Origin of the sequence: Aequorivita viscosa, assembly GCF_900106795.1 — a bacterium.
Taxonomy (GTDB): Bacteria; Bacteroidota; Bacteroidia; order Flavobacteriales; family Flavobacteriaceae; genus Aequorivita; species Aequorivita viscosa.
In genome coordinates this window covers 3,771-52,366 of record NZ_FNNS01000025.1, presented here as the reverse complement: position 1 = coordinate 52,366, position 48,596 = coordinate 3,771, and the positions used below count along the sequence as shown (strand labels likewise).

Sequence of the window (48,596 nt, the reverse complement as noted above, 5' to 3'; positions counted from 1 at the left end):
AAAATCATCAATGATATTAAAGGCCCTAAAGCGTCTCTTGTTTTCTAAGACATCTGTTACAAAATCCATACTCCAAGTATGGTTCAGTTCATTGGGCATCTCTAAAGGCTCTTTAACTCTCGCTGGCAAACGCTTCTTAACCTTCCTTCTCAATGGAAGTCCTAATGCTACATAAACGCGATGTACACGTTTGTGATTCCAAGGCTTACCTTCTTCGCGTAACCGGTCATAGGCCTTCCAAAAGCCTTCTTCTGAATGTTCCTTTGCCTTTTGCTGCAAGGCGTGTTCTATCTCGCTGTCATCCTTGGGCAAAGGTTTATAATAATAAACGCTCTTACTCATGTTAAGTACACGGCACGCCCTACTGATGCCGTAATGGATAAGTTCTTTGGCAATGGTTCGCTTCCTGCAGGGCTTTAAAGCTTTTTTTCGATGATCTCCTTGGCCATCTGGTGGTCAAGGGCCAGAGTGGCATACATCTGCTTGAGCTTGCGATTCTCTTCCTCTAGCTCCTTGAGGCGCTTGAGCTCCTTGGAGTTCATTCCGGCATATCTGGAACGCCACTTATAGAAAGTGGCGGGGCTGACCCCGTGCTCACGGCTGATCTGGTCGACACTCTTTCCATTGTCGAACTCTTTTAAAATCTTTGCAATCTGTTGTGGTGAAAATTTACTTCGTCTCATAATACTGTTTAAAATTAAGATAATTATTCTACTTTTAAACAGTTCGGTTTAAAGGGAAGCTTACATAGACTTACTAAAGGAACCATCATTGTTTTGTTCAATGGCTACTCTACTCTTTAATTGAAAATTACATCCAAATCCTCATATACCCTTATTATTTATTATTTCTATTCTGAAATCTATTCCATTATCAACAATCTCGGTTTTCAGCACAAACATTTCAGGTGAAAACAATGGAAGAAACCTCACACGAGAAATAGTTTCTAATTCACTGTTTCGAGAACTTTTAGACAATTGAATTTTATTTAAGTCATCTTCCATTTAAAATTACTTTTTGAATTGTTTTATTCTCTGTTTTCATATTCCAATCGTTCAACTGATTTTTCAATTGATGGAATCAGTTGCTCCTTAATAATCTTATTTGAAAGCTTAATTTCTTGTAAGTCTATTTCTGAAATGCCTTCATGTAAATTTTCTAAGAAAAGTAGCTCTTCAACAAGGTAATTAGGAAAACCAGTTTTGAGATATCTATATTTCAACAATTCCGAGAGCATCATTAATTCCTCAGGGCTCCAGTTTTTAATAGACTTTTTAACAATTTCTTTATCAAAAAAATGAAAAACTGGTTTGTCAGGATTTCTTATACCCTCTTGATTTCCCTTAAATTTTTGAATTAGAACAAGGAGATTTTGTTCAAAATCTTGTTCTAGTTTTTTAATTTCTTCTTTATCTTTTTGTTTGTCAAGGACTATAATTCTTTCCTGTATATATTGGACGACATCATCCAATTCTCGACTTGAAAAATCACTAGCAACCATTTCAAGTTGACTTTTCATTAAATATGTCAAATTAATTTTTGACAAAATAATATCCGCTCCTTGTTTTAAAACCGTTATCACCTCTTCCTTTTTTTTTCCTAATAATTCTTTCATCTTTATTAAATAAACACCAGCATTCATTTGCGATATTAAATCAGAAAATTCGCCATTTTTAACAAAATCAAAAAGATCATTTAAAGCATTTGAAATTTCTTCATTTGAAAATTTGTAATATCCGTGCATAAATCTATTAAGTAATCTTTGTGAGGGCTCAATTTCTCCTTCAACTACTTTAAAACTAGTTTCAAGATTTTCTAATAATTTTTCTGATTGAATCAATTTTCCCGCAGTTATTAAATTGTAAACTTCTTCATAGAAATGATAGGGCTCATTGTGCCTATTAAAATATAAGTTTTTAAATTCATCTGAAAAATCGGGTGTTGATATATCAGAAACCCTACTATTAGAATTTATTAATTCATCAATGTCGATGAATAAATTAAATAAATTATCAATTCCTTTTCTATCCTTAAATGTTATGTTATTTGGCTTTCTAAACTCAGTAGAAACAGCTAGGGTAAAATACCAAAGGTTTTTTAGCTCGGTACTGATTAATTCTGTTCGATTAGTTCTATTAACAATTTCAAAAGAATATTTAAAATGTTCAATTGCAAATTTCAAAGTCCTAATATTTGAAAAGGACTTTCTTAATTCTTCATTTTCAGTTTCATCTACTATAAAATTAAGTGGTTTTAAAATTTCTGCTTTATTCTCCCTAAGATATGATTTGAAATCTCCATCATCATAGGAATTTACTATACTATCATATACCTCTGATATATCAGGACTATAATGCAAGGTTTTTTCTATGGTTTTTTCCTTATAGTTAATTCCACCTTCAATCTTTTCTTCATTGGCAATTAATATCACTTTAATTCCCCTATTTTCAATCAAATTATTTATTATACCAAGAAAATCGTCTGTAGTAATATTTTTACCCATTCTTTCAATATCATCAAAAAATAATACTAATTCTTTATTTGGAAGAAATGAAAAAATATTATCTCCTGATCCAACTAAAACTTTTTCTATATCAACATAGTTTTTAAGAATGGGGACAGCCTCAATTAGATGTTTTAAGTTTTTGGTAATCGCTCCTGTAGATAACTTAATGTTTTTTCCTTTATCATCCAGATAAGCAAACAATACTTTTTGAGCAACTGTATTAATATTGGTAACACCATAAAGTGAAACCATTATAGGAGTAAAAGAAGTTTTTTGAGATATGATTGGAAAAACTGTATTTTTAATATGGTAAGTCTTACCAGCGCCCCAATCTCCAGTGAGTAATAATGCCCCACTTGTTTTCATTTTTAAGTGATTCATTATGGCCTCACTTATGCTAGATTCTTGGGGCAGAATAACATCATCTATAAATATATGATCATCCATATCTACTTCAGGTATTACTTCTGGTTGTTTACTTCTTTTTGAAAAAAATCCCATATCAATTAAAATTTATTAAAATAAATCACCAATTTTAAAAAGAGACTTCAAGATCTCCGAAATGAAATAATCGCTACATTAAAGGATAAAAAATAATTTAGGTCTATCTCATAAAGTTTACTATTTATTTGAAAGCCTCCTAAACGCTCTAATTAGTTGAAAAATTAAAATTCCCAATATTGCTCTGTGCAGCAAATCCAAAAAGTACAAAGCTGTAGTAGCGTTTTCTCCATAAGTTATTGAAAATTTCCTTACTGGATTAAACATCTGAGCAAATGCAGGTAATTTGATTATAAATTCATTATAGAACTTCTCACAAGAAACAAAATCAGCGGAACTATCATAAACCATATTTTCAGAAAACATTGGCAAACATATTATGTACGTGAAAAATGTTATAATAATAATCCATCCCAAAGGTTTCAACCAATTTACCCCATAGCTATTAGATTGACTTACCGTCATTATTATTTTATCTGAAAGACCATAATTGCCAGATTTTTTTAATTCATTTCGATAGGCCCGCATTTCTCTTGCCTGAAAAATCAAACTGTCAATTTGGTTTCCCTTAGATTTTAATGATTGTTTAATTTGTCTATAAATTTCTCTGCTTCTGCGAAAACCAATTTCGTTTTGTGGTCTGTCTCCATTGATTTGAAGTTTATCTTCTGAAAACCATCTTACATTAGATGCTTCTATACCATCTAAGGAAGCATTTGTAAAACTTATAAAATCAAAACTGTCAAAATCAAATTCTGAAAATCTCGTGTTACTTAAACTACTATTAGAAACGTGAAAGGAGCTATCAGGATCATCTTCACTACTAAAATTATTATTGTCTGCATTACATTCATCAAAACTGATTACGCCAAAATTTGAAAAATCATTAATCATGATTCTTTTAAAATCAATTCTTTTCAAAATGAGTTTTAAATTTTGGTTTATTCCCGTTATCCAAGTTTCGTGGATTTTCCAGCCAATTATTCTTAGAACGCCTTGGAAATTAGGAGACATTCGTAAAGTTAATTTTTTAAGCTTCCTGCTCATTCCATCAAACTCAAAACCCTCTATAAAATTTGCCTCTGTAATGTAAATTTCGTTTAGAAAAGTATCGAAATTATTCCCGGAATCATCTCGGTTTTCAAACTTCCCTTTTCTATGAAAGGTATCGCCATGAATAAAAAATCCTTTTAACCTACTCGCTCTTACATCAAAGTCCTGTTTAAAAGTATTGTTGTTTAGTGTAAGACTATTTGGACATTCAATATTCCAAAATTTTACCCAGTCTGAAAATTTTGTATTAATAAGCGTAATATCCCCGGTTAAAGTTTCCACACGGAAAGTATTAATTTCAGAGTTATCAATTCTTACGGGAAAAATGCAATTTGATATGTCAAATAATATAGATATGGAACTTTCCTTGATCTTTATGCCCCCATTATCAATTTTGCTTTGCAATAGGACAAGTTGTTGAATTTCACATTTACCATATATCCCAACCCCTCTCTTAATATCGCACCCATTTTGAAAAGAAATATATTGTGCTTTGCAGTTAAGAAAATAAACACCTTCATTATTGTCCTCATCCGCTTTAGGCAAACCAGTATTCTTTACATTATTGAAAACAATTCCCTTATTAAAAGTACACCCTACGAAATGCAATCCGAGATTAATATCGACGTCAGTTACCTCAACTGTTTCTTCAAAGAAAACATAATATAAACTCCTTGTTTTCCAAGTTAGATTTGTTGCATCTATTCTTACAGAATCATTCACCTTTTTTGCATCCGTAGAACTTAATCTATCATTTTTAAGATTCTCGTAAAAGTTGTTTAAGGTATATATTGTACTGGTGGCCATCTATCTAATATTCTTTCATTTCTTCATATTTAATTTTCAAACTCCTTAAGCAATTATAACCTAAAAAATATTAACCAAGATATAGAATTTGCTTTAACCAATTGAAAAACGTTTATGGATAATTACTTACAAAGGTCATAGTCCTACAATGAACAAATGTGTTGTTAAAGGATTATTCTCAAAAAAATTAATCTATGTAATTCCTTTTTATTTCTAATAATTTTTCCTTTTGTTCATTAATCAGTTTTTCCAAATCATCGAAGATGAATTTTATTCTATGCAAATTGTCATCTGACATCTCAAAATCATTCAAATCAACAACACTTTTTTCAAGATTACTTTTATTCATAATATCAATGAGTTCAATAAAACCTATTTGTTCTTTGCTAAGAAAAGCCTTGTTTTCTTTTATCCACTCTTCGTCTTTATACAGAATATCTTTGTGTAAATTCATTTGAACAACTTTATTAAAGATTTTTTCAGAATTATTTTTAACAAGATCGACAAAGGATGCCCATTCATTATCACGAGGGAAAGAATTGTATTCAATCCAGCGGGGTAATATACTTACCTCTTTTTTCTCTTTTAACACTTGTAAAACTTCCATCACAGGTTTTAGGTCCTCCAATGGCTTTCTTATCGGTAAGTTTTCCTTATTAGACCATATTTTTAAAATTATATCACAACATTCTTTTTGTAATAACTTCTTTTTTTCTCCTGACACTGTGTTATCAATGTTCTGTATTAATTCAGCCAGATAGTGAGACATCCATCTTGCTAAAATATTTGAGGAGTATTCTAAATCTAATTCCTTTATTAGCTTTTTACCCAATTTTATAATCTCTTCCTCGGAGTGTTTTAACTGTTCCATCTGACTTTATTAAATATAATTTAACTTGGTTACTATTGTCCCCATACCTTTCTCGATATTTCCGCTCTTCAAGTTGTCTTTCAACTATACACCTTATCAATAAGGATTTATCTAGGGTTTTCAAAAGACTTAATATGAAGTTGCTTTTCACTTTAAAAAGGCTTCCAGAGGATTCTATATCTCTATTATATTTTCGATACCGCAAATCTTCATCTGAAATTTCATTCCAATTTTCAAATAGGCTGATTGGTTGAGTTTCTAAATAGCCATTTTTGTAAAAATTATCATATTGAATTTTAAAATATTTATGAACTATATTACCAAACTTAATATATCCTTTTGAAGTTTTATTATATAAAGAATCATGTGAATCAAGTCCTTCATATCTACTGGTAACATCAATCAACCATCCTTTTATGCAAAATCCGTTTTCATCAATTGTTTTTTTATCGTATTCATCCTCATCAACTTCTTCATAAGGATTTGAATAATCATAACTATCTTTAGCTGTTTGTAATGCGCGAAGTAGAGCTTCAGCACCCTTTTTGGATACTAAACTGGACTTTACACTTATAGACTCTTGATTAACCCCAAAATATTTTGTTGTTCCTCCACCAACGATTAACCATTTATTATTTTTTTCACTCAGAAAACCGATACATTTATCAAAATACTCTTCAGAGATATTATCTCTCCACTCCACATCAAATTTTTCAAAATTGTTTTTCCAATATTCTAATTTAAGAGGTATAGGGTCTCTCAAATCTGATATCCAAAAATTATCAAAAGCGTTACCTTCTGAATTTAACCAATGCTCCCAGCTATCCCAATAATCAGTTTCAAGTAAAGGTTCGTTTTCTAATAAAAAATTAGCTGCACAATACATTGCATGGTACTCAAAATATATTGATAAATCTTCAATTTTAGGATTACTTCCATGATCATTTCGTGTTAAATACCACTCTCTTTCACTCAATTGATCTCTAATAAAATCACCTTCGTTAACATCTCCGGTAATGCCCCATTCCTGAGTTATAATTTTATCTGCAATATCAGCAACATCAAATTGGGATAAGTTAAAAACATCTCCAATATTACTATACCAATAAGGTAAAGTATCTAAAGCATTAAAATGGAATTGCCATTCATTTTGAAATTTATTCGAATACCTTCTTTGTTTCCTATCATATTTTTTTTCTTCTACATAACCCAATTTAGTGACATTAATACTTTTAATATTTTGGAACTCAACTTTAGAAAAAATAGTGTTGTCAATCGTGTAAAGATTTAAGCAGGTCTTCTTAATGTATTGTCTTATAAGTACGTGAGGTAAATCCTCATCCATCAAATTATTATAAAAGACATCTTTAAATTGAGTAAGAATATTAGGGTTTTCGAGAGAAATTCTTTCTATTGCTATCCATAAGTACAACTTTGCAGACATCCAATAATAGATATAGTCTTTATTCTGAAACGGAAAGCAGTTTTTTTCATTTTGCTTTTCCAGTAAGACTTCAAGTATTTCAGCATTATTGAGTTTCGCTAATCTTCTAATAGAATGAATTGCTCTCCATCGTATTTTTTTGTCTGGATAACCTAAAAGAAATCTCAAAAAATAAGCTATGCTCTGATTACTATCTGTTGGAGGTGTTAGTTCATCACACCAAGCACCATCCGCAAAATCAGGCTTAATCTTATTATTCCATCTTTCAAAAACCCACTCTAACAATTCTTCATTTTCGTTTGGTGTGAGTTTGTTTTTAATCAATTCAAAGGAACTATAAATTGATTCGCCTGAAAGTAAGTCTATTTTTTGAGGCAAAATTTCTATCATAACATCTGCCAGTTGGTTGGCATTAATAGAAAATAAATTAGCAAATTGCTTTATAGACCAAATGCTTAACGTATTACCATAATCAAAGTATTGAAGTTTGATTAATAAGATATATTCAAATTTTTCTTGCTTCCACTTTTTTATATCGGGATAATAAGCCCATTCTTCAATGGTTTTTTTTATAATATTTTCGAATGTGTGAAAATCAAGTAATTTCTCATTGACATCTACTAAAGCGTTTAGGAACTGGATATATTCATTCGGAGTACATTTATCTACAATATCTGAGAGAAAATTTTCAATATTCCAACGATGATTGTAGCTATCAGCATTATTTACAATAATAGAATCAATTGCTTTTTCCAATTCTTTTGTTGAGGAAATATCTATTGCTGATAAATCAATATTGTGCTGAAAGTCTTCTTTATTAAAATTACCTATATTTGAATTTTCCTCTTTTTTGTTTTCAAGAGAATCTAAAAAATCTATATAATTTTTGATTTCAGATACTGTGCTTTTATCAATGAATTTTCCAGACTTTATTTCATCATAAATCTTTCTCACGAAGTGTTTGTCCTTATCAAATTGTAGGTTGCGAAACTCCTCTTTTATGAATGTGTCTTTAGCTTCTGAGTTACTTGTCTCATCAAACTTCTGAATGAGTAGCTTATATAATTGCTCCAATTCTTCATAATTGTAATTTATTTTTAAAGGGAGTAAAGACGATGAAACAATATGGTCAATATATCCCTTTTCCAACGCTCTCTTGGTTAGAGAATTTATTCTTCTACCAATAGAAACAATATTTCTATGATGCCATCTGCATATTGTTGCAAACATTGAGGAAGTGTCAATATTACCAATACCTAACAATCCTTCTAAATATGGAAAGTGCTTTTTATCATAATAGCCCAACTTCACATCACAATATTCAATAAAACGAGCATACTCGTAAGCTAATTTAGGATTCGGTTTTGTTATTCCTGTTCCTGATAAATAGTATATAGATAAAATTTGAGTGAATGCCTCGTAGTCAATCTCAGAAGTTGCTTTTATTGCTTCGTCAAAGAAATATTGACCAAATGAACCATCTATTTTACTACTCAAAAGCAGACATTTAATATAATTATCAGTAATTTCTTTAGCTGATATATCTGAAGCCTTAATTATTTTGTCAGATTCGTCTATTAATTTATATGAAATCTTAAGTAAATCTTTCTGTAAGATTATTTTATTTAGCACTTCAAACCGAAGCCTTAATTTATCAGTTTTACTGTCGAATGAACTAATTATTAAATCTATTAGTTTAAAGGTATCTTGAAATATTAACGCAATTTCAGTTAATTTTCCTGATAAAAATATTAGCCGATCATTTGACCAATGTCTATTCTGATATTTGAAATCATAATCTTTATGAATTTTGCTGCAAATACTCTGAAATTTCGCCAAGCAAACTTTTTTATCAATTCTTCCAGTTAAAATATCGGAATGTAGTTGAAAGATAGCAATGGCATATTTATAAAATCCTGTAAATTCCTTTTTATCCCTTTCTAAAGAATTTCTCTTCTCATAGTCTTTAATCTTGTCTATATCATTAAACTTCTCTGGGTAGAAATTTTCTAAATCGGCTTCTTCTTCATTTAGTGAAAGTATTAGAGTTTCCTTAGTCAAAAAGTTGCTCATTACCTTTTCTTCATCTTTATCAGAATAACTATTGTAGAAATATGGAATCCTTTCTAATGGCTTGGTTTTTATTTCTGCCAAAACACCAAGTATAATCTCTGCATCAATTTTATGATATGCTAATATTCCACAGAATTGTATAATTAACTGCTTGAAATTTTCTTTGAATTCAGTTTGAACTCTTGGCAATACATTTGCTAAACGAATGGCAATAGAATTGATGCCGTAATTTATAGGAATGCCATATTGAAAGGATTTGCAAATCATGAATACTTGAGAAACTAAACGAAACTTTGGGTATTTCAACCACGAATTAATTTCTTCATTTTTAGAATAGCTAATAATATTTTCAACCAAATAATTGCCTACGGAAAGTCTAATCTCTTTTGGTCTCCATCTATTAATTGTTTCAATAGCCTTTTCAGTACCAAATATTCTTAAAACAGCCTCCGCTTCATAAGCTATATCAATAGTTTCTATAGTATAGTCTCTTAACTCTTCGTCCTTTTTCGACCTTCTCCAGTTAATCCATTCGTGGGCTGTTTTTAGGTGTTTTAAAGCTATCTCTTTGTTTTCTACTCTACGTGAATATATTCCTGCTAATTTTAAATGAAATGAACCGCCCCAAGGCTTTTCATTTGATTTTAACTTAAGTCTGGATAATGAAATTTCATCTCCAAATCTAGAGACTAAGTCGGGATAACCTATCAATAATTGTGTAAGAGCCTTATCTGTTTTAGATTCCTCTGCTGCAATAAATAACAATTTGAAATAGGTTAGACTATCTTGAACATCCTTACTTACTTTTAAAGCCAACTTAGTTCTATTGGCATAAACTTCTTTATTTCGTATAGTGTCTTTTGGAAACTCTAATAATTCTCTCTTTAGAACTATTTCAACTAATTCATTTTTATAGTCGGCAGTAAACAGAAGACTTCCTAAATTAATTGAGGCATACTCATCTGTTTTTGCTTTATTTAAGAATAACTTAGCTATTTGTTTTAATTCTTCCTTCGTGCTTTGATAGGTTTGCTTTACATAATTCTCGAAGTCCTCGTCTCTAAAACGCAACAAACCATCTTCTAAAATTAGACCGTTCCAAATATCAAACGAAAGGTCGCTTAAGAAACTTATTTCAACATTTAATATTTCTGATAGGTATTCAATAGGAACTGGTCTTGGAAGAGAAATTAATAATTTAAAAAACTCCCCGACAAGAGGTCTTTTATCTTTTCCTATTCTAATAATGGCTTGTTCAATCTTGTCTAAAATCAAATCTTCTACGGTCTTTCCATTTGGTTTAAGATAGTTTATAATTTCATTTATCCCCTGCTCTCTAAGGTCTAATGAATAGAATTGAACACGTGGAATGCCCTTTGTATATTTATGAAATTCCAAAATTTCTTCATCTGTGATATCAGGAAAACTCTTTTTTATAAATAAAGTTGTTTCATCTAAACTAAATGGTTTTAATTCAATATCAAGATATTTATCTGGTAGGAGAAGTGAGTCTTTTCGATACGTTCTTGATGTTACAATAAAATGACATCCTTCTGGAATTTCTATATTCATGAGGTCTTCGACAAAACTCTTTTCTCCATTATTCCGGGCTGCCGTAATACTATTGTCGGCTGCATCTATAATAAATACAAGAGAAGCAAGAGGATTTCTGTTTCTTAAAATTTCTACACCTCTCTTTATTCTTTTAATGAACTCAGTTAAATAAACATCATCAGACTCATTCTGAATAAGCAGAAAGTCCGCTCCGACATTCTTAGCTAATTCATTTGCTAATTGTGTAATGGCTTTCCTATGTAAATGCCTTTTATCCTCTGGATTCTGATACTTACCTGCACCATAGCAATCAAATAAAATACATTCTGAATATTCAGGAAGTTTATTTTTAACTTGATGGATAATAGTTGATTTACCTATACCTGCTCCACCGTGAATACAGATTGGCAAATAGGTGGTATTGCCTCCAATAAGAGAAATTATTTCATCTAACTGTCCTCTTTTTACTGCATTTGGACTTTCCTCAAAATTTTGAGACACTGGAAAAAGGTTCTCAATACTACTAAACCCATAATTAGCGACTACATCAATCAAGGTTATTGTCCTTTCTCCTTCACTTTCGGGCATCATTTTTCTCCAAATCATTTGAAACAATGAATTGAATTGATTGCGCGATTTTATGCCTGTTTCGGATATAGATTTTATTAACTCAAATTCTAATACCTGTCTCGAATTCGTTCCACAATCTTCAAAATCAAGTAGTCTTATAAAATCCGTATAATCTACTAAATTCAAGTCCGAAGCATTTCTCAATTTATCAAATGAATCTCTTGATATATCAGGAAAATTTTTTAAAGCAGTGTTGAAGCTTAGAGGCCTTTTATTTTTACGTAGAAATCCTTGTAGTTTATTAATTTGATTTAAGTGGTTAGAATTTATGCTTCTATTACTGACTAACTTTATAGTTGTTTTTCTAATTACTTCATCTCTTCCGTATTCGTCTAAAAATGCTTTAAACGTTGTTGCTAATCGATGAATAATAGACCCTTTATAAGATTTCTTACCATTATAAAGTTTAGAGTATGTAAAATTCTCATCTGCTCGCCTTGTACTATATTTTAATTGAGATATACAAATTGTGTCTGCACTTTTAAAATCCTTACCCCCATAATATTCGGTAAGGTCTATCCCTAAAAACTTTTCTCCATAAGGGTCTAATTTTTTTGAGGCGTTCTCCTCGACACCCTCAATTGTTACGGCTTGTAATCCTCTTTCATCAAAATTCAATAAATCAAGAGACTTTTTGATAGCCCATAGAATATGAAAATCATCACCGGCACTTGATAAATCTGCATCTGGAATTGTTTTCTTAATAGACATTTAAAATATAATTTCAGTAAATATACAAACTTCACATACTGAATATTTAAAGCCGTGCCATTTATAGTATATTTTTACTATTAATTAATCACGAGTAAATATCTTAATAAAGTAGAGTGTAATGTTCTAGAGAATAGGATTTTATACTTAATTACTTTTGATGAAGGAAAACTTTTGGAAAGGTATTGGATTCTGACGGATATGTAATAATTTATTGTTGGATATTGAACTCAATATCCAACAAATCCTTAGGATGCACTCCAAGACCATTGGCTATATCACATAAAGTAATCACTTCTAAACTTATCTGTCCTTTTTCAATTTTACTTATCTGGCTGTGGTCAACATCACATAATTGTGCTAATTCTCTATAACTAAAACCCTTAGATTCCCGGTATTTCTTGATGTTCTCACCAAGGGTGCATAAAATAGTTCTTTTCTGATTATCCTCCATTAAAGCTGTATTAAAAAAGGAATATCAAATAAATGGATTAAAAAATTGTAGCATCAGGATACCACATAAGGAAACTTTTACTATATTTGTAACAATAACATATATTTGCGATTCTTCTAAGAGCAAAAAATTAGAAGCTTTCGCTTTGAATCTCGTACTAGAAAACTGGTAATTTTTGTGCAACGAGACGATAAGCAGATTGCTCACGACCCGGGCGTGGGCTCTCTTATTGTTGCACGGTATACCAGTACCTCTAGTACAATAAGTTGAGTTCCGCGCCTGCTTTTTTCTATGGGTTATTAAACCAAATAGTTATTGAGGTTTAGCTTGATTCAACAGCTTTTTTTTAAGGTAAAACGGTGCCGATAGCGCTGGGAAAATGATTCCCTTTAAACCGCAATGCTATGCCTAGGTATTTATCACATCCAAAGAATTTGGAGGGGTACAAGTCACTTTTTGAGACCCTCTACCCGCCCCTTTGCCTATTCGCCAATAAATACCTCAACGATATGGATACTTCCAAAGATATCGTCCAGGAGGTTTTTATAAAAATATGGGAGAAGCAACCAGTATTTACCAACCCCAACACTACCAAAGCCTACTTTTATACCACCGTCAAAAACCACTGCCTCAACTACTTAAAAAGCAAGCATTATAAAACAATCGCCAATGCTGCTCCCTTAGAGATTGAACTCCAACAGTCGGAGGATTATTTTTTCGCCGAACTGGTTTCGGCAGAAATCAATGCCCAACTATATAAGGCCATAGACACCCTACCAAAAAAAGCTGCTAAAGTAATTTCCCTTTCACTAAACAACTATACCACTAACGAAATCGCCGAAGAACTAAACATCACCCCCAGTACCGTAAGGACCCAAAAAAGCCTGGCCTATCAAAAACTTAAAGGTCTATTGGCCCCTATAAAATATTTTCTTTCATTTTTATAAATACGCAATGTATTGCCCAACTTAATATATTTGACTAATCAACAGCCTGTTACGTTCTTGACAGGGATGAAGTTTATTTTCTTCGCTCCCTTTAGGGACGGGGTAAACGAAGAAAATAAACTGATAAATTAGGTCAAACACTAAGAAATCAAATTCAATTTTTCCAATTTATTTTTAGACGCTTATTATTCAGTTTGTTTATTAAGTAGTGAAAAGTATTACTTACGTTCAATAATAGACACGTCCTACACTTCTTCTTCCCGTAGGCTCACAACAGGATGTAAAAAACAAGCGCTGATAGTAAACGCAATTCGCAATTTCGAAGGGTAACAACTCTTTCAGCCTTCGTATCTCGAACTTCGTACATCGAACTTCGTATATCAAAACTTCGTACCACGTACCTCGAACTTCGTACCTCCTCATTAATTTTTCCAATATTTTTTTAGACACATTCTCCCTTCCATTGTTATAGAGGTACAAAGAAACCACAATGACAATCCACGACCGTCTATTTGCCCTGGCAAACAAATTGGCCAAAAGCCTTTCCAAAGGAGAAAAAACCGCAGCCCTTAATGAGGCTGAATTCCTAAGTAAGGAAGCCAAAAACCGTATTGAGAAAAATCTCTCTGAGGAAAATATCCAGGAACAACAACTCAAACTAGCGGAAATAGATATTGACAACGACTGGGAAAAAGTGGCCAACAGATTACAAAAATCCAAAAGAAAACCCACAAGAACCCTACTGCCTAAGCTATATAGAGTGGCCGCCATAGCCTTGTTATTGTTTTCTATCTCATATTTCACCTACAACCACATTCAACAATCTAGGCAAGAAGCTTCAATGCAGGTAGCCATTGAACCAGGAACAGATAAGGCTATCTTAACCCTAGAAGACGGTACACAAGTAGCATTAAGCCCTGAGACTCCTTTCAAAAACAAGATCGCCCAAACCAAAGGCGACAGGTTGGAATACAATCAGATCAATACTCAATTACATACCGTCTTTAATTATTTGTCGGTGCCAAGAGGCGGCCAATATCAACTAACACTCGCCGATGGCACCAAAATATGGTTGAATGCCGAAACAAAGATAAAATACCCCGTGGCTTTCCAGCCAGGAAAAACCCGGACCGTAGAACTAATATATGGAGAAGTTTATTTGGATGTTTCACCTAGCACCAAGCATCAAGGAGATGCCTTCAAGATTATTGCGCAAGAGCAGGAGGTGGAAGTAATTGGTACGGAATTTAACCTTAAGGCTTATGGAGAGGATGCAAAAATATATACCACCTTGGTAGAGGGAAAGGTACAAATTATGGCAAATGGCAAACAAGCTTATCTCAATCCTAGTGAGCAATCCGTTTTGGACTTAAGCTCAGGCCAATTGTCAAAATATCAGGTCGATGTAAATTACGACACCGCATGGATTAGGGGATATTTCTATTTTAAGGACAAACCACTTAAAGAGATTATGCAAGTCTTGGCCAGATGGTATGACGTACAGATTTCCTTCCACTCCTCCGAGTTGGAAAAGGTAAAATTCAGCGGCCTATTAAGTAAAAAGCAAACAATTGAAGCAATATTGAACGGAATCAAAAACACTAACAGTATAGACGCCTATGAGATAAAAAACAACACCGTTACCATTAGATAAAAAAAGGGAGAAGAGCCACTACCTGGAAAGTAAAAAACTCAACTCCCATAATAATTGGAATATTAACCAATCAATTCACAAATTTATGAAAATTAAATTAATAAAGGTGCTTGCAATTAAAGCAAGCCACCTACCGAAAATTATCGCGAGAACCCTACTGCTCTTAAGTTGTACAACCATCTTTGGCTTCTCACCAAATCCCCTGACTTCTCAAAACCCCAAAATTACGATTGAACAGGATAGGAAAGTTACCATCTTTGAAGTCTTTGAAATAATTGGCAAACAGACAGAATGTACGTTTATCTACCAATCAGATATTTTTAAAGGGTTGCCCAAAATAGAGCTAAAAAAAGGCATCATTAAGGTAAATGAGCTCTTAAAACAATGCCTTCCCCTGGCAGATTACACCATTATCACAACAAAGGACAATCACATAACCATTACCCGCCGAATTAGCAACGCCTTTCCACAGGGCAACATAAAGGGGGTCGTAACAGACTCCCTGGGTATGGGGATGACCGGCGTAAACATAGTAATCAAAAACACAACCAAAGGTGTGCAAAGCGACCTCGAAGGAAAGTATTCAATAATCGCACATCCTTCCGATACTTTGGTTTTTACCTATATGGGCTACAAAAATCAAGAAATAGCTGTGGAAAATAAAACTATCATAAATGTGGTAATGCAACCAGATGCCACTTCGCTTGACCAAGTGGTAATAAATGCTGGTTATTACAGCGTTAAAAACAAAGAACGAACGGGAAACATAAGTACAATTTCCGCTGCTGAAATTGAAAAACAACCCGTCAACAATCCCCTAGCTGCCTTACAAGGGAGAATGTCGGGAGTAGATATAATGGAAACCTCAGGTGTACCTGGAAGCGGTTTTAATGTTCGCATTCGTGGCATTAATAGTATAAATGCAGGTAATGAGCCACTATATATTATCGACGGGGTTCCCTATGATTCTCGATCATTGTCAAGTAACACTGTTTCAGCAGAGATTATCTATAAGTCCAATATCAGTCCTCTAAATGCCATCAATCCGACCAATATTGAGAGTATGGAGGTACTCAAAGATGCAGATGCCACAGCAATTTATGGTTCGCGAGGTTCAAACGGCGTGATAATCATCACCACCAAAAAAGGAAAAGAAGGAAAAACCAGATTTACAATAAGTAGCAGCACTAGTATTGCCTCAATAACTCGTAAAGTGAATTTGCTTAATACCCAAGAATATTTAAACATGCGTCGGGAAGCTTTCGCAAATGACGGTATAACAGAATATCCAGAAACAGCATACGACATCAATGGTACTTGGGATCCAAATAGATATACTGATTGGCAAAAAGAACTTATTGGACGTACTGCCAAAAGCCAAAGCATACAAGCAACTATTTCTGGCGGTAGTCCACAGACCCAATTTCTTCTTTCCGGAAATTATCAGAAGGAAACTACCGTTTTTCCTGGCAATTTTAACTACAACCGGCTCAATATAACTTCCAACTTAAACCATAAAAGTAAAGACAACCGTTTCAATTTACTCTTTAATGCCGGGTACACTATTGAAGACAATCTACTTCCAAAAGTAGATCTTTCTTCTCAAGCACTTTTACTTTCTCCAAACGCTCCCGCTCTCTATGATGAAAATGGACAGTTAAATTGGGAAAACAGTACTTGGACAAACCCTTTAGCCTCACTTCAATCTATCTATAAAAATAATATCCATACATTATTATCAAACGCAGTACTATCCTACAAATTCATACCCAATTTAGAAGCTAAAGTAAATTTAGGATATGGAATAAATCGCTTGGAAGAGCTCAATACAAAACCAAACACCATCTTTGACCCTGCATTCGGTTACGACAGTAGTTCATCTTCTCTATTTAAAAATAATGCCAATGCAAATCATTATATTTTAGAGCCACAGTTAGAATGGAAACATTCTTTTGATGTTTTTAAAATTAATGCACTCCTAGGAGCAACATATCAAAAAAACTCTTCAGAAAATATCTCAATTTTAGGTAGCGGTTTTCCAAATAACTCCTTTATAGAAAATCTTCAATCCGCTACCTCATTGTATATTCTCAATGAAGAAGAATCGGTCTACAGTTACCAATCCTTTTTTTCAAGGCTTAACCTAAGTCTCTATGATAAGATTTTTATAAATCTAACTGGAAGAAGAGAAGGTTCCAGCCGCTTTGGTCCTGGAAATAAATATGGAAATTTCGGGGCATTAGGCGCTGCTTGGCTATTCTCTGAAGAACTTTCTATTCCCTGGCTTAGCTTAGGGAAATTAAGAGCAAGTTATGGAATTACCGGAAATGACCAAATAGGTGATTATCAATACTTACAGTCCTATTCCCTTGGCGAATACGCGTATGATGGCAATATAGGTCTTGAACCTTCTCGACTATTTAACCCTAATTTTAAATGGGAAGAGACTAAAAAAGCAGAGGCAGCACTTGAACTTGGATTCTGGAAAAATCGGATATCGCTAAACATGGCATATTATCGAAATCGCTCCTCCAATCAACTTATTCAATATGCCCTACCTGCAACAACCGGTTTTACTTCAATTTTGGCAAATCTTGATGCTGTAGTGGAAAACAAAGGATTTGAAGTGGAATTGGAAGCTGCTGTAATTCGAGACCAATCATTCTCGTGGAATGTTGGGTTCAACTTTACAGCTCCTAAAAATACCTTGATAGAGTTTCCTGGGCTGGAAGGCTCACCCTATGCCAACCGATTTGTTATTGGCGAATCTCTATCTAGTAGAAAACTCTATAAACTAAATGGTGTCGATCCCGAAACAGGATTATTCACTTTTGAAGATTTTAATGGAGATGGAGAAATCACAAGTCCTGAAGATCGCCAATATATCGCAGATCTCTCCCCCAAATTTTACGGGGGTATTTCAAACAGTTTTCAATATAAGAGTTGGGGCTTGGATTTTCTTTTCCAATTCGTGAAAAAAAATGCGACCAACCAATTTTACTATAGTAATTCTCCAGGAACAATGGTCAATCAACCAATCGAGGTTTTAGACAGATGGCAACTTCCCGGAGACAACTCGTATATGCAACAGTTTAGTACGGGAGATAATTTTGATGCCTATCTAGCATATTCTCGATTCAGTCAAAGTGATGCAGCTGTTTCCGATGCCTCATTTATCCGACTTAAATCTTTGGATCTTTCCTACACATTACCACTCGATAAATTACCAAATACTTCTTGCAAAATCTCCTTAAGAGGCCAAAACCTTCTAACCTTCACAAAGTATATAGGTGGTGATCCAGAACAAATAATGGGACTCATTCCCTCTTTAAGAAGGATTTCATTAAATCTACAACTCCAATTTTAAATCCAATATTATGAAACTACAGATAATTTATACCAGAATACTTAAATATCGATTTATCCATATAATTATGGTTTGTCTTTTATTATGGGGATGTGAAGATTTTCTGGAACCAGAAACTCCCTTAGGCCAAATCGAAAATGAATATGTATTTAATGACAAGAATACCGCTATTGCCGCAGTAACAAGCCTGTATGGAAAATTGAGAGATGATAGCTTTCTTAGCGGAGGTTACTCAGGTGCCGGTTTTATTATGGGATTATATGCAGACGAATTGGATTATTATTCTGATCCTGGGTCTCCCCTTGAATCCTTTTACCTCCATCAAATTTTGCCTTCAAACAACAGTTTAAAATCAGTGTGGGAAGTCCCTTATAATATCATCTTCGCCACTAACGGTATATTGGAAGGAATTGAAGCATCTACAGAGCTACCTCAAGAACTTAAAAATCAACTTCGAGGTGAAGCGCTGTTCGTTAGAGGCCTTTGCCATTTCTATTTAGTTAATTATTTTGGCGACATTCCATACATCTCTACAACCAATTATATAGAAAACTCCAAAGTACGAAGACTACCTTCCAATAAAGTATATGAAAATATTATTACAGATCTCACCGAAGCTAAAAACCTTTTAGGTAACGAATATATATCATCTGACAGGGTACGTCCCAACAAAATGGTAATTTCTTCTCTACTTTCTAGAGTATACTTATATCGTCAAGATTGGAATAACGCAGCCTTGGAAAGTAGTAATGTGATAAACAACTCCTCCTATTTTGCAATAGAACCCGATTTAAATAAGGTCTTTTTAAAGGAAAGTTCCTCGACAATATGGCAATTTAGACCCAAATATGAGGGCGATTATACATTGGAAGGATCTATTTATATTTTCACTTCCGCACCCCCACCCCTAACTGCCCTTAATTCTGAATTGGTTTTGCAAATGGAACAGGGAGACCTCCGACGAATAAATTGGATAGGCGAAGTTTCAGATGGATCTGAAATTTGGTATTTCCCTTATAAATATAAGCAAAATGATTACACAACCGCAAGTGCAGAATATTCTATTGTCTTTAGACTTGAAGAACAGTTCCTTATCCGTGCTGAAGCACGGGCAATGCTTGGTGATATCTCTGGAGCTCAGCTTGACCTCAACAAGATTCGTAACCGAGCAGGTCTTCAAAATACGCAAGCAACTACATCCCAACAACTAAAAGAAGCTGTGATAAAGGAAAGGAAAGTCGAACTTTTTACCGAATTCGGACATCGATGGTTTGATCTGCGAAGAACTGGAAAAGCTGACGAAGTACTCTCTCCAATAAAATCAGGATGGCGAAACACCGATGTTCTTTTGCCTATACCTGAATCCGAACTAACGCTAAATCCTAACCTAAATCCACAAAATCCCGGTTACTAAGACATTTAACAATGATGAAAATAAAACTAGTAATTATTATAAATCTCATCTTCCAAATGGCATCTTCTCAAAATTTATTAAACACATCAGACTATGGTACTTGGGAATATATTTATAATGGAGAGATATCAAATGATGGTCAATGGTATTTTTATCATTCGGAATATAAAACTGCTCTGGACACCTTAACCATTAAAGAAATTTCAGGTGATAAGGAATATAAAATACCAAATGGGAAAGAAGGTCTTTTTTCTGATAATAGTAGATTCTTTACAGCATTTATAGGCAATTATCAGCTACAAATCATAGATTTATTAAAAGATTCGAAAACCATTCTTGATAACATTCAAAATCGTAGTTTTTCAACAGATGACCGATTCTTGATTCTTACCCAAAGAGGTAAGGAAGCACCGAATCTACTTATTAAACATCTCGGATTGGGTACTGAAATTTCAATTCCACAGGTCATAGAATTTCAAATAAATCCTATTAAAAATGAAATTGCCCTCGTCATGAAAAATAGAGGTGAGTTTTCCGTAAACATCCTGAACCTTAACACCTATTCCCTTAATTCTATTAGAGAGAATAAGGGGTGTCAATATATTAACCTTGTATGGAGTGAGGATGGCTCTCATTTGGTTGTTTTGGAAAGTAAGATAAGTGATTCTTCTAATGCTCAAAAGATCTTACATTTCTCTGGTTTTAAAAATAAGAAAATCAAACTGGATTCTTTTACTGCACTCCAGAACCAATTAATAGAAGATAACTCTTTGGATATATCTCCTAATGGCGACTTGGTATATTTCAAATGTACTCCTCCTACCAATTCCAGTGAGTCAATAATACCAAATGGAGTGCAAGTCTGGAAGACCAGCGACAAACTGATTTATCCAATGAGAAAAATAAACAACTTACTAGAACCACCACCAATATCCTGGGTTTGGAATTCAAGTACAAATAGAAATAGCCAAATAACCGATACTATTCAAACCCAGGTTATTAAAATAAATAATGATTATATTCTAAAATATGACGAACTCGCCTATGAACCACAATACAAGTATGTCGTAGATGTTGATTTATACCTACATAATCTGAACACAGATGAGAGTAAATTACTTCTAGAAAAACAAAAACCAAATGAAGTATTTATTGATCCAAGTGGAAACAATATTGTGTTCTTCAAAAAAAACGATTGGTGGGTTTATAACGTTACAAGTCAAAAATCCATAAATCTCTCAAAAAGTATCGGTCTATCCTTTCTTGATATTGACAACGACCGGGTCGATAAAAAAATTCCTTTTTCAAAAAGAATAAAATGGGTTGAGGGTGAAAATTCTATTTTGGTATGTGATGAATTTGACGTATGGAAGTTAAGCCTTGATGGTAATCGAAAGGAAAAACTCACCAATGGAAGAGAAATTCAAAGAAAATATAGATTGTTTATTGATTTTCGGAATTCTAAAAACATAAAACAAAATATTGTAAATCTTCAGAGAGGATTTTTACTTCAAGCGACTGATGAAAATAGAAATTCTGGATACTTTCTCTGGCAGCCTCAGAAAGAATTGAAAGAATTAACTTTCGGACCCTTCTTGGCTGATCAAATAAAATGGAATGAAAACTTGGATTATTTTACATTCAGAATTCAGGCGTATGACTTACCTCCAAAAATTATTTTCTATAACAGACCTAACAATACCCTTCAAACCCTATTCGAATCCAATGCAAACCAAATTAGAAAAAACTGGGGCAAAGCAGAATTGCTGTCCTTTACGATGAAAAATGGAGAGAGCTCTAAAGTCTGCTTAATCTATCCAGTAAATTACGATCCTACAAAAACATATCCCATGATCGTAAGTATTTATGAAAAACAAACTGAAAGAATGCATGAGTTTATTCCAATTTCATGGCTCTCAGGATCTGGATTTAATCCAGCTCATTATGCCTTAGACGGCTATTTTGTGCTAATGCCAGACATCAGTTATGAAATTGGTAATGTGGGAGTATCTGCTAATGAATACGTCAATGAAAGTGTAGATTTTGCTATATGGAAAGAAAATATAGATAGGGAGAAAATCGGTATTATAGGGCATTCATTCGGAGGATATGAAACGGCTTTTATTATCACCCAAACCGATAGGTTTGCAGCCGCTGTAGCCGGCGCAGCAGTTACAGATATGGTTACTTTTTATCATACAATTAATTGGAACACTGGGCAGGAAGAAATGTTCAGATTTGAAGATTATCAAATGCGAATGGGCAGCTCTTACTTTAAAATAAAGAATAAGTACCTCAATAACTCTCCATTTCATAATATTGAAAATGTCTCAACTCCCTTATTACTCTGGTCGGGTGAAAATGACCTACACATTAATTTTAATGAAAGCATTCGATTTTACTTGGCATTGCGAAGATTAAAGAAAAACGCGAAATTATTGCTCTTGGAAAATGAAGCCCATGTAATTGTAAATATGGACAAAAAAAATTACCTATCTAAAAGCATAAAAGATTGGTTCGATAAATATTGTAAATAATTGATTTTATAAATAAAAAGCAAGGAGAGAAAATGTCTCTCCTTGCTTCCAATTTTACCACCTCATTAATGGAATGGAGCAATTGGTTCCTGATTTTGTCTTATAAACCTGCTTGAAGTCTATTGTACACAAATCGTTTCCTTGGACTGTACAATCATGTGAACTTAAAGCCACACAATTGTTATTGGAATAGATGTACCCTGTAACCAGAGCATTGTCAGATTCCTGTGTCCCATTGGTGGCAAAAGCAAACACAATTGCCAATAAAAATGCCATTAAAGGCATACCGAATTTTAAAATTTTTGTTTTCATAATGTAAATTTTAATGAATTAGCGACCTACTTTTTTTTACAGGTGTTCGGTCTTAATCCTGATACTGCGCAGTATGTGTTGTGTTAGAGCCAGAATTAAAATATTCTGGCTTTAACTTGTAAATTTGTAATGTCTCTCCTATAATTGCTACCAATCTATCCCCAAATACCCTGAACTCTTTCAGGGCTTCATTAGGTTCGTGATAGAGATAAAAACTAAATTCATAACTATCTTCCCTTAAATTGTATACATCAATTATACTAGAGGTTCTTCTTAAGTCTCCATCATCATATTTCCCCAGCCTATCACTCTCTATGAAAAGGTAGTCTCCACAGGTAGTACTAGCCTTGTTAACTACTACTGTATTAGCTCCAAGTCTATATTGCTCTTTTCTTTCGTAGTACTCCAAATCTATAATTGCCTGTGATATAGTATCAATCGTCTTACCCGAATACAAGTGAGAAAGATTGAAATCTGAAACTTCAAAACTATTCCGGTAACGATATACATATATAAATTGACGATGATTTGAATTCCATAATAACGAACCATCAGAATCAAAAACTCCATCCATCTGCTCAGTTAATATCCTGTGGTTGAATATCAAACTATCTTTAACATCAGTTTTAAGAACCAAAGCCAATATCGTATTCCCAGTCTCACTGCTTGTCGTTACCAACCCAAGATTTGCAGAATCCGTTAAAACAAATTGTGTGAAATATGCTTGATCGTAGTACATTGTAGCGAGTTTATCTTCCAATCTTCCTCTAAAAATAATAGGAACAGTACCATCAACTAAATAGAAATAGGGACCTCTCACCACTATTCTAACCCTACGATAGGGTAACTCTGTATTGCTGATTGTTATGGTAGATTTCTCGAATTTCTTTAGCGAAAGATCAAATCTGGTTAAATATAAAGGAGCTCTGTAATCTCCAAGATAAATAGAACTACCATCCATTCCCGCAATGTAATAGGTGTCGGACTCAAGATCAAATTCTCCAACGTTCTCAATAGGATGCGGCATATACCTCCTCTGAAATGCATTATTCCGATGCATTTTCTTTTCCGAAAAAGCAAATAACAAAGCCACTACACCTATTCCCACTACCACAAGAATTACTAGTGCTAATAATTTCCTTTTCGTAAACCTAGGCTTCGTAAATAAGATTGCTAAAGCGGCCAACACAATAAAAACAATATTAAAAATGAGATGCTCCGTCCATCCCAATTTCTCCAAAACCCCTCCACAAGAACAAGGAATAAAATCCGAGAAATTTAAGATGATTACAATATAGGTTGTAAACATCACCATCAAGAAAAACGAAGCATAGAGAGCTACACGTCTATATCGAGGTATCATAAGGAAAATTGAAATCAAAATCTCCACTCCGGGAACCAACCAAGAAATAATCCCAGCGTATGCACTAAGAAGAGGAGACTGTGCCAATTGCAAGGTAAAAGTCTCAAAATCCAAAACCTTACTTACTGCTGCATAAACAAACAACAAAACATATAAATAAGCCACTACAAGAACGAAGTGCTTTTTTGAATAGGTCAATATGGAATTTACAAAGGTCATTTTGTGGTTTCAGTTGCAAAACTTAACTGCCATAAAATTAACCTACTACAATGTTTATTTAAAGTATTTATGCCTTACTAAATAGAGGGCATGCCCGTACACTTTGTATGGAATTCCCGCCACCAACATAAAAATTATAAAAAATCTGTTTTTGTCAAGTGTCGAGCGCTTAAAACATTTTTATTAATTGACACCTCGCTTTTATGTTCACCATTGAGATTTAAAAACTAAAAAACAAGCTTAATCATCAAGGTATTAAGATGCAAGTCTTATGTCTTATGTCTTTCAGCAAAGCGGTCTTAAATCTTAATCCGACAAGACTAATAAAAAATGAAAGTAAATGAAGCCTGGCAAAAAATGAGTGAGAATCAAATAAACCCAAACTCCCGCGCCTTCAATAAAAGTTGTCGGTCATCGGCATCCTCAATCCCGAAATCTTCTTTTATATGACGCTTTCTTTTTTCAATTGCAGCAATGGAAAAAGGTAATATTCCCGGTAGCTCCTTCATCTTCATTCCTTGGGAAAGCTCATAAAGTATCCTTCTATCCCATTTGTCAAGCAAAATATCATGACTGGTCGTCCTCCGGATCGACTTTAGTACACTTTTACTATAAAATGGAGGATCCGTTAAAACCTCTATAATGGCAGGTAGCAATATCTCCGTACTAATATCTCCCTTAATCAAAAAACCATCAGGATTAACGGTATTGAGTATGGTATGTATTCGATAGTTATTGTTGAATGTGGTGGCTATAATAATTTTGGCCTCTGGAAAACGCTGCCTAATCTCCACCCCAATGTCTTCACCAGATAAATGCGTTGTGCCTTTCGACTCAGGTAATTTTATATCCAAAAAAACCAAATCGATATTACGCGAGTTCGATTGAATTTTGTCAAGCAATTCCAATGCACTATCACAATCATTTGCCTCTTCTATGCTAAAACTCCATGTATCATTTGTCGATTCAATATCCCTTAATGAATTCCTATAGGCTTCAATAAGTAATGGATGGTCATCGACAATTATCGTTTTTATCTTTGTTGCCGTCATAAGTCATCGTTGTTTGGAATTAATATTTGTATTACCGTCCCCTCCCCAACCACACTATTAATAGTAAATATCCCTTTTAACTTCTTGGTTCGGGAAATCATATTTTTCACTCCTATCCCATTATTTCCATTGGGTTTTACAAATCCCTTTCCATTGTCTCGGATCTCTATTTCTACGAAATTCCCCCATTTCTTTAATGAAATACTTACAAGCCCCGCTTCCGCATGTTTAATACAGTTTTGCAAAGCCTCTTCTACCATTCGATACACGTTCGCTTTGAAATAATCATCAAATCCCTCCCAATCTACTGAAGCATCAGCATAGAATTTATATTCAAAATCCCCGCTAACGGACCTTTCCTTAACCAATTGCTCCATCCATCTCACAAATCTTGTGTCTTGCAATCGTATTTCATTCTGTAAATCGTGAGAAATTTTTCGGATCTCCCGTTCCACTAAATCCAAATGATGTAGACAATTTTTGTGTTCACTTATTGCATCCTTAGTACCTTCTATTTTTAATCTTTCCCAATTCAACCTTATCCCTAACATTCTGGCCAAAATACCGTCGTGAAGCTCCTCTGAAATTCTCCGCCTTTCCTCAAGTTTGCCTTTTTCCAAATTCGCTATCTCCTTTAAAGTAAGTAAGTATATCTGTTCATCTGCCAGTTGCTGTTTCACCTCAAATTCCAATTCTTTGGTTTTGGATCGTTGTTTCAGAAGAACTACAATTAAAATTAGAATCGTAATCAAAAAAAGACTCCCAACAATGGTCCAAAACCAAGTCCGCTCCAATTTTTCGTTTTTATCAATATAACTGTCTGTTTCAAATTGAATACGCGCAAATTTATTTCGAAGCCGCCGCTCTTCAATATTTAATTCGTTGTTAAGCGATATGTGTTTTGCTAGATACAAAGATTCCTGTTCAACATCACTTTTGGCTAATAGTAAGAGCGCTTCCAAGGCATCACGCTTTAAATTAATCTTATTTGCTAGATAATAAGTGTTTCTAGCATGCTCACGTGCTTTGGCAGTATCCCCCACGGCTAAATAATACTGGGATAAATGCAAATGACTCATTACCAGCCCCTCCTTATTTCCAATACTGTCACGAATTCGTAACGCCTTATAAAATGGATTAGGTAGGCCTTTAAATTCACCCCACAATAACATACTCATAGCCTTGTTATCCAAAACCCTAGCGTATAATGAAGGATCCAGCTTTACTATATCCTTGCTGAAAACAACGCGATCAAAGGATTCTATTGCATCCTTCTGAAGTCCCAATTTCTGGTAAACCATTCCGATGTTATTTTGTGTGTCAAAAAAATAAACCGAATTACGCTTCGTTCGTTTCCAATACTTCAGAGCAGTTTCATAGTTTTTAAGAGCTTCATCAAATTCTTCCAAATTTTTATGTACTACCCCTAAATGGTTATAACATAAATATAATTGCTTGTATTTCCCCAGATTTTCAAAATGAGGAATAGCCCTATATAATAAAGCTTCGCTCGTTGTATATTCCTTCAAACGCCCACTGATAAAAGCCATATTATAGAGCATTTTACCTGCATAAAAATCATCCCGATTTTCAAATATTTTGTAAGCTTTTCGATAATGGTAATAACTACTGTCAAGTTGGTTTCTTCTCAAAAAATAAATTCCATAATTCCAATGAATATGACCTAGCATTACAGAGTCCTGTCTCTTGTTGGCAAGTAATCGTCCTTTTCTCGCAGATGTTAAAAAAAAAGAAGTATCAGATTGTGATGCCGCTAAATATGAAATCTTATTGAAATAAACCATCCGCAGACTGTCATCATTAGTCAGCATATTTTGACTAAATGCCGCTTTTAAACTACGAAGTCTTTGATCCGGCCTTAATTTAAAATCCTCCGATATACGGATTAGCGAATCTATCTTTAATGTGTTGCTTTCAGAATTTGTAACCCGGTCACGACAGTTTGAAAGCAAAATACCAAGAACGATGGCTGCCAAGCAACGAAGCTGAAAATATCGATGCGCTTTCAAAATAATTAATATATGAGTTTACTCAAATGTAAGAAAGCCTTTCCAATTATGAAAAGGCCTCTCTAAAGTCCGTCATACTTAGTCGTCTTTGTCGTTGTCAGGCCTTACACTGTCATCATCTCCTGTGTTGAATGCAGGATGTGCATCATTGTCTTCAGTCATTGCAGTAGGAGTGCAAGACCCCATTACTGATATTAATAATATCAGACATAAAATTGATAAAATTTTCATGATAAAGTTATTTAAGTGAATTGAAAGAAAATTCAGATCACCACTTTGATGATCTATATTCACTTGTGCACAAGGAAAACTGAGAGAGTCTTCTCAGTCAGGAGAGCAACTTCCTTATCCCGAAAATAAAACCAAATCCAATTTAATTAAGTAGTTTTAAGGCTGTTTCTTGTGAAACCCCTCCTCCTTATGGTAAAACACCTCCTTATCTTGGTGAAACTTAAAAAGAACCTCTTCCTATAATACTCTCAAACCGCTCCATATTATCTAAATATTTATCCGAAAAAGGAATCCATACATTGCTTCTTCTCAACATTACAAAATGCTTTAGCCGATTGATCCTACAAACTTGCGTGACATTGATAATATAACTCTTTTGTATCCTCATAAAGGGAACGGAAAGACGTTCTTGAAAATGTTTTAAAGAATTGAAAACAGGAAGTGTCGTTCCATCTTCTAAATAAATATCCACATTGTTATTGTCTGCCTTTAAATAGAGGATATCAGACACTTTAAGGTAATGTCTATCCTGCGATGAAGAAATGGTCAAAATTCGACTTTTATTTATAAGCCGATTCTTGCATAAAGAAAGGACGTCAATTAAGTCCGCAATATTAACAGGCTTCATTCTAACATCTCTAAAGCCGAGTTTTAAAGAATAAAATGCCTGTTTATAGTCCGATGCCAACCCTATTACACTAAATTCCCTAAATAGGTTTTTATCAAAAAAAGTGTCATTATAAATATCCCCATCTAAAGTATCCAAATCCATCAATACAATATTGGGTTTTAAAGCCCTTACTACATCAAGCCAGCCCTTTCCCCTTGATAATTCGCCTACCAATTCATATTCCGGTTTTTGACAAATTTCCAACACACAATCTCTAACCCTCTGGTCGGTGGATATTAATAATAGTTTTATCAAAACTCATGTTTTCGAGTTCAGTAATAATATCCAATATTCTCCCAAGGGAAGTAAGGAGTTACCTTACAAATAGTAAGGAAGAACTTTCATTTTTTGTTGTTCTGCTATTTAATTTTAACTTCATTTTACTCTCATTTCATAATTCAACTTCTAACCTATCATGAAATATTGTAATCGGGTTGTGGCTAATTTAGAACGGAAACTTCAGACGTTGAATTCCCAGACCGATAATGTTTTTGAGGAAATTGAATTAGGTGTCTTCCATTGCAAGAAAGCTTTGAAAAAACTAAGGCTCAAAGTCATTACCGAAAACTTCAATTCCCCCGTTATTGAAAGTCATTTCTTTAAGATGATAAAACCAAAACCACTGGGGTATCTTATTTTTTATTTAAGCTTAGCCGAGTTTGAATTGTGCCGGCCACAAACCATAAAAAAGACCAAGAAATATATTGAAGAACAGATTCAAAAGTATCAAGAATATTTTTTAGAACATAAAGCCTTTTATCAATACCTGGAACGAAATAGAAAAGATAGGGACTCAGAATATTTCCTTCGCTCCCATGGAGTGGTAAAGTTTCATCCAGATGCACTTCAATATTGCGTGGACGAAAATTTTTCATCATCCCATGATTTAATAGTAGCCAAAATCTATGCGCACAAATTATTGATCCAACGGTTAACAACCGAATTAAATACCCTAAACGATGCCAAATCCAACCCTCGAGAAGAACCTATTCCAAATATGCAATGGACAAGAGCCAAATCCGACTTAATCGAATTGATTTACGCCCTTCACGAAACCGGCGCGATCAACAATGGCAACACTGATATAAAAGACCTCGCCACCTTGTTCCAACGCACACTTAACATTGACCTAGGACCATATTATCGCACCTACATCGAAATTCGTTCCCGCAAAATAAAAAAAACCAAATTCATTGATCTTTTGAAAGAGAAACTCCAAAAAAAAATGTACGATGCAGATGAACAAGTAAAATAAACCGTACACTTAATGACCCCAATTTATTTCACAATATAGGTACCCAGTCCTACGTCTTACGCCTGTCCGCCGATAGGCAGGTCCTACCGTCCTAAGTCCAATTCTCACCCAACATCCGTCACCCGTCAACTCTACCGTCTACAGTCTAACAACTACGGTCTATCAACGAAAAACAAAACTAAGGAGCCAAGGTTCCCGAGTCTGTCGGCCGAAGGAGGATGTTTTCAATAGCTCGTTAGAGATATTGAAAAAGTACCGAGGAAAAAAAAACACCCACCTTGGGTAAACCTTGGTAAATTATTCCAAATTCATTTTTCCTCCCTAATTAGTCTGATTCCAGAAGACTCTCATTTACCCCTCCAACAAGTTGTTATCATTGACTTTATAAGAATCTCGATTAATTTAAGGTATAGATATAAAATGAACCTCTCATTTTCAATTATAACCACAATTCTCAATAAATAATCCATACACCAATCCATCAAAATCGGAATGGCTACAAACTCAAGCAGAGTCACCAACGAAAAAAAATATCACCCACCTTGGGTACACCTTGTGAAAGCCTTTCTTCCTTTCTTTAAATCTTTGCAACACGAAGGTCAAATCGTGCAAAAAGTTGTCAATCTAAAAAGCCATAACCCTTTGACAGCTTTTTAAATCCCCGTCTCCCCACGGGGATTATTTTAATCATTTAAAACTTTTTAGCTATGCCAGTAACCATTCTCACCACCGACGATCTCTACGAATTCAAACTTGAGCTTCTTGAAGAAATTAAAAAAATCATCAAACCTCAAACATCGGAAGAACCAAAAAAATACCTCAAGTCTGCTGAGGTTATGGAAATGCTCTCCATCAGTCCAGGAACACTACAAAACCTGCGAATCAATGGCACCTTGCCCTATTCAAAAATAGGTGGGATAATTCTCTATGAAGAAAAAGAAATAGAACGCGTATTGGAAGAAAACAAAGTCTCATCGCGCTAAAATCAAACTTAGCTCCTCCCTTTTATTTTCCAATCCTATGTCAAATGTCAATTACATCTCACATTTAAACGCTTTTTTTATGACTATTTCAAAAGACAAGAGGCTCAATCCCTCCCATATCAGCTTATATATGGCTCTTTTTAATCTATGGAACATCAATCGGTTTCCAACCGAATTCATCATTATTCGTGATGAAGTTATGAAGCTTTCAAAAATTGGATCCAAGTCAACTTATCACCGCTGTTTAAAACAACTCGACACTTGGAAATACCTCCGGTATTTTCCTTCCCACAATTCATTTAAAGGCAGCAGAATTAGCTTGTTCATTTTTGGGACAACCACTGGACAACCGCTGGACTTAGGTGTCTCAAATCAAGGACAACCCTTGGACTTAGGTGTCCCAAATCAAGGACAACCGTTGGTATCATATATAAACAATAATAAACATAAAGAAAACATATATAAACTAGAGCTCCCGAAAAATGAAAATTTAGTAATCTCATTTTTTTTAAAAAATAATTGGCCCAAAATCGAAGCTCAAAAATTTTACGCGCACTACGCAGCCATCGGATGGAAAATTGGCGGAAAAATAAAAATGACCAATTGGCACGCTTCCGCAAAAAGTTGGATGCTTAAATCCAAAGACCTCAGCCTAAAGCAAATCAAATCCCCACCGTCCCAAAATCAAGACAACCTAAAAACCACCAAATCCAAAAATTACAAAGAACCTCTGTAGTATTCAATCTTTTTAAAGTCATGCTGAGCCTGTCGAAGCACCGAAACAAAACCGACAATTGATAACCGACATCCAATGAAAACCTTACCAAAATATCACCCAACCACCCCCCACATCCTAATCGAAGGCGGCGTAGAATTTCATTTAGGCAAAATGAAAGGTGACACCATCAATTACGATTTTTCTAAAATGCTCATCTACCTCAACGCAAAAGGAAAACTACTCTTCGGAAAAGAATTCAAAATCCACGAAGAAGATCATCAAATAATCTATCAACTCTGCCTTTACTTCATCAAAGATGAAGTCAACTGCCCCAAATACAACATCGACCCAACTAAAGGAATCTTACTCAGCGGCCCCGTAGGATGCGGCAAAACAACTCTAATGAAATTAATGCGACATCTAGTCCCACATCGTCGTCCATACGAAATCATCCCAACCAGGAACATCGTATTCGGTTTTAACAATCTTGGATATTCAATAATCGAACAATATGGAAATAGTCACTATTTCTGCTTCGATGACCTCGGTGTAGAACCCGAAGGAAAACACTTCGGAAAAGACTGCAACGTACTAGGAGAAATCTTACTATCTCGTCACGAAATTTTCACCAAATGTCCTTTGGAACATCGAACACGAGCAATGACCCACATAACCACAAACCTCAACGCTGAAGAAATAGAAGAGCGTTACGGCAACCGCGTCCGCAGCCGCCTACGCGAAATGGTAAACGTAATAGGCTTCGATAAAAACACAAAAGACAAACGAAAATGAAAACTCCAAAGCCTATTTTTTTTCAAACTGACCCAATGCCAGGTGCCTGAGCCTGTCCGTCGAAGGAGGATGTTTTGAAAACCATGAAGAAAGCACAATAAAACTTTAAAATACTATTGCTTTCAAAACGTACCGAAGGCCTAACCATTGAATACTGAACACTGAATACTGAACACTGATTACTGATTACTGCGTACTGACACACTCATAACTCATAACTAGATTACTCATAAACTCTTAAACATATAAACACTTCAACTCAACCATAAACCCTTATCAACAAACACCATGAACGCTCATCACTTTTGGCAATGGTTCCTAGCCAACGAAAAAATCCTCCGAAACATCCATTCCCTTTCAGAAAAAGGAAGAGAAGAACTACTCTATTGGTTTTCCAAACATTTAGATTACTACAGTCCTAAAATCGGCTATAGATTTATAATTCCTCACTTGAGTCAAGAACCCCCTACTCTATCATTTTCAACAAGTGGTGACCCTGAATTAAGAATACTCATTGTTCAACTATTAGAAACCGCTCCAAAACTACCGCACTGGATCATAACAGCATCTATAACCTCATTAGCCGACCAAGACCCAAACTATTTTGAAAAAGAATATTGTCTTAACAGTCTATGTTGCAAACCATCCCAAATAAAGTTTTGGACATTACTAATTGACCCAGAGACAGACCAATTCATCTTGGCAATCCACCTCGATATTTCCACAAATAACATAGACCCTGATTTAGTTTACGAAACAGTGGTAGCAATCCTAATAGACACTTTAGGAGACGAAAAATACAACCACCACATAGAAGACATCATCATCCACAACCAACTCCCAGTTGATGAAGAAATACTCGAACTCAAAGAGCTCAAACTATATTTAGAAAGCTACAAATCATAGAAAAAACAATTTTATTCAGGCATGCTCATCCTCATAAATCATAACTCTGAACCAGAAAACTGCGAAACGAAGGCCTGATGCTGCAAACTGTTACTGACTACTGTCACTAAACTGACCACTGAATACTGAATACTGATCACTAAAAAAGATGCCTGAGCCTGTCCGCCGAAGGAGGATGGTTTAAAAGCTGAGAAGAAAGTACAATAAAACTGTAAAATACTATTGCTTTCAAAACGTACCGAAGGCCTCAATACTGCATACTGAATACTGAACACTGATTACTGCGTACTGACACACTCATAACTCATAACTCTTGTCACCCTGAGCAGCCTGTCCTAGCTTGTCGAAGGGCAGTCGAAGGGCATAAACTCTTAAACATATAAACTCTTCAACTCAAACCATAAAAAACAAACACAATGAACACAAACCTATTCTGGTCCTGGTTCCTCGCCAACGAAAAAAAACTACGCTCCATACACACCCTTCCAGAAATTGAAGGCAAGCAATTATTATTTTGGTTTTACCAGTATCTTCGATGCTACAGCGCTGATATAGGTTTCCAAATACTTATTAAAACGAGTTCCAAAAAACGCCGAACACTTACATTTTTCACTTCTGGTGATAGTGAGGCACATCAAATCATTTCAAATCTAATACAATCAGCCCCAAAAATTCCCAATTGGATTATTTCAACCACTGTAGAAACTTTATCTGAAGATGATTCAGAATATCTCGAAAATGAATTCAACATAAATAAAGCAAGCTTTATCACCTCCAACATAAAGTCCTGGATTCAACATATTGACCCAGTAACAAACAAATTAATAGTAGGAATAATTCTCAATTTCCCAACAGCTAATATTAACCCCGAAATAGCACACCTTACAGTAGTCAGAATATTAAAAGAAATCCTAGGAGATTACATCTACAACCACCGAATAGAAAACATCATCATCCACAACCAACTCCCAAATGATAAAAAAGTATTCGAACTGAGAGAGCTAAAGCTCTATCTGGAAGGATATTAATCAACTAGATTTTTTCCTTCTCTAATTAAATGTTTTATACTATTCTCTAATTCATTTCTCGAGTTCTCTTTAACATCAGAAATGATAGTTTTTCTCATTCTTGTAAGTAGTATTTGAATAACATTCAAAGATTGGTTAGCTGAAAGGGAGCAAATGCTGGCTTGATGAATTATGAAGTTTCTCTGCTCATAAAGAAGCTCTAGGATTCCCTTATAAGAAGTATATCTTCTCTTAAAATTAATATCCATATTCTCAAAATCAGAAATTAACTCATTTGTGAAATAGTAATTCGTATTATTCTTTAAAGTTTCAATACAGTTCGTTTGGTCCGTCAGTGCATAAATTTTTGAATCAGGAATGTTGCATTTTACAATGTCTCTGTTATTATTAATGAGATTAATTATCAAATTTTCCAAATGAAGTTTACTGTAATTTCGCTCGCTAAGTAGTAATATAAAAGGCAAATTTTTAATACCTTCCCGATCTTTGTAAAAACCTCCATATCTTCCTAAAATCTCCAAATACCTCCAAGCATTAATCACTTTATCTTCTATAAGCCTACTGGTAAAAGCTCGGAAGTACAGGTTGTCTAAATGAGTTAATTCATTATTTAATATACTATTAAGCTCGAGATTATCTAAGTCATATTTAAGATCATTAGATACAACCAAGCTTTCTCTTTTCCATTTCCATCCAAGATTGTTATTATAAATTCTTATAATATCACTTTTGTCGATTTCCCCTCTTAGAGGTTTCGGGTAACTTAAATATGAAAGTGTGTTATCTGCTTCTTTAAATGCTAAGTGAACAGCTGAATCAAAAGATTTATGCTTTATAGGAATCTTAAAATAAATACAGCTTTTGGGCTTTATAAAATTTCTAAGACGTTCTTTTTGTTCTTCTCCCAATTCCTCTCCCATCGCTATAATATGTGCTGAAGAAACAATCTCTATATTTTTGTATGAAATATTCAGACCTTCAAAGCCTAAAGCATTTTTCACTCTTACAATAAAAATATATTCAAGTAAATCCTTCTTTACATAATTTTCGATCCCCTTAAATTGCTCCTTTAATGTTCTGTTTTTTAAAAAATCTTCTACAATTTTTTTAAAATGCTTTTCTCCTCTTTGTCTTTCTATTTCTAGTGATAAAGGAAATCTAGAATGTAGATTTTTAGTTTTTTCATCAATTATAATCTCCTTTGACAACAATCTATTAAAAACGCCATTGACTCCTGTTAATTCTTTTATACTAAACCCCAAGCGTAAAAATTCAGAAGCAACTAATTTTGTGAAGTAAATAATTTCTTCTTTATGCTTTGAGTATTCACAACCACAACTTAAATAAAATATAATATTATCTACACACAGCTCTAAATATTCTGTATTATCAAAATCATAACTACCATTAAGAACAATAACCGCTTCCTCTACATTAACTTTAAGTGTTAAAACATCTATATTCTTACTAGATAAATTTCCTTTAATTTTATTAATGATAGTTCTAGCCTTCCCTTTTCTAGAAACAATATCCGTCTTCAAATTGAATAGATCGTTGTCCATCAATTGCTTTATAACAATTTGAGAACTCAGTTCTAAACTAGTATTCGATAATCGAAAGTCGATTTTTTGCAGGATGGATATATGATTATCCAAAGGTTGATTTTGGAGAGATAAGTATTCATTTTCTGAAAGGAAATAGTGAAAATAATCATAAATAACCTTTGATTTCAGATCGATAATTTTATTCTTATGAGTGATACGCCCTAATTCTATCATTTTTTCATCCTATTCATTATTTTAACAATCATTAAGAATAATAGTCTTTTACTTAACACTAACCACTGATTTCTGTGTATTACCAACTAATAACCCTCATTCTTAATAAGCTCTCAACCAAATGTATTCAACTACCCGATAATACCAACATTACCACAGTGAATATCAATAACGCCAAAACCACAAAATTCACCATAGGTTTTTCCGCTACTGTTTCATCCTCCACCTCATTCTCCTTGGAATCCGCAGGAAACAAAACAAGGAGGAAATCGTTAATCCAATTATTGATTTGTTTCATAATTAAACGTTACGCTTTTGTCAAGAAATGGCGATTACATCTGGCTTGTGCGACTTGGCGATGTGAGTAACTTGGGCTTATGTAATTCATATCCTACCCCCCACTCCCTTAAACTTCTCTACAAATGAAGCTATCTTTTGAAACACACTCTGTTTTTTTGATAAATATTGTGGATTTAAAGGACTCATTCTTGGCAAAATAGCATTGAGCTCTGTCCCGTTTTCACTAGCATATTCCCGCTTTAAAGATGCAAGAAGATAGCGTTTTGCTGCTTCCTCATTTAAGTTTTCATCTACAATTAATTCCGTAGCCTCCTTCTTTTGTTTTTCTTGGGCATAGGAAAAGAACGCATCTATAATGCTCGCTTTATCTTCAATGCTGTCAAGGTCGGTTTCATTAATAAAATCAACTACTAAACTCTCTTTGGCTCTGTTACCTATGCTCGCACGAATAACCCGACGAACCTCTTCAGTTAAAGACGCTTTGTCTTTGGTCCCTTTATTGTGCTCAAATATCAATTCAAGTATATAATCCAGGTTTATTTCTTGCGATTTAAGCAAATCAATTTCAAAGACTACATCATCCCAATCAATAGTTGATTCTGCAACTTCTTCTCCTTCCTTCTGCCGTTTTAACCAATCGCGAATATCATTATAAGTTGATCGATAATCCTGCACAGTTCTTTCGGGCAGCATTTCAATCTTTTGCATGGCGGCAATATCCTCATCTGTTATAAAATGTTTTTCCTTAAAGGTTTCAAGAGCTTCCTTATCGTTAATGTCTATTTCTTGAAGTGCTTTGAGGTGGACAAATTCGTCGTAATTCTGTAGTATGTTTTCAACGCGCAGGTATTCTCCAAAGAGTTTTGTAAAATCCTTTTTATCGGCCTCGGTGACAATCTCGTTAGGATCTGGAAACCTTTCATTAAGTTCCTTAACCACCTCTGTGTAACCTCTTCGTGCTTCTCCAGTAACAATATCCGTAAAGCCTTCCAAGTATTCTTTATAGCTCTTTTCAAGGACTACATTCTTGGTATTCTTATCTCCAAAAAGCGTAATGGCATCAATGGTCGCTTTTTCCAAATCACGGAAGGTAATAATATTACCAAAGGTTTTGGAGGCGTCAAAAATACGGTTGGTACGTGAAAAGGCTTGCATTAAACCATGATAGCGCAGATTTTTATCTACAAAAAGTGTGTTCAGCGTAGGTGCATCAAATCCTGTTAAGAACATGCCTACTACAATAAGCAGGTCAACTTCCTTATTTTTTACCCGTTTGGCCAGATCGCGATAATAGTTTTGGAAAGCGTTACTTTCAACCCCAAAACTGGTTTTAAATAGATTGTTATAATCTTCGATGGCCTTAGATAAAAACTCTTTTGCACTGCTGTTCATGGCGGAAGGCTCAAAGCTTTCATCCAATATCTCACCTATGGCACTTTGCTCTTCGTTGGCTGCAAAAGAGAAAATCGTCGCTATCTTTAATGGCTTATCGCTCTCCTTTTGTAAATTATTCAATTCCTCATAATAACACTTTGCCGCATCTACACTGCTCACTGCAAACATGGCATTAAAGCCACTGTTTCCACCTTTGGTCCTATGTGTTTTCTGTCTGTAATTCTGTAAAATGTATTGAGAAACTTCTTTGATACGAGCAGGATGAAGCAAAGCTGTTTTGTTTTCGGCAGCACTTAGCTTTTTTTCATCAATTTCAGTTTCTATGCCTTTAAACTGTGGACGTACATCGTTATAATCCACTTTAAACTTTAGCACTTTCTCATCTCTAATGGCATCCGTAATAACATACGAATGTAATTCACGACCAAATACACTTGCTGTGGTTTCGGATCCTAAAGCATTTTGAGCGAAAATTGGAGTTCCCGTAAAGCCAAATTGATAGTACCTTTTAAATTTCTTTTTAAGATTCTTTTGAGCTTCTCCAAATTGAGAGCGATGCGCCTCATCAAAAATGAAAACCACTTGCTTTTGATAAATGGCTAAATCATTTTCACCTTTCATCAGATTATTCAGTTTCTGAATTGTGGTGACGATAATCTTATTATCATCTTTTTCAATATTCCGCTTTAAGCCTGCCGTACTGTCCGAACCGTTTACACTATCCGGAGAGAAACGTTGATACTCTTTCATGGTTTGATAATCCAGATCCTTACGGTCTACCACAAAGAATACTTTATCAATAAAATCCAATTGTGTGGCGAGTCGTGCTGCTTTAAAACTTGTGAGCGTTTTACCCGATCCAGTGGTATGCCAAATATAACCACCACTTTCAGGTTTAGACCAATTTTTAGCCTGGTAGGAACTTTCTATTTTCCATAAAATTCTTTCTGTAGCTGCAATTTGATACGGTCGCATAACAAGCAGTATATCACTGGTATCGAATACCGAATAATTGAGCAGCACATTTAAAAGCGTGTGTTTCTGAAAAAATGTTGCCGTGAAATCTTTTAGGTCTTTAATGAGCGTATTATCTGCTCTTGCCCAGTTCATGGTAAAATCAAAGCTGTTTTTATTTCGCTCTACAGTGTTGGCAAAATAACGGCTGTCTGTACCATTGGAAATGACAAAAATCTGTAAAAACTTAAACAGAGACGTATTGCTATTAAAACTCTCTTTGGAATAACGATGCACTTGATTAAAGGCTTCGCGAATAGCCACGCCACGCTTTTTTAGCTCTACCTGCACCAGAGGCAAGCCGTTGACTAAAATAGTGACATCATAGCGATTGGCATTGGTTCCCTTCTGTTCAAATTGCGAAATCACTTGCACTTTATTCCGAACAACCTGCTGTTTGTCCACCAAATAAATATTTTGGATCCGCCCATCATCAAACACAAAATCGTAAATATAATCGTCGTGCAATTTCCGTGTTTTATCCACCAGGTTGTCGCTCGGCCTATCCAAATATTCTTCTACAAAACGCGCCCATTCACCATCTTTAAACACCATATTATTGAGCGCTTGCAATTGCACTCTTACATTGGCAAGCATGGCTTCAATAGAAGTAAGGTGTGTTGGATTTTCATATCCCTGATTGATTAAATCCTGTATAAATTCCCGTTCCAATGCCGCTTCTGTTTGATAAACAGCAGCTGCCTCTTGCGCTTCTGAATTTTTGGTGTATTTATCAAGAACGATGAAATTATTTGATTCTGCTATGGTTTTGTATGTTGTCATATCATTCAATTCTCAGTTTACAATACAGGGTTTATTTTTCAATCAATTTAAGCACCACCATTCCAGTAGCTATGGCTATTCCAAAGCTTAACAATGTTCCTATCAAAATGTATTCTGTTAGTTTTCTGTCTTTTGACTCTTTTAAATCTCCGAAGCGGAATACCGACTTGGCAGCTAATAAAAAACCAATGGCTTCCCAATTACCTGTAACAACAAAAATGAAAACAAATAGACGTTCCAAAATACCAATATATTTTCCTGCGTTTTTCAACGATTCATCTTCCTCATCATTTAATGCTTTTGACCAATTAGACATGATTTCGCGCATACCTATTCCAGACACAATGGTTATGAAAAGTAGAGCAACTGAATAAACCCAAAAATTGGTGTTTTCATACCATGATGCGAAATTTATTTCTGGTTTGACGAATAAGACCCACAATCCCAAAATACTTATCACGTGTAATACTTGGTCTATTAAAAACCACTTGGACTTATTGCCTTCTTTTTGAGCATATAGTTTTAGGATATCAATAATCCCATGTGAAAGCATTAGTAGTAAAGCTAATAGCCAATAATTTAAATCCCATAGGATCAACAACACCAACAGTCCATGAATGAGGATGTGCAAATAGAGTTTTACTGACTTCGCTTTACGATTTTCTTTATCTTCTACCCAAGATTTGGGTTGCAGCAAAAAATCTCCAATAAAATGTGCAATTATAAGTTTGATGAGTATAATCATTTTTTTAGCGTATAAATTTTTTTACGAAATATTTTTTCAACTTCCAGTATTTCATTCACATTCGCTCTACTCCATCTACGACTCACAGCACTTTGCTTAATACCTAATTTTTTACCTATGTCTTCCTGTGTTGTATTTGGATTACTTAGAATGGTTTGCATTATCTCGGCTGAAGAAACCGACCATTTATCCATAAATGTACCCGCTAACCTTAAGTATAGATTTATTTCCTCATCAAATTCTTGCCAAGGTGTTTTTATACCGAGTGTCACGTTTTCTTTTTTCAACACATCAAATTTTTCGCCCGAATTTATAAAGGCAGAACCATTACTTTCTGAAATACTTTCGGCCGAATAGGTTTTCTCGCCTATACCAATAGCCAGACGAACATCTATTGTGCTTATTTTTTTTTGTTGGTTAACGGGTTCTACTTTTTTAATCAATGCTTTTATTTCCAAAGCCTTATGTAGAACTTCTTCTATGTTTGTGATTTCTACTTGAAAAAAATCCCCTCTATCCAATTTCCAATCTTTTGGGCTATCTCCCCATTTTGCCAATAGATGTTTGAGTGGCTTCAACCATTTTTCTTGGTTGACCAACTTCCTTGATGCGATTATATCACCTGTAATAATGGCTACCATATTCTATTCCTTTTAAATTTATAAAGTAAAAATATATAAACTATTCCTTCTTTTGGTAATAATTCAAATCATTCCTTAAATGGGTAATAACTCAAAGTATTCCATAAATAAGTCATTTTGAAATATCATTTAAAATGATGGTAATTCAAAATATCCTTGGTAGCGGTGATACTATTATCAATTTTCATTTTCAACTTATGATTTATCGAGAACGATGAAGCTATTGGATTCTGCTATGGTTTTGTAAGTACTCATTAATGTTTCTGTTTTGGAAAGCTTAACAACAAATCCCGATAATACTCATACTGCTTCTGCCTCAACTCAATCTCTTTTGGCAAACCTTCACTAATGGAATTGGTAAGCGTGTCAAATTTATCGAGAATGGAAACGATGCGTTCTTGTTCTTCTGGTGAAGGATATGGAATAGAAAAATTATTTAATTGTTTTAAGTTTAGATTTGGTTGCGCAGAGCCTTTTATATTTAGTTCTATATACTTATTCATATAATTTGATTTTATCAAATGGAATACAAACTTTAAATTAACATCATCATTCAGTCTAATTATAGCTAAAGCTTGATTTGTATTTGCAGGTAAAATTTCTTTTGGAACAATGGCGCATTTGCCTATTGTTGCTCCTGCAATCGTTATCAAAATATCATTATGTTTTAAAATTGATCTTTTTAATTCTTTATTGTGTGTTTCTTCGTCAATAAATGATATTTTTTCAATATCGATATATGAACCCACAAAAGCTTCTGTTTTAATAAAAGCTATTCCATTTGGCGTGTAATTTTTAGGTGTTGTGCCTTTTGTTATAAGAGAAGTTAATTCCCCCAAAGTCTTCCATTCCACTTCTCCCTCCTCAAAGCTCAACAACTCCTCTCTATAAAAACTATATTGTTGTTTGCGCGCTGTAAGTTCCGCTGTAAGCTCCGCTGTAAGCTCCGTAAATTTATCTAGAATACGAACAATTTCCTTTTGAACGGAAAGGGGCGGAATGGGGATTTGAAAGTTTACAAGCATTGGCATTGTAATGTAGGGAACAGAACCCTTTCTTGAATTTTTAATAATATAACTACGTAACGTGTGCTTTAAATAATAATATGTATATATAATGTCTGTAGAATCCTTAAACTCTCCTACAATATATGTCCTCTGATAAGCATTAAATTTCCCTTTATAATAATTTAAGTGTCCTACCTGACTACCATTTCCTGAAATCAAAATAGCTTCTAAATCAAATGCATAATCATTTATTTTGTAAGGTTTTTCATTACAAGTGAAAAAAGGATAAATACCATTATCCTCCATTGCATTTGCATTTAGACGACCTGTTGTAATCAAATTAACAACATCTCCCAAACTTTTCCATTCTACACCTTGCTTTGAGCCTGCCGAACTGTCAACCCCCTCCAACAATTTCTCTATATAATTTTTGTTCATTTTATTTTTTATTTACTAAAAACTAACCACTAAAAACTAACGACTAACCACTTTCACAATTTCATCAATATCCGCTCTCAACTTATCAATCTTCGCCACGGTTTCCGAAATCTCTGCATTCAACTCCACAATATCAATCACTTCACGCGTATCTTCTGCCTCCACATAAGAAGTCACAGAGAGGTTATAATCGTTTTCAGCAATTTTGTCATTATCCACCGAAACTGCTATATGATCCACGTCTTCTTTGTTGTCAAACAGCTTCATAATCTTTTCAATGTGTTTGTCGGTCAACACATTGGTATTGGTAGCTTTTTTGAAAAAACCTTCGCCACTGGCATCTATAAACTGTGTGGTATTATCGGTCTTACTTTTGGAAAGCACGAGGATATTTACCGCTATGGTCGTTCCGAAAAACAGATTGGGCGCTACAGAGATTACGGTTTCTACAAAGTTGTTATCTACTAAATACTTTCTTATTTTTTGTTCGGCACCTCCACGGTAAAAGATACCCGGAAAACAAACAATGGCTGCCCTTCCTTTGCTTGAAAGATAGCTTAAGGCGTGTAATACAAAGGCAAAATCAGCTTTGGATTTAGGAGCCAGCACACCGGCAGGTGCAAAACGATCGTCGTTAATAAGCGTAGGGTCGTCACTTCCTATCCATTTTATAGAATACGGCGGATTGGACACAATGGCGTCAAAAGGTTTAGCATCGCCCAATTGCGGATTCAAAAGCGTATCGCCCAGCACGATATTAAACTTGTCATAGTTCACGTTGTGCAAAAACATATTCATACGCGCCAGGTTATAGGTGGTATGATTTACTTCCTGCCCAAAAAACCCTTCTTCAATAATATGGTTGTCAAAATGTTTTTTAGCTTGTAACAGCAAGGAACCCGAACCTGCTGCAGGGTCATAAATCTTATTTACGGAAGTCTGTCCGTGCATCGCCAATTGCGCAATAAGTTTGGAAATGGTTTGAGGCGTAAAAAACTCCCCTCCAGATTTGCCGGCATTTGCGGCATAGTTGGAAATCAGAAATTCATAAGCATCCCCAAAGAGATCGATCTGATTGTCTTCGAAATTTCCAAAGTTCAATTCCTCTATACCTTTCAAAACCTTGGCTAATCGGTCGTTTTTTCCTTCAACCGTATTTCCCAATCGCGAACTGGTCGTATCAAAATCGGCAAACAAACCTTTTATATCGGGTTCGGATGGATAGCCATTGGCAGAGCCTTCAATCGCGTCAAAAATAGATTTTAAATCAGTGTTTAGATTCGTATTGGTATTCGCTGTTTTAGCAACATTCACAAAAAGCTGACTCGGATAAATAAAATACCCTTTTGTTTTAATCGCATCCTCTTTTATTTCAGGGGTGATAACATCATCAGATAATTTTGCGTAGTCAATACTCTCATCGCCTCCTTCTATATAGGTTGCAAAGTTTTCACTTATAAAACGGTAGAAAAGTGTTCCTAAAACAAAATGTTTAAAATCCCACCCATCAACAGACCCACGTACATCGTTGGCTATTCTCCATATTTTAGCTTGTAATTCAGCTCTTTGGTTTATGCTTGTCATTATTTATGTTTAATTAAATCTTTTAGTTTAACTCTACTATTTCGGTAATTTCAAAAAGTACTTTAAGTCTTGGTTGATGATATCCAAGGATAGCACCTTTAGCTCACAATTCGTAGGCAATTTACAAAAACATAAAGTCATTCAAATGAAGGAGTCCTCCCCTGCTGGTACGCGCTTGCATCGCGTTCACTTACCAACTTTGTTCTTACATCCCAATTTCGCAGAAAGAGTGCCGCTTCAAAGCCTAACAGCCAACCACCTACGTTCCCAAACCAGCAGAGTAGACCTGAACCTTCAGGACCATCCGATTGGGCGCCATACCGGCACCCGGATGCTTAGTTATTAGATAAAGATTTATCCCTTCAATTCCTCTATCTTACTTTTAGCTTCTGCAAAACTAGAGTCGATACTTTCTAAATCCTTTATAAATAATGTTTTGTCCGAACCGTATTTTTCAAGCTTAATATACCATTTTACTTTTCCTTTACTCACATAATATCCTAATTGAAAACCATCTTCCGTAATGAATTTATTTTCTAAATAATCAGGATTGTTACTTACGTCACTATCAACTTCCGATTTTAAACTATTAAAAGCCTTAATAACTTCTAGTAAATCTGAATATTCAACCGAAGCAGTTGAACTTCCGTATTTTCCAGGTTTCTCAATCTGGTAAAAGTATTTTACATCATCACCACTATTTAATTTTCTTATTCTTGTTTCTGCAACAATATACCCTGCCTTGAGATTACTCAGTTTAGTATCCGTAAACTTTATAATCACCCCAGTTTGAGAAACGAATTGTTCCATTTTAGTCTGTACTTTTTGATCTTCCTCTTTTACATCCTGGGCGAAACTAAATGTGTAAATAAATAAGATTAGAAGTGTTAGTGTTTTTTTCATGTTTTAAATTTAAGGTTAGAATTAGATTGAAAACCAAATATAGCCTTTTGTAATTCCATTTTTTTACGGCTTTCCTCATTCGTTCTAAAAATCTACTTCACCCTAGTCATTTTTGTATTAACTAACAGAAAAAACCGCTATTGCACGAATCATATAATATTCCCTCCGAATTAAGCTTGATACAACTATTAAAGAATAATACCGTAATACTACAGCATCATCTTCAAACTTACTATAAAATAATCTAATTTAATTACGGTATTCCGTAAGGAAGTAACATTTAATAACAATTCTATTTAAAAACTATCAGTTTTATATCAAAAAAAAGCCGCATAGACGGCTTTTATAGTTTGCTTTTAAGCAATAAAACTGTGCAATGGTTATCTATGACAGGCAAAGCAATTCATAAACCAAGCACAAAAAGATTCAACATCAAACCTTAAGAAACTTAGAAACCTGCTTCGTATTTTCATTTTTAATATGAAGAATATAAATCCCTTTATCTAAAGCAGAAACATCAATAACCTCATCCGTTCTCGAGCTTTGTACCTTCTGTCCAAACATATTATAAATGCTAAATTGATAACTTGTATTACCTGAGTTTCCACCTATGTAAACATAGTTGGTAGTATAAGAGGATAAACAGACAACGATTCAACCTCTGCCCCACCAGTCGAAAGCGAGCCCCAAGTATCTTCCGCTGCTTCGCCGTTCCAAATCAGTGTCGCTATATAAGGATTATCAATAAACGGATTCCTATTACCTTGATACTGATAAATAACCTCGTTCCTCTCCTTCTCAAATTGCGACACAGGATCCTCCAAATTCCATCTTAAAAAAACATCAGGCATATCATTCAATGGCGAATTATCTGTTGTGCCATACCCCAAATTAATAGCCTCACATTGCTCAGGATAACGGGTATACATATACATCGCAATACGTGCCACATCTCCTTTATGTTCATCTCCAGGATAAAAATTTCCAATAGAAGTAATATGTGAATTCCCATTCCCATCTTGAAAAATCCGATTACTACGCGAACTATTCATCTGACTATCACAACTCCTTAAATTATGAACATCAGTTCCAGCACTTGGATAAGAAGTATCTAAACTCGGATTCGCCAAAGACCTTGCAAAAACATGTTCTCGATTCCATAAACCAATACACGATGAGGTGTAATTTAATAAACAGAAACTCTTTCCATTAAAGCAATATCAAATTATTGCCAATGCTCTTTGCCTTTGCGCGCACTGCAGGAAATAACATAATATTTTCGGTAACTCAATTTAATATAGGAAGGTAAGCGGCCACATCAAAAATTGAGGTCAACGATCCCAATTCAGGGAAAACCAACTCCTGAAAACCCATCCCAAACTAGACCAACCCCCATAAGGGCAAACCGACATACACCGGTTCAGTCAACACTGCATTCATGTTGGGTCGTGCCGCCCACACGAATGCTTAGTTATTCTACACCATTTTTTATTATCAATTTTTCCTTTGTTATTACAAGCTCTTTATTCCTTTTTCTCTTATAAACTATGGTAAAAATGATTGCAGATAAAATGGTAAAGCCTCTGAGTACATTTGGAAGTATCCCTCCAAGTGCAGTTATATCCATTTCAAATAAATGCCAAGCTAAATTCATTAATGAATGCAAGAAGATAGGTATCCATAGATTATAATTCCATTCTACATATAACCAAGCAAATAAGATTGCTCCCATAAATGTGACAAAAAATATACCTATCAATTCAGAACTATCTTGGCTCTGATATAAATGTCCTGATGCAAAAATAATTGCGCCTACAATTATTGAAGAGATAAATCCGAGTTTTGTGTACTTAAAAAGTTGTCCAAATAAAAAACCCCTATAAAATAACTCTTCCACAAAGCCCACTATAATCGTTCCCGCTATTAAATTTGGGACAGAAATATCTTGATTAAGTTCAAAAAATATCAAACCACCTATAAGCATAGGAAGGGAAAATAGTAAGGCAATGAAAAATGGTCTTACGGGATTGTGATTCAGCCCTAAATTACTTAAAACATTCAGTTTAGGATTTATGAAATAAGTTCCAATGAATATTGGAATTCCGATGATGAAATAAGTAAGAATATAGCTCAACAATCCATTTCGGGTTAACAAATCCAAATTTTCTTTAATTGTCGAAAAATACTGTTTCAAAATTAGATAAACAGCAAAGAAAACTATGGTTAGAATTATTGTCTTATTACTGTGTTTTATTTTCAATTGTTGATATATTTTGTTTTCCGTCAAATGGTGTAGAACGTTTGGTATAAGCGCAGTAGCGGGATTAGCACCCGAACCTTTCGATTTATAATTGATTATTGATTTATAAAACTACTTTCGGTTAATCAGTAACTCCGCTATTGCGTTTATACTCGTGTTGGGGCAAGTACTTACACCTCGATTTTTATTCCTGTTGCTTTCAATTCTTTAATAATTTCATAACCGATGGAATCTATAGTGTCAGTTACTTTTTTATATAATAACCCTGCAATGTCATTAGGTAAAGTAACTCCTTCTTTATAAATACAACAGACATTTTGTCTTCCCAATTTAGCTGCAAAATATCCGAATTCAAAGATTACATTTTGTCTTGCTCTTAATTCGTAATCCTCACCTTTCTTGTGCTTCTCGTATTCAGCCACGGTCATTCCTACGTCATCAGGTGTGAGTAGTATAAATGCATAGGAAACGTCAGAATGTTTTTCAAACTTTTCTATAATCGTTAAACCTTCGTCAGCTTGCCTATGAAGAATTATTGGCTCCAATCCTATATCCCTCAAAAAAATATCAATATCATTTTTTAGTTCCGAGTCGTGACCGTGAACAACGAAGACTTTATTACTTGATTTTTCTAAAACCTTGTCATTTTTCTTTTTTGAACTTTCGCCTTTCTTATAGCCAATAGGTCCGGAAATAATTTCATCAGTTATATCTGTTGCACGGGCTGCTGCTTTCCAAGCATAACTTGGTCCTCCAATGGTTATAACATTGCTATTTCTGTTTTCAGCTCTTATTTTATCAATAAGCTGTTCGCTGGTTTCTTTACTCTTACTAATCCTTATTCTGTCAATATCAGTAGGCTGAATAGTTTTCCCATTCATAATAATCGGCTCACCCTGTTCATATGGTTGTATAACTCTAAATTGTAATTGCTCTTCACTAAAATCATTTTTAGTTTCATCACTTGATTTTTGTGATTTTAATGATATTCTGACGTGATAATTCATAGTTATTTTTGTATTTGCCCCAACATAAGTATATCCGAAGTATCATATTAATTCATGGCGTATATATCGCATATACACGAAATTATGATACTATCACATTCAAACTTAACACAAATTATTTAAACTTTATTGCGGGAAACCACAACCTATCCAATAATTGTCAACAATTACACCTAAATAATATGAATCTAACACCAGTAACCCCAAAATACATTAAGAACAAATAATTATAAAAAGAAAAGAAATTAAGGACTTTTTAACAACAAGTAGTGAATACATCAAAGTTCGGAAGGGTAGGTAAAATTTCACCCAAAACTTATAATTATAACTCCAAAACAGCATAAACAAAGAAAAACAAATAATCAAATCCCCCACCTCCGGCACTCATACCAATTTAATTTTTAAATGTTGTATGAAAAAGTTGAATTATTTTTAGTTCAGTTTAGGAAGAAAATCTAAGCATAGCCGTGTCTATGGTTAGATTTTTTGACAACAAATGGGCTAAAAAGAAGCAAATTTTATGCAACATTGGAATGTTAAAGTGGTATTGAGCTTTCACTCGTACCGCAGGCTACACTCCTTCAACCGTAAGAGCCTACGGTTCCCCGCAGCATAAGCAATAATTTAATAAACAGAAACTCTTTCCATTAAAGCAATAT

Annotated in this window: 35 protein-coding genes and 1 pseudogene; 11 read left to right on the top strand and 25 right to left on the bottom strand. The window is 34.4% G+C overall.

The genetic code is table 11. The features are described 5' to 3' along the window. The 7 genes and pseudogenes from BLW28_RS13205 to BLW28_RS13175 form a co-directional block, all read right to left on the bottom strand. Positions 1-683: pseudogene (locus tag BLW28_RS13205) on the bottom strand (transposase); the annotation flags it as partial. Between the two features lie 141 nt (positions 684-824). Next, a complete protein-coding gene (locus tag BLW28_RS13200; RefSeq protein ID WP_073220990.1) occupies positions 825-1,004 on the bottom strand; it encodes a hypothetical protein in 180 nt (59 codons plus the stop codon). Between the two features lie 23 nt (positions 1,005-1,027). Continuing rightward, positions 1,028-3,007: a P-loop NTPase fold protein gene (locus BLW28_RS13195; RefSeq protein WP_073220987.1), complete on the bottom strand. Its 1,980-nt coding sequence runs from the start codon at positions 3,005-3,007 to the stop codon at positions 1,028-1,030. A gap of 120 nt (positions 3,008-3,127) precedes the next feature. Next, a complete protein-coding gene (locus tag BLW28_RS13190; RefSeq protein ID WP_073220984.1) occupies positions 3,128-4,867 on the bottom strand; it encodes a hypothetical protein in 1,740 nt (579 codons plus the stop codon). Positions 4,868-5,054: 187 nt separating this feature from the next. Then, positions 5,055-5,738: a hypothetical protein gene (locus BLW28_RS13185; protein WP_073220981.1), complete on the bottom strand. Its 684-nt coding sequence runs from the start codon at positions 5,736-5,738 to the stop codon at positions 5,055-5,057. After that, the gene (locus BLW28_RS13180) at positions 5,692-12,150 is read right to left on the bottom strand and encodes a P-loop NTPase family protein (protein ID WP_073220979.1); all 6,459 of its coding nucleotides are present in this window, start codon (positions 12,148-12,150) and stop codon (positions 5,692-5,694) included. Before BLW28_RS13180 ends, BLW28_RS13185 begins: the two co-directional genes overlap by 47 nt. 211 nt (positions 12,151-12,361) lie before the next feature. Further along, positions 12,362-12,604, bottom strand: coding sequence for a helix-turn-helix domain-containing protein (locus tag BLW28_RS13175; RefSeq protein ID WP_073220976.1), 243 nt, complete (start codon positions 12,602-12,604; stop codon positions 12,362-12,364). A gap of 404 nt (positions 12,605-13,008) precedes the next feature. Here BLW28_RS13175 and BLW28_RS13170 point away from each other — a divergent pair, with 404 nt between their 5' ends. The 5 genes from BLW28_RS13170 (at position 13,009) to BLW28_RS13150 (ending at position 22,523) form a co-directional block, all read left to right on the top strand. After that, the gene (locus BLW28_RS13170; protein WP_073220973.1) at positions 13,009-13,551 is read left to right on the top strand and encodes an RNA polymerase sigma-70 factor; all 543 of its coding nucleotides are present in this window, start codon (positions 13,009-13,011) and stop codon (positions 13,549-13,551) included. A 490-nt stretch (positions 13,552-14,041) separates the two neighbouring features. Continuing rightward, entirely contained in the window at positions 14,042-15,205 is a 1,164-nt protein-coding gene (locus BLW28_RS13165; RefSeq protein WP_073220971.1) for a FecR family protein, read from the top strand. 85 nt (positions 15,206-15,290) lie between these two features. Beyond that, positions 15,291-18,572: a SusC/RagA family TonB-linked outer membrane protein gene (locus BLW28_RS13160; RefSeq protein WP_073220968.1), complete on the top strand. Its 3,282-nt coding sequence runs from the start codon at positions 15,291-15,293 to the stop codon at positions 18,570-18,572. Positions 18,573-18,582: 10 nt separating this feature from the next. Then, positions 18,583-19,986 (top strand): RagB/SusD family nutrient uptake outer membrane protein, encoded by a 1,404-nt coding sequence (locus BLW28_RS13155; protein ID WP_073220965.1) that lies wholly within the window; start codon positions 18,583-18,585, stop codon positions 19,984-19,986. An 11-nt stretch (positions 19,987-19,997) separates the two neighbouring features. Further along, entirely contained in the window at positions 19,998-22,523 is a 2,526-nt protein-coding gene (locus tag BLW28_RS13150) for an alpha/beta hydrolase family protein (RefSeq protein ID WP_073220962.1), read from the top strand. A gap of 54 nt (positions 22,524-22,577) precedes the next feature. On the opposite strand, the gene BLW28_RS13145 is transcribed toward BLW28_RS13150, so the two are convergent. The 6 genes from BLW28_RS13145 to BLW28_RS13125 all read right to left on the bottom strand — a co-directional run bounded on the left by BLW28_RS13145 (position 22,578) and on the right by BLW28_RS13125 (position 28,655). Continuing rightward, on the bottom strand, positions 22,578-22,835 hold the full coding sequence (locus tag BLW28_RS13145) for a DUF6520 family protein (RefSeq protein WP_073220959.1): 258 nt from the start codon (positions 22,833-22,835) through the stop codon (positions 22,578-22,580). A gap of 52 nt (positions 22,836-22,887) precedes the next feature. Further along, positions 22,888-24,417, bottom strand: a complete 1,530-nt coding sequence (locus BLW28_RS13140) for a MauE/DoxX family redox-associated membrane protein (protein ID WP_083540821.1) — start codon at positions 24,415-24,417, stop codon at positions 22,888-22,890. A 368-nt stretch (positions 24,418-24,785) separates the two neighbouring features. Beyond that, complete coding sequence (locus BLW28_RS13135; RefSeq protein ID WP_073220956.1) at positions 24,786-25,469, bottom strand: response regulator; 684 nt, start codon at positions 25,467-25,469, stop codon at positions 24,786-24,788. Then, complete coding sequence (locus BLW28_RS13130) at positions 25,466-27,499, bottom strand: ATP-binding protein (RefSeq protein WP_143156792.1); 2,034 nt, start codon at positions 27,497-27,499, stop codon at positions 25,466-25,468. Before BLW28_RS13130 ends, BLW28_RS13135 begins: the two co-directional genes overlap by 4 nt. Positions 27,500-27,577: 78 nt before the next feature. Next, positions 27,578-27,730, bottom strand: a complete 153-nt coding sequence (locus BLW28_RS15800; protein WP_159431784.1) for a hypothetical protein — start codon at positions 27,728-27,730, stop codon at positions 27,578-27,580. Between the two features lie 220 nt (positions 27,731-27,950). Next, on the bottom strand, positions 27,951-28,655 hold the full coding sequence (locus BLW28_RS13125) for a LytR/AlgR family response regulator transcription factor (protein WP_143036890.1): 705 nt from the start codon (positions 28,653-28,655) through the stop codon (positions 27,951-27,953). A gap of 160 nt (positions 28,656-28,815) precedes the next feature. Here BLW28_RS13125 and BLW28_RS13120 point away from each other — a divergent pair, with 160 nt between their 5' ends. The 6 genes from BLW28_RS13120 to BLW28_RS13095 all read left to right on the top strand — a co-directional run bounded on the left by BLW28_RS13120 (position 28,816) and on the right by BLW28_RS13095 (position 34,082). Further along, on the top strand, positions 28,816-29,655 hold the full coding sequence (locus tag BLW28_RS13120; protein ID WP_073220948.1) for an RteC domain-containing protein: 840 nt from the start codon (positions 28,816-28,818) through the stop codon (positions 29,653-29,655). A gap of 707 nt (positions 29,656-30,362) precedes the next feature. Further along, positions 30,363-30,638: a helix-turn-helix domain-containing protein gene (locus BLW28_RS13115; protein WP_073220946.1), complete on the top strand. Its 276-nt coding sequence runs from the start codon at positions 30,363-30,365 to the stop codon at positions 30,636-30,638. 79 nt (positions 30,639-30,717) lie between these two features. Then, a complete protein-coding gene (locus tag BLW28_RS13110) occupies positions 30,718-31,374 on the top strand; it encodes a hypothetical protein (protein WP_234946500.1) in 657 nt (218 codons plus the stop codon). A 75-nt stretch (positions 31,375-31,449) separates the two neighbouring features. After that, positions 31,450-32,148 carry a P-loop NTPase family protein gene (locus tag BLW28_RS13105; protein WP_073220941.1) on the top strand — a complete coding sequence of 233 codons (699 nt, stop codon included), beginning with the start codon at positions 31,450-31,452 and terminating at the stop codon, positions 32,146-32,148. Between the two features lie 288 nt (positions 32,149-32,436). Further along, positions 32,437-33,054 carry a hypothetical protein gene (locus tag BLW28_RS13100; protein ID WP_073220938.1) on the top strand — a complete coding sequence of 206 codons (618 nt, stop codon included), beginning with the start codon at positions 32,437-32,439 and terminating at the stop codon, positions 33,052-33,054. A 416-nt stretch (positions 33,055-33,470) separates the two neighbouring features. Continuing rightward, on the top strand, positions 33,471-34,082 hold the full coding sequence (locus BLW28_RS13095) for a hypothetical protein (protein WP_073220935.1): 612 nt from the start codon (positions 33,471-33,473) through the stop codon (positions 34,080-34,082). Here BLW28_RS13095 and BLW28_RS13090 read toward each other — a convergent pair. From BLW28_RS13090 to BLW28_RS13040, 12 genes are all read right to left on the bottom strand, one after another. After that, positions 34,079-35,860, bottom strand: coding sequence for a hypothetical protein (locus BLW28_RS13090; protein ID WP_073220932.1), 1,782 nt, complete (start codon positions 35,858-35,860; stop codon positions 34,079-34,081). The two genes, BLW28_RS13095 and BLW28_RS13090, sit on opposite strands and share 4 nt — an antisense overlap. A 127-nt stretch (positions 35,861-35,987) precedes the next feature. Continuing rightward, positions 35,988-36,158, bottom strand: a complete 171-nt coding sequence (locus BLW28_RS15795; RefSeq protein ID WP_159431783.1) for a hypothetical protein — start codon at positions 36,156-36,158, stop codon at positions 35,988-35,990. A gap of 86 nt (positions 36,159-36,244) precedes the next feature. After that, on the bottom strand, positions 36,245-39,352 hold the full coding sequence (locus tag BLW28_RS13085) for a type I restriction endonuclease subunit R (RefSeq protein WP_073220929.1): 3,108 nt from the start codon (positions 39,350-39,352) through the stop codon (positions 36,245-36,247). A 31-nt stretch (positions 39,353-39,383) separates the two neighbouring features. Beyond that, positions 39,384-40,097, bottom strand: a complete 714-nt coding sequence (locus BLW28_RS13080; RefSeq protein ID WP_073220926.1) for a DUF3307 domain-containing protein — start codon at positions 40,095-40,097, stop codon at positions 39,384-39,386. Continuing rightward, positions 40,094-40,738, bottom strand: coding sequence for a SatD family protein (locus tag BLW28_RS13075; RefSeq protein WP_073220923.1), 645 nt, complete (start codon positions 40,736-40,738; stop codon positions 40,094-40,096). Before BLW28_RS13075 ends, BLW28_RS13080 begins: the two co-directional genes overlap by 4 nt. A gap of 254 nt (positions 40,739-40,992) precedes the next feature. Next, positions 40,993-42,183 carry a restriction endonuclease subunit S gene (locus BLW28_RS16020; RefSeq protein ID WP_073220920.1) on the bottom strand — a complete coding sequence of 397 codons (1,191 nt, stop codon included), beginning with the start codon at positions 42,181-42,183 and terminating at the stop codon, positions 40,993-40,995. A 36-nt stretch (positions 42,184-42,219) separates the two neighbouring features. After that, a complete protein-coding gene (locus tag BLW28_RS13065; protein WP_073220917.1) occupies positions 42,220-43,767 on the bottom strand; it encodes a type I restriction-modification system subunit M in 1,548 nt (515 codons plus the stop codon). Between the two features lie 354 nt (positions 43,768-44,121). After that, positions 44,122-44,670 (bottom strand): hypothetical protein, encoded by a 549-nt coding sequence (locus BLW28_RS13060; protein WP_073220914.1) that lies wholly within the window; start codon positions 44,668-44,670, stop codon positions 44,122-44,124. A 432-nt stretch (positions 44,671-45,102) separates the two neighbouring features. Next, a complete protein-coding gene (locus BLW28_RS16160) occupies positions 45,103-45,243 on the bottom strand; it encodes a T9SS type A sorting domain-containing protein (RefSeq protein WP_394331669.1) in 141 nt (46 codons plus the stop codon). 35 nt (positions 45,244-45,278) lie between these two features. Further along, entirely contained in the window at positions 45,279-45,839 is a 561-nt protein-coding gene (locus tag BLW28_RS13050; protein ID WP_083540816.1) for an endonuclease I family protein, read from the bottom strand. Between the two features lie 302 nt (positions 45,840-46,141). Further along, complete coding sequence (locus tag BLW28_RS13045; protein ID WP_073220908.1) at positions 46,142-46,930, bottom strand: CPBP family intramembrane glutamic endopeptidase; 789 nt, start codon at positions 46,928-46,930, stop codon at positions 46,142-46,144. A gap of 170 nt (positions 46,931-47,100) precedes the next feature. Then, positions 47,101-47,937: a TIR domain-containing protein gene (locus BLW28_RS13040; RefSeq protein ID WP_073220906.1), complete on the bottom strand. Its 837-nt coding sequence runs from the start codon at positions 47,935-47,937 to the stop codon at positions 47,101-47,103. Between the last annotated feature and the right edge of the window lie 659 nt (positions 47,938-48,596).

Excerpts from the sequence above, each read along its gene's own strand:
- BLW28_RS15795 (WP_159431783.1), bottom strand. The coding sequence starts at position 36,158 with ATGAAACAAATCAATAATTGGATTAACGATTTCCTCCTTGTTTTGTTT.
- BLW28_RS13185 (WP_073220981.1), bottom strand. The coding sequence starts at position 5,738 with ATGGAACAGTTAAAACACTCCGAGGAAGAGATTATAAAATTGGGTAAA.
- BLW28_RS13085 (WP_073220929.1), bottom strand. The coding sequence starts at position 39,352 with ATGACAACATACAAAACCATAGCAGAATCAAATAATTTCATCGTTCTT.
- BLW28_RS13160 (WP_073220968.1), top strand. The coding sequence starts at position 15,291 with ATGAAAATTAAATTAATAAAGGTGCTTGCAATTAAAGCAAGCCACCTA.
- BLW28_RS13195 (WP_073220987.1), bottom strand. The coding sequence starts at position 3,007 with ATGGGATTTTTTTCAAAAAGAAGTAAACAACCAGAAGTAATACCTGAA.
- BLW28_RS13120 (WP_073220948.1), top strand. The coding sequence starts at position 28,816 with ATGAAATATTGTAATCGGGTTGTGGCTAATTTAGAACGGAAACTTCAG.
- BLW28_RS13175 (WP_073220976.1), bottom strand. The coding sequence starts at position 12,604 with ATGGAGGATAATCAGAAAAGAACTATTTTATGCACCCTTGGTGAGAAC.
- BLW28_RS13105 (WP_073220941.1), top strand. The coding sequence starts at position 31,450 with ATGAAAACCTTACCAAAATATCACCCAACCACCCCCCACATCCTAATC.
- BLW28_RS13165 (WP_073220971.1), top strand. The coding sequence starts at position 14,042 with ATGACAATCCACGACCGTCTATTTGCCCTGGCAAACAAATTGGCCAAA.
- BLW28_RS13140 (WP_083540821.1), bottom strand. The coding sequence starts at position 24,417 with ATGACCTTTGTAAATTCCATATTGACCTATTCAAAAAAGCACTTCGTT.
- BLW28_RS13040 (WP_073220906.1), bottom strand. The coding sequence starts at position 47,937 with ATGAATTATCACGTCAGAATATCATTAAAATCACAAAAATCAAGTGAT.
- BLW28_RS13110 (WP_234946500.1), top strand. The coding sequence starts at position 30,718 with ATGACTATTTCAAAAGACAAGAGGCTCAATCCCTCCCATATCAGCTTA.
- BLW28_RS13065 (WP_073220917.1), bottom strand. The coding sequence starts at position 43,767 with ATGACAAGCATAAACCAAAGAGCTGAATTACAAGCTAAAATATGGAGA.
- BLW28_RS13180 (WP_073220979.1), bottom strand. The coding sequence starts at position 12,150 with ATGTCTATTAAGAAAACAATTCCAGATGCAGATTTATCAAGTGCCGGT.
- BLW28_RS13090 (WP_073220932.1), bottom strand. The coding sequence starts at position 35,860 with ATGATAGAATTAGGGCGTATCACTCATAAGAATAAAATTATCGATCTG.
- BLW28_RS13170 (WP_073220973.1), top strand. The coding sequence starts at position 13,009 with ATGCCTAGGTATTTATCACATCCAAAGAATTTGGAGGGGTACAAGTCA.
- BLW28_RS13135 (WP_073220956.1), bottom strand. The coding sequence starts at position 25,469 with ATGACGGCAACAAAGATAAAAACGATAATTGTCGATGACCATCCATTA.
- BLW28_RS13100 (WP_073220938.1), top strand. The coding sequence starts at position 32,437 with ATGAACGCTCATCACTTTTGGCAATGGTTCCTAGCCAACGAAAAAATC.
- BLW28_RS13145 (WP_073220959.1), bottom strand. The coding sequence starts at position 22,835 with ATGAAAACAAAAATTTTAAAATTCGGTATGCCTTTAATGGCATTTTTA.
- BLW28_RS13095 (WP_073220935.1), top strand. The coding sequence starts at position 33,471 with ATGAACACAAACCTATTCTGGTCCTGGTTCCTCGCCAACGAAAAAAAA.
- BLW28_RS13080 (WP_073220926.1), bottom strand. The coding sequence starts at position 40,097 with ATGATTATACTCATCAAACTTATAATTGCACATTTTATTGGAGATTTT.
- BLW28_RS13060 (WP_073220914.1), bottom strand. The coding sequence starts at position 44,670 with ATGAAAAAAACACTAACACTTCTAATCTTATTTATTTACACATTTAGT.
- BLW28_RS13190 (WP_073220984.1), bottom strand. The coding sequence starts at position 4,867 with ATGGCCACCAGTACAATATATACCTTAAACAACTTTTACGAGAATCTT.
- BLW28_RS13200 (WP_073220990.1), bottom strand. The coding sequence starts at position 1,004 with ATGGAAGATGACTTAAATAAAATTCAATTGTCTAAAAGTTCTCGAAAC.
- BLW28_RS13115 (WP_073220946.1), top strand. The coding sequence starts at position 30,363 with ATGCCAGTAACCATTCTCACCACCGACGATCTCTACGAATTCAAACTT.
- BLW28_RS13155 (WP_073220965.1), top strand. The coding sequence starts at position 18,583 with ATGAAACTACAGATAATTTATACCAGAATACTTAAATATCGATTTATC.
- BLW28_RS13075 (WP_073220923.1), bottom strand. The coding sequence starts at position 40,738 with ATGGTAGCCATTATTACAGGTGATATAATCGCATCAAGGAAGTTGGTC.
- BLW28_RS13150 (WP_073220962.1), top strand. The coding sequence starts at position 19,998 with ATGATGAAAATAAAACTAGTAATTATTATAAATCTCATCTTCCAAATG.
- BLW28_RS15800 (WP_159431784.1), bottom strand. The coding sequence starts at position 27,730 with ATGAAAATTTTATCAATTTTATGTCTGATATTATTAATATCAGTAATG.
- BLW28_RS16020 (WP_073220920.1), bottom strand. The coding sequence starts at position 42,183 with ATGAACAAAAATTATATAGAGAAATTGTTGGAGGGGGTTGACAGTTCG.